At 73.5% G+C, this 57,671-nt stretch carries 43 protein-coding genes and 1 other RNA gene (1 of these 44 running past the window's edge); 24 read left to right on the forward strand and 20 right to left on the reverse strand.

What is annotated here, in order from left to right; genetic code table 11:
• Positions 1–150: 150 nt before the first annotated feature.
• Genes AB0D01_RS33885 through AB0D01_RS33905 form a run of 5 tightly spaced genes read right to left on the reverse strand, consistent with a single transcriptional unit; the run spans position 151 to position 5,578 of the window.
• Positions 151–1,461, reverse strand: a complete 1,311-nt coding sequence (locus AB0D01_RS33885) for a DUF58 domain-containing protein (protein ID WP_363062138.1) — start codon at positions 1,459–1,461, stop codon at positions 151–153.
• A complete protein-coding gene (locus AB0D01_RS33890) occupies positions 1,461–2,426 on the reverse strand; it encodes a MoxR family ATPase (RefSeq protein WP_363062140.1) in 966 nt (321 codons plus the stop codon). Before AB0D01_RS33890 ends, AB0D01_RS33885 begins: the two co-directional genes overlap by 1 nt.
• Complete coding sequence (locus AB0D01_RS33895; RefSeq protein WP_363062142.1) at positions 2,423–3,664, reverse strand: DUF4350 domain-containing protein; 1,242 nt, start codon at positions 3,662–3,664, stop codon at positions 2,423–2,425. The genes AB0D01_RS33890 and AB0D01_RS33895 overlap by 4 nt, the downstream gene beginning before the upstream one ends.
• Positions 3,661–4,341, reverse strand: a complete 681-nt coding sequence (locus tag AB0D01_RS33900; protein ID WP_363062144.1) for a DUF4129 domain-containing protein — start codon at positions 4,339–4,341, stop codon at positions 3,661–3,663. The genes AB0D01_RS33895 and AB0D01_RS33900 overlap by 4 nt, the downstream gene beginning before the upstream one ends.
• A gap of 7 nt (positions 4,342–4,348) precedes the next feature.
• Positions 4,349–5,578, reverse strand: coding sequence for a hypothetical protein (locus AB0D01_RS33905; protein WP_363062146.1), 1,230 nt, complete (start codon positions 5,576–5,578; stop codon positions 4,349–4,351).
• Positions 5,579–5,813: 235 nt separating this feature from the next.
• Between AB0D01_RS33905 and mtrA the strand changes: the two genes are divergently transcribed.
• The 6 genes from mtrA (at position 5,814) to AB0D01_RS33935 (ending at position 13,400) form a co-directional block, all read left to right on the forward strand.
• A complete protein-coding gene (gene mtrA / locus AB0D01_RS33910) occupies positions 5,814–6,503 on the forward strand; it encodes a two-component system response regulator MtrA (protein WP_189747360.1) in 690 nt (229 codons plus the stop codon).
• 73 nt (positions 6,504–6,576) lie between these two features.
• Positions 6,577–8,496 (forward strand): MtrAB system histidine kinase MtrB, encoded by a 1,920-nt coding sequence (gene mtrB / locus AB0D01_RS33915; protein WP_363062148.1) that lies wholly within the window; start codon positions 6,577–6,579, stop codon positions 8,494–8,496.
• Positions 8,483–10,405 (forward strand): LpqB family beta-propeller domain-containing protein, encoded by a 1,923-nt coding sequence (locus tag AB0D01_RS33920; protein WP_363062150.1) that lies wholly within the window; start codon positions 8,483–8,485, stop codon positions 10,403–10,405. Before mtrB ends, AB0D01_RS33920 begins: the two co-directional genes overlap by 14 nt.
• A gap of 96 nt (positions 10,406–10,501) precedes the next feature.
• Entirely contained in the window at positions 10,502–11,365 is an 864-nt protein-coding gene (locus AB0D01_RS33925) for a phosphoribosyltransferase family protein (protein WP_363062228.1), read from the forward strand.
• 352 nt (positions 11,366–11,717) lie between these two features.
• Positions 11,718–12,413 (forward strand): ribosome-associated translation inhibitor RaiA, encoded by a 696-nt coding sequence (gene raiA / locus AB0D01_RS33930; protein WP_363062152.1) that lies wholly within the window; start codon positions 11,718–11,720, stop codon positions 12,411–12,413.
• Positions 12,414–12,641: 228 nt separating this feature from the next.
• The gene (locus AB0D01_RS33935; protein ID WP_363062154.1) at positions 12,642–13,400 is read left to right on the forward strand and encodes a response regulator transcription factor; all 759 of its coding nucleotides are present in this window, start codon (positions 12,642–12,644) and stop codon (positions 13,398–13,400) included.
• Positions 13,401–13,493: 93 nt separating this feature from the next.
• Here the strand turns inward: AB0D01_RS33935 and AB0D01_RS33940 are convergent, their stop codons facing one another.
• Both AB0D01_RS33940 and AB0D01_RS33945 read right to left on the reverse strand, forming a co-directional pair.
• Positions 13,494–14,684 carry a crosslink repair DNA glycosylase YcaQ family protein gene (locus tag AB0D01_RS33940; protein WP_363062156.1) on the reverse strand — a complete coding sequence of 397 codons (1,191 nt, stop codon included), beginning with the start codon at positions 14,682–14,684 and terminating at the stop codon, positions 13,494–13,496.
• A 9-nt stretch (positions 14,685–14,693) separates the two neighbouring features.
• Entirely contained in the window at positions 14,694–15,302 is a 609-nt protein-coding gene (locus tag AB0D01_RS33945; RefSeq protein ID WP_363062158.1) for a GNAT family N-acetyltransferase, read from the reverse strand.
• Between the two features lie 241 nt (positions 15,303–15,543).
• Here AB0D01_RS33945 and secA point away from each other — a divergent pair, with 241 nt between their 5' ends.
• Positions 15,544–18,333 (forward strand): preprotein translocase subunit SecA, encoded by a 2,790-nt coding sequence (gene secA / locus AB0D01_RS33950; RefSeq protein WP_363062160.1) that lies wholly within the window; start codon positions 15,544–15,546, stop codon positions 18,331–18,333.
• A 125-nt stretch (positions 18,334–18,458) separates the two neighbouring features.
• Here secA and AB0D01_RS33955 read toward each other — a convergent pair whose 3' ends face one another.
• On the reverse strand, positions 18,459–18,878 hold the full coding sequence (locus AB0D01_RS33955) for an Rv3235 family protein (RefSeq protein WP_363062162.1): 420 nt from the start codon (positions 18,876–18,878) through the stop codon (positions 18,459–18,461).
• A 698-nt stretch (positions 18,879–19,576) separates the two neighbouring features.
• On the opposite strand from AB0D01_RS33955, the gene AB0D01_RS33960 reads away from it, so the two are divergent.
• The 3 genes from AB0D01_RS33960 to AB0D01_RS33970 all read left to right on the forward strand — a co-directional run bounded on the left by AB0D01_RS33960 (position 19,577) and on the right by AB0D01_RS33970 (position 26,076).
• On the forward strand, positions 19,577–20,077 hold the full coding sequence (locus AB0D01_RS33960; protein WP_363062164.1) for a hypothetical protein: 501 nt from the start codon (positions 19,577–19,579) through the stop codon (positions 20,075–20,077).
• A complete protein-coding gene (locus AB0D01_RS33965; protein WP_363062166.1) occupies positions 20,074–20,739 on the forward strand; it encodes an HAD family hydrolase in 666 nt (221 codons plus the stop codon). Before AB0D01_RS33960 ends, AB0D01_RS33965 begins: the two co-directional genes overlap by 4 nt.
• A gap of 366 nt (positions 20,740–21,105) precedes the next feature.
• Positions 21,106–26,076: an NAD-glutamate dehydrogenase gene (locus AB0D01_RS33970; protein WP_363062168.1), complete on the forward strand. Its 4,971-nt coding sequence runs from the start codon at positions 21,106–21,108 to the stop codon at positions 26,074–26,076.
• 111 nt (positions 26,077–26,187) lie between these two features.
• Here AB0D01_RS33970 and AB0D01_RS33975 read toward each other — a convergent pair whose 3' ends face one another.
• Both AB0D01_RS33975 and AB0D01_RS33980 read right to left on the reverse strand, forming a co-directional pair.
• Positions 26,188–26,994 carry an ABC transporter ATP-binding protein gene (locus AB0D01_RS33975; RefSeq protein ID WP_363062170.1) on the reverse strand — a complete coding sequence of 269 codons (807 nt, stop codon included), beginning with the start codon at positions 26,992–26,994 and terminating at the stop codon, positions 26,188–26,190.
• Positions 26,987–27,895 (reverse strand): ABC transporter permease, encoded by a 909-nt coding sequence (locus AB0D01_RS33980; protein WP_363062172.1) that lies wholly within the window; start codon positions 27,893–27,895, stop codon positions 26,987–26,989. The genes AB0D01_RS33975 and AB0D01_RS33980 overlap by 8 nt, the downstream gene beginning before the upstream one ends.
• A 146-nt stretch (positions 27,896–28,041) precedes the next feature.
• Between AB0D01_RS33980 and AB0D01_RS33985 the strand changes: the two genes are divergently transcribed.
• Positions 28,042–28,683 carry a TetR/AcrR family transcriptional regulator gene (locus AB0D01_RS33985; RefSeq protein ID WP_363062174.1) on the forward strand — a complete coding sequence of 214 codons (642 nt, stop codon included), beginning with the start codon at positions 28,042–28,044 and terminating at the stop codon, positions 28,681–28,683.
• A 21-nt stretch (positions 28,684–28,704) separates the two neighbouring features.
• Here AB0D01_RS33985 and AB0D01_RS33990 read toward each other — a convergent pair whose 3' ends face one another.
• The 5 genes from AB0D01_RS33990 to AB0D01_RS34010 all read right to left on the reverse strand — a co-directional run bounded on the left by AB0D01_RS33990 (position 28,705) and on the right by AB0D01_RS34010 (position 37,943).
• Positions 28,705–30,975: a bifunctional glycosyltransferase family 2 protein/CDP-glycerol:glycerophosphate glycerophosphotransferase gene (locus AB0D01_RS33990; protein WP_363062176.1), complete on the reverse strand. Its 2,271-nt coding sequence runs from the start codon at positions 30,973–30,975 to the stop codon at positions 28,705–28,707.
• 194 nt (positions 30,976–31,169) lie between these two features.
• The gene (locus tag AB0D01_RS33995; protein ID WP_363062178.1) at positions 31,170–32,054 is read right to left on the reverse strand and encodes a carbohydrate ABC transporter permease; all 885 of its coding nucleotides are present in this window, start codon (positions 32,052–32,054) and stop codon (positions 31,170–31,172) included.
• The gene (locus AB0D01_RS34000; protein ID WP_363062230.1) at positions 32,051–33,316 is read right to left on the reverse strand and encodes a sugar ABC transporter permease; all 1,266 of its coding nucleotides are present in this window, start codon (positions 33,314–33,316) and stop codon (positions 32,051–32,053) included. The genes AB0D01_RS33995 and AB0D01_RS34000 overlap by 4 nt, the downstream gene beginning before the upstream one ends.
• Positions 33,317–33,470: 154 nt before the next feature.
• Positions 33,471–34,844: an ABC transporter substrate-binding protein gene (locus AB0D01_RS34005; protein WP_363062180.1), complete on the reverse strand. Its 1,374-nt coding sequence runs from the start codon at positions 34,842–34,844 to the stop codon at positions 33,471–33,473.
• A 108-nt stretch (positions 34,845–34,952) separates the two neighbouring features.
• A complete protein-coding gene (locus AB0D01_RS34010; protein WP_363062182.1) occupies positions 34,953–37,943 on the reverse strand; it encodes an FtsK/SpoIIIE domain-containing protein in 2,991 nt (996 codons plus the stop codon).
• Between the two features lie 475 nt (positions 37,944–38,418).
• Here AB0D01_RS34010 and AB0D01_RS34015 point away from each other — a divergent pair, with 475 nt between their 5' ends.
• Complete coding sequence (locus AB0D01_RS34015; protein ID WP_363062184.1) at positions 38,419–40,209, forward strand: serine/threonine-protein kinase; 1,791 nt, start codon at positions 38,419–38,421, stop codon at positions 40,207–40,209.
• A gap of 184 nt (positions 40,210–40,393) precedes the next feature.
• Positions 40,394–41,665, forward strand: a complete 1,272-nt coding sequence (locus tag AB0D01_RS34020) for a serine/threonine-protein kinase (RefSeq protein WP_363062186.1) — start codon at positions 40,394–40,396, stop codon at positions 41,663–41,665.
• A 168-nt stretch (positions 41,666–41,833) separates the two neighbouring features.
• Here AB0D01_RS34020 and AB0D01_RS34025 read toward each other — a convergent pair whose 3' ends face one another.
• Positions 41,834–42,889, reverse strand: a complete 1,056-nt coding sequence (locus AB0D01_RS34025; protein WP_363062188.1) for a 2-oxoglutarate and iron-dependent oxygenase domain-containing protein — start codon at positions 42,887–42,889, stop codon at positions 41,834–41,836.
• A gap of 317 nt (positions 42,890–43,206) precedes the next feature.
• On the opposite strand from AB0D01_RS34025, the gene prfB reads away from it, so the two are divergent.
• Entirely contained in the window at positions 43,207–44,316 is a 1,110-nt protein-coding gene (gene prfB / locus AB0D01_RS34030) for a peptide chain release factor 2 (protein ID WP_363062190.1), read from the forward strand.
• A gap of 108 nt (positions 44,317–44,424) precedes the next feature.
• Here prfB and AB0D01_RS34035 read toward each other — a convergent pair whose 3' ends face one another.
• Positions 44,425–44,613 carry a hypothetical protein gene (locus tag AB0D01_RS34035; RefSeq protein ID WP_363062192.1) on the reverse strand — a complete coding sequence of 63 codons (189 nt, stop codon included), beginning with the start codon at positions 44,611–44,613 and terminating at the stop codon, positions 44,425–44,427.
• Positions 44,614–44,883: 270 nt separating this feature from the next.
• Between AB0D01_RS34035 and ftsE the strand changes: the two genes are divergently transcribed.
• From ftsE to ssrA, 5 genes are all read left to right on the forward strand, one after another.
• Positions 44,884–45,573, forward strand: a complete 690-nt coding sequence (ftsE, locus tag AB0D01_RS34040; RefSeq protein ID WP_363062194.1) for a cell division ATP-binding protein FtsE — start codon at positions 44,884–44,886, stop codon at positions 45,571–45,573.
• Positions 45,574–45,590: 17 nt separating this feature from the next.
• Entirely contained in the window at positions 45,591–46,565 is a 975-nt protein-coding gene (ftsX, locus tag AB0D01_RS34045) for a permease-like cell division protein FtsX (protein ID WP_363062196.1), read from the forward strand.
• A 67-nt stretch (positions 46,566–46,632) separates the two neighbouring features.
• Complete coding sequence (locus tag AB0D01_RS34050; RefSeq protein WP_363062198.1) at positions 46,633–47,835, forward strand: S41 family peptidase; 1,203 nt, start codon at positions 46,633–46,635, stop codon at positions 47,833–47,835.
• Between the two features lie 18 nt (positions 47,836–47,853).
• The gene (gene smpB, locus AB0D01_RS34055; protein ID WP_363062200.1) at positions 47,854–48,339 is read left to right on the forward strand and encodes an SsrA-binding protein SmpB; all 486 of its coding nucleotides are present in this window, start codon (positions 47,854–47,856) and stop codon (positions 48,337–48,339) included.
• 117 nt (positions 48,340–48,456) lie between these two features.
• Positions 48,457–48,845: a transfer-messenger RNA gene (ssrA, locus tag AB0D01_RS34060) on the forward strand.
• A gap of 96 nt (positions 48,846–48,941) precedes the next feature.
• Here the strand turns inward: ssrA and AB0D01_RS34065 are convergent.
• Both AB0D01_RS34065 and AB0D01_RS34070 read right to left on the reverse strand, forming a co-directional pair.
• Complete coding sequence (locus AB0D01_RS34065; RefSeq protein WP_363062202.1) at positions 48,942–50,333, reverse strand: SH3 domain-containing protein; 1,392 nt, start codon at positions 50,331–50,333, stop codon at positions 48,942–48,944.
• 91 nt (positions 50,334–50,424) lie between these two features.
• On the reverse strand, positions 50,425–51,741 hold the full coding sequence (locus tag AB0D01_RS34070; protein ID WP_363062204.1) for an MFS transporter: 1,317 nt from the start codon (positions 51,739–51,741) through the stop codon (positions 50,425–50,427).
• Positions 51,742–51,843: 102 nt separating this feature from the next.
• Between AB0D01_RS34070 and AB0D01_RS34075 the strand changes: the two genes are divergently transcribed.
• The 5 genes from AB0D01_RS34075 to AB0D01_RS34095 all read left to right on the forward strand — a co-directional run bounded on the left by AB0D01_RS34075 (position 51,844) and on the right by AB0D01_RS34095 (position 57,196).
• Positions 51,844–52,812 carry a LysR family transcriptional regulator gene (locus tag AB0D01_RS34075; protein ID WP_363062206.1) on the forward strand — a complete coding sequence of 323 codons (969 nt, stop codon included), beginning with the start codon at positions 51,844–51,846 and terminating at the stop codon, positions 52,810–52,812.
• Between the two features lie 96 nt (positions 52,813–52,908).
• Positions 52,909–54,279: a nitrate/nitrite transporter gene (locus AB0D01_RS34080; RefSeq protein ID WP_363062208.1), complete on the forward strand. Its 1,371-nt coding sequence runs from the start codon at positions 52,909–52,911 to the stop codon at positions 54,277–54,279.
• Positions 54,280–54,459: 180 nt separating this feature from the next.
• Positions 54,460–55,704 carry a uroporphyrinogen-III synthase gene (locus AB0D01_RS34085; RefSeq protein ID WP_363062210.1) on the forward strand — a complete coding sequence of 415 codons (1,245 nt, stop codon included), beginning with the start codon at positions 54,460–54,462 and terminating at the stop codon, positions 55,702–55,704.
• 256 nt (positions 55,705–55,960) lie between these two features.
• Positions 55,961–56,512 carry a GNAT family protein gene (locus AB0D01_RS34090; RefSeq protein WP_363062212.1) on the forward strand — a complete coding sequence of 184 codons (552 nt, stop codon included), beginning with the start codon at positions 55,961–55,963 and terminating at the stop codon, positions 56,510–56,512.
• An 84-nt stretch (positions 56,513–56,596) separates the two neighbouring features.
• Positions 56,597–57,196, forward strand: coding sequence for a CGNR zinc finger domain-containing protein (locus AB0D01_RS34095; protein WP_363062214.1), 600 nt, complete (start codon positions 56,597–56,599; stop codon positions 57,194–57,196).
• A gap of 472 nt (positions 57,197–57,668) precedes the next feature.
• On the opposite strand, the gene AB0D01_RS34100 is transcribed toward AB0D01_RS34095, so the two are convergent.
• A protein-coding gene (locus tag AB0D01_RS34100) for a hypothetical protein (RefSeq protein WP_363062216.1) crosses the window boundary here: on the reverse strand, positions 57,669–57,671 show its end. 252 nt of this gene lie beyond the right edge of the window; the window shows 3 of its 255 coding nt (coding positions 253–255); the start codon falls outside the window, past its right edge — the gene reads right to left on this strand; the stop codon is at positions 57,669–57,671.

Raw genomic sequence — 57,671 nt, forward strand, 5'->3', positions numbered from 1 at the left:
GGACCCTGTGGGAGAGTAGGACGCCGCCGAACAATCATTGTGGGAAAGCCCCGCACCTTATGGTGCGGGGCTTTTCTGCGTTTACGGCCAGGTAGCGGAGAAGGGTACGAGCATCGGGGCAGCCCGTATCGGCTGCCCCGATCGGGACGGTCAGAGACGGCCGGCGGCCTTGAGGGCCAGGTAGGCGTCCGCCAGGGCCGGGGGGAGGGCGTCCGGGGTGGCGTCGACGACGTGGACGCCGTGACGGGTGAGTTGTTCGGCGGTGCGGCGGCGCTGGGACCGGTCCTGGGTGGCGGCCGCGGCCTCGTAGACGGCGTCCACGGAACCCCGGTTGCCGGCCATGTCCGCGATGTGGGGGTCGGCCACGGAGGCCAGGACGACCGTGTGGCGCTGGGTCAGGCGCGGCAGGAGCGGGAGGAGGCCCTCCTCGATCGCGGCCGCGTCCAGGCTCGTCAGGAGGACCACCAGGGAGCGGCGCGGTGCGGTGCGCAGGATGGTGGAGACGAGGGTGCGGGCGTCGGTCTCGACGAGTTCCGGTTCGAGGCCGGCCATGGCGTTGACGAACGCCGGCAGGGTGTCGGCCGTGGAGCGGGCCTGGACCTGGGCGCGGGGCCGGCGGTCGTGGGCCAGGAGGTCCACGCGGTCGCCGGCGCGCAGGGCCAGGGCGGTGAGGAGCAGGGCGGCGTCCATCGCGGAGTCCAGGCGGGGGGCGTCACCGACGCGGCCCGCCGAGGTGCGGCCGGTGTCGAGGCAGATCAGGATGTGCCGGTCGCGTTCGGGTCGCCAGGTGCGGACGGCGACCTCCTGGCGGCGGGCGGTGGCCCGCCAGTCGATGGAGCGGGTGTCGTCGCCCGGGACGTAGTCGCGCAGGCTGTCGAACTCGGTGCCCTCACCGCGCGTCAGGACGCTGGTGCGGCCGTCGAGTTCGCGCAGGCGGGCCAGGCGCGAGGGGAGGTGCTTGCGGCTGGTGAACGGGGGCAGGACGCGCACGGTCCACGGGACGCGGTGGGACCCCTGGCGGGCCAGGAGGCCGAGGGGACCGTACGAGCGGATCGTGACGCGGTCCGCGGTCCGGTCGCCGCGGCGGGTGGGGCGCAGGCGGGTGGTGAGGCGGCGGCGTTCGCCGGCGGGGACGCGCAGCGTGTGCCGGGAGGCGGACGGCTCCGTGTCGGGTTGCCAGGCGCTGGGGGGCCAGGCGTCGCGGAGGGCGGCGCGCAGGGGGCGCGTACCGGGGTTGGTGACGGTGAGGTGGACGTCCGCGGCTTCGCCGAGGCGGACCGAGGTGTCGCCCGTGCGGGTCAGGCGCAGGGTGCTGACGGGCGCCGCGAGGGCGTAGTCGAGCGCGCAGGCCAGGGCCAGGGGGGTGTTGACGGCGAGGAGGCCCGTCAGGCTCGGTTCGAGGATGCCGACGGGCAGGCTGCCGAGGGCCGCCAGGAGGGCGGCGCGTCCGGTGAGGGCCATCAGCGCGGGACGGGGACGTGGGCGAGGATCGCGGTGATCACCGCGTCGGGGGTGACGCCTTCCATCTCCGCCTCGGGGCGCAGCTGCACGCGGTGGCGCAGGGTGGGCAGGGCGAGGGCCTTCACGTCGTCGGGGGTGACGTAGTCGCGGCCCGTGAGCCAGGCCCAGGCGCGGGCGGTGGCCAGCAGGGCGGTCGCGCCGCGCGGGGAGACGCCGAGGGTGAGGGAGGGGGACTCGCGGGTGGCGCGGCAGATGTCGACGACGTAGGCGGTGATCTCGGCCGAGACGGTGGTCTCGGCGACGGCCTTGCGGGCGGCTTCGAGCTGCTCGGGGCCGGCGACGGGGCGCAGTCCGGCGGCGTGCAGGTCGCGCGGGTCGAAGCCGGCGGCGTGGCGGGTCAGGACCCCGATCTCGTCCTCGCGGGAGGGCAGCGGGACCGTCAGCTTGAGCAGGAAGCGGTCCAGTTGGGCCTCGGGCAGGGGGTAGGTGCCCTCGTACTCGACCGGGTTCATGGTGGCGGCGACGAGGAAGGGTTCGGGCAGGCGTCGGGCGGTGCCGTCGACGGTGACCTGGCGTTCCTCCATCGCTTCGAGGAGGGAGGACTGGGTCTTGGGGGGCGTGCGGTTGATCTCGTCTGCGAGGAGGAGGTTGGTGAAGACCGGGCCGTCCTGGAAGGAGAACTCGGCGGTGCGGGCGTCGTAGACGAGGGAGCCGGTGACGTCGCTCGGCATCAGGTCCGGGGTGAACTGGACGCGCTTGGTGTCGAGGGACAGCGAGGCGGCCAGGGCGCGGACGAGGAGGGTCTTGGCGACGCCGGGGACGCCTTCGAGCAGGACGTGGCCGCGGCACAGGAGTGCGACGACGAGACCGGTGACGGCGGAGTCCTGGCCGACCACGGCCTTGGCGATCTCGGTGCGGAGCGCCTCCAGGGAGGAACGGGCGCTGCTGTCCGTGGTGGCCGTCATGAGGTGCGGACCTCTCTTTCGAGGGCGTCGAGGTGGTCGGCGAGCGCGACGAGTGCCGCGTCGTCGGCGGGGGTGGTGCCGAAGAGGAGGGTGGCCGGGTCGGGGCCGTCGGCCGGGACGGGGCCGGTGCGGCGTGCGGTGACGGCCGGGATCAGGGAGGCGGGTTCGTGGGCCTGGGGGGCCGGTACGCCGACCAGTTGGGCGAGGCGTTCGCGGGTGGCGGCGCGCAGCACGGTCGCGGCGCGGTCGCGGGCCGCGGCCTTGCGGTAGAGGCGGGCGCGGCCTTCGGTGGCCTCGGAGGCGCGGATCGCGACGGGCAGGTTCTCGGTGACGAGGGGGCCGAGGCGGCGGGCGCGCCACAGGGCGGCGAGGGCGGCGGCGACGAAGAGTTGGAGCAGGGCCCAGGTCCAGCCGGAGGGGACGAGGGCGAGCAGGCTCTTGGGTTCGGCGTCGGGCTCGCCGGACATGTCGGCGAGGGTGGGCAGGTACCAGACGATCTCGGGGCGGGAGCCGAGGAGTTGCAGGGCGAGGGAGGCGTTGCCCTGTTCGGCGAGGGTCTCGTTGAGGAGGATCGTCGGGGAGCCGAGGAGGACGGTGTCGCCGCCCTTGGTGGTGCCGGGCAGGACGAGGAGGGTGGGGTGGCCGCGGTCGGGGTAGCAGGCGGTGGCCCCGGTCAGGTCGGTGGAGTAGCGGTGGCCGTCGCCGGTGCCGGCGCGGCCCGCGGCGCGCGCGGCGGGCAGGGCGCAGTCGGGGTCGAGGTCGCCGCTGTGGGCGGAGGGGAGGGTGCGGGCGGCGGGGGCCAGGTCGGCGAGGGCGGAGGGGCCCGGGGCGATGAGGACGGTGCGGCCGCCGGAGAGGTCGATGGCGGAGCGGACGGCCCGTCGTTGGCGTTCGCCGAGCAGTTCGGGGTCGGTGACCAGGAGGGTCCGGCCGGGGCCCGCGGCGGCGACGGCCTCGTCGGCGTTGGTGACCACGCGGGTGGTGACGCCGCGTTCCTCCAGCAGTCGGGCGACGGCCCGGCTGCCGGTCGGGTCGGCGGAGCGGGGGTCGAGGCGGCCGTGGTGGTCGCCCGCCTGGAGGCCGGCGAGGAGGACGGCGGCGGCGATCAGGATGCCGAGGGCGATCAGGAAGCCGCGGACGCGGGCCCAGCGCCGGCCGGGGGTGAGCGCGGTGGAGGTGGGGGCGGGGCCCTTGGCGGCGGCCGGGAGCGGGTGCCCGTCGGTGTGGGGGGCGGTCATGCCGTGGGTCCCGTCAGGAGCGGCTTGGCGCGCTCCAGGGTGAGGTCCAGGGTGCGCAGGCGGGCGTAGGTGTCCGGGTCGGCGGTGCGGCCGCCGTAGGTGACGTCGTCGAAGGCGCGGGCGGCGGCGCGCAGCTCGACGGCGTGGTCGGGCAGGGAGGCGGAGGCCTCCGCGGCGGCCTCGTCGGCGGTGCGGCCGGGGCGCGGGTCAAGGAGGGTGCGTTCCTCCAGGGAGCGGACGAGGGCCCGCATGCGTTCGCGGACGGCTTCGTTCCACTGACCGGCCGCGGCGTGGGCATCGGCGGCGGCGCGGTGGTCGGCGGCGCTGCGCGAGCGGTCGTCGAAGGGGGCGGCGGCGGTGGCGGGGAGGCGGCCGGGGGTGCCCAGGCGCCACCACAGGGCGGCCACGACCAGGGCGACGCACACGGCGATGGCGAGCAGCCCGAGGGCGCCGCCGGGCGTGGCGCCGGCGGCGCTGTCGAGGAACGAGCCGACCCACTCCCAGAAGCGGTCCATGGCCTTCTCCAGGAGGCCGGGCTCGTTCTGGTGGTAGGCGGGCTTGGACAGCTCGCGTTCGGCGGCCTCGCGGGCCGCCTCGCGCGGTGTCGTCAGTGGTGGTGCCCCGTCGCCCGACGGCAGTGCCGCGGCGGCGGTGACGATGAGTCCCCCCGTGCTCATCAGCGTGTCAGCCCCCGGTGACGGTCCCGTCGGGGCCGCTGCGGTCGGCGGCGCGGGCGAGTTCCAGGTCGAGGGCCTCGCGGCGGATGCGCTGGTCGACGTAGAGGAGGGTGGTGACGCCGGTCTGCATCGGCATGGTGACGGTGGCGCCGACGATGCCGCCGATGGCGGTGATGATCAGGAAGGTCCAGTCGCGGGCGGCGGAGCCGTCGAGGATCGAGCCGAAGCCGCCGGGGGAGACGAGGGCGGCGACGGCGGCGAAGGGCAGGACGATGACGGCGGCGGTGATGCCGCGGATCAGCCAGGTCAGGAGACTGATGCCGAAGACGCGCCACCAGGCGCCCTTGACCAGCTTCGCCGAGCGCTTCATGGCGGCGACGGCCGAGCCGCGTTCGAGCACCAGGGCGGGCGGGGCCAGCGCGAAGGTCACGTAGAACCAGGCCAGCAGGACCAGGCCGACGGGCGGGCCCAGCACCGTCAGGGCGATGTTGCCGGTCAGGATGCCGGGCAGGACGGGCAGCAGGCCGGCGGCGAGGGCGCCCAGGAACAGCAGGGCGGTCAGGGCGAGCACGCGCGGGGCCAGGGGGCGGACGGTGGCCAGGGTGGCCGAGAGGGTGGAGCGGCGGCCCAGGATCGCGTTGCTGACGACGGGCGCCAGCAGGGCGGTGACCAGGAGCATCCCGAGGAGCTCCGTGTAGTACTGGAAGCCGTACAGGACGAGGCTGTCGCCCATGCTCTCGGCGAGCTGCTCCGGGGTCGCGTTCTGGGGGTCGTCGAGGATGACGGTGTCCAGGGTGAGGCGCTGGACGAGGAGGATGGCGAGCTGGGCGAGGGCCGCGACGACCAGAGTGATCGACAGGACGGTGCGCCAGTGGCCGCGCAGGGTGGCGACGGCGCCGTCCAGGATCTCGCCGAGGCCCAGGGGGCGCAGCGGGATGACGCCCGGCTTGGCGGCGGGCGGCGGGCCGCCCCAGCCGCCGGGGTGGCCGTAGGGGCCGCCGTACGGGGTCTGGGGCTGCTGTCCGGGCCCGTACGGGCCCCAGCCGACGGGCTGCTGCCCCGCGGGCGGGGTGGGGCCGGGAGCGGGGCCCGGGGTGGGGCTCGACCACTGGCCGGGCGGCGGCTGGGTCGCCGACCACTTGTCGTCCCCGGCGGGCTGCGCGGGGGGCCGGCCGCTGTCGGAGCCCTGGCCGTCGGACGGGGATCCGGGCGTGGCCCAGCCCGGCGAGTCGTTCATCGTCGCTCCTTCACGTGCGCCCGCCGTGGCGGGCGCGCTGGTCGGCTGCCATCGTGCCACGGGGTGCCGGAGAACGGACCGGCGCTCCCCTGGATCTTCGAGCCGTCCGTCCCTTCAATTGTCGCGCGGATCCGGGGCAGACTGGTCGCCCTGATCACCACGCAGGTCCGAAGGGCGATTTCCAGCCTTTTTGGCTGTGGGACAGCTCACCGCCGGGTAACGATTAGCTAATGGGATGATGTCAACCATGAAGGGACGAGTCCTTGTCGTCGACGACGACACCGCGCTGGCCGAGATGCTCGGCATTGTGCTGCGTGGAGAAGGTTTTGAGCCGTCGTTCGTAGCGGACGGCGACAAGGCACTGGCTGCCTTCCGGGAGGCCAAGCCGGACCTGGTGCTGCTGGACCTCATGCTGCCCGGACGGGACGGCATAGAGGTGTGCAGGCTGATCCGCGCCGAGTCCGGGGTGCCGATCGTCATGCTGACGGCGAAGAGCGACACGGTGGACGTGGTGGTGGGCCTGGAGTCCGGGGCCGACGACTACATCGTCAAGCCGTTCAAGCCGAAGGAGCTGGTGGCCCGCATCCGGGCGCGCCTGCGGCGCTCCGAGGAGCCCGCGCCCGAGCAGCTGGCCATCGGTGACCTGGTCATCGACGTGGCCGGGCACTCGGTCAAGCGCGACGGCGCCTCCATCGCCCTGACCCCGCTGGAGTTCGACCTGCTGGTCGCGCTCGCCCGCAAGCCCTGGCAGGTGTTCACCCGCGAGGTGCTGCTGGAGCAGGTCTGGGGCTACCGGCACGCGGCGGACACCCGCCTGGTCAACGTGCATGTGCAGCGGCTGCGCTCCAAGGTCGAGAAGGACCCGGAGCGCCCCGAGATCGTCGTGACGGTGCGCGGTGTCGGCTACAAGGCCGGACCCAGCTGACGTGCAGCCCGGCGGTTCCCGGGACGGCTCCCGTCGGGGGGCCCCGCGGGGTTCCCGGTCGCCCCGCGCGGGGATGACCGGCAACCCCGTGCTGCGGCTGTTCGTGCGCCTCGTGCGCCGGCCGCTGCTTCCGGCTGTCCGGTTGTGGCGGCGCAACATCCAGCTCCGGGTGGTCGCGGCGACGCTGTTGATGTCGCTCGCCGTGGTCCTCGCGCTGGGCTGGGTCGTCGTCGCGCAGGTCAGCAAGGGCCTCCTCGACGCCAAGGAGGAGGCCGCGCAGAGCCAGGCCGCGGGAGGGTTCGCGGTCGCACAGGAGAAGGCGAACACCCCGTCGGCCGTGGACGGGCCCGACGCCACCGACAACAAGGTCGGCCGGGACGCCAGCACCTGGATGAACTCGCTGGTCAAGCAGCTCGCCAGTGGTGGTCAGACGGCCTTCGAGGTCGTCGCGCTCGGCGCCGGCACCGGCGAGGAGGGCCCGGGCGGGCCGGGACCGGCCGCCCAGGGCGTCAAGGGAGCCCGCGCCTCCGGCAACGTCGATCCGACCGCGAGCGTGCCCGTCGGGCTGCGCCGGGCCGTCAACCACGCCACCGGCACCTTCAAGACGTTCTCCGAGATCCGCTACACGGCCGGGGCCGGGGAGAAGGCCCCCGAGCCCGCGCTGGTCGTGGGCAAGCGGCTCACGGACATCAACGGGGACCCGTACGACCTGTACTACCTCTTCCCGCTCACCCAGGAGGAGGAGTCCCTCAACCTGGTCAAGAGCACCCTGGCGACCGCCGGGCTGTTCGTGGTGGTGTTGCTCAGCGCCATCGCCTGGCTCGTCGTGCGCGTGGTGGTGACCCCCGTGCGGATGGCCGCCGGGATCGCGGAGCGGCTGTCCGCGGGGCGGCTCCAGGAACGGATGAAGGTCACCGGCGAGGACGACATCGCCCGCCTCGGCGAGGCCTTCAACAAGATGGCCCAGAACCTCCAGAACAAGATCCAGCAGCTGGAGGAGCTGTCGCGGATGCAGCGCCGCTTCGTCTCCGACGTCTCCCACGAGCTGCGCACCCCGCTGACGACGGTGCGGATGGCCGCCGACGTCATCCACGACGCCCGGGTCGACTTCGATCCGATCACCGCCCGTTCGGCGGAACTGCTCGCCGGGCAGCTCGACCGCTTCGAGTCGCTGCTCGCCGACCTGCTGGAGATCAGCCGCTTCGACGCGGGCGCGGCCGCCCTGGAGGCGGAGCCGATCGACCTGCGGGACGTGGTGCGCCGGGTCATCGACGGCGCCGAACCGCTCGCCGAGCACAAGGGCACCCGCATCCGGGTCCTGGGCGACACCCAGCCCGTCATCGCCGAGGCCGACTCGCGGCGCGTCGAGCGCGTGCTGCGCAACCTCGTCGTCAACGCGGTGGAGCACGGCGAGGGCCGTGACGTGGTGGTCCGGCTGGCCTCGGCGGGCGGGGCCGTCGCCGTGGCCGTACGGGACTACGGGGTCGGGCTCAAGCCCGGCGAGGCCACCCGCGTCTTCAACCGGTTCTGGCGGGCCGACCCCGCACGGGCCCGGACGACCGGCGGAACGGGCCTGGGCCTGTCCATCGCCGTCGAGGACGCGCGGCTGCACGGCGGCTGGCTCCAGGCCTGGGGCGAGCCCGGCGGCGGCTCCCAGTTCCGCCTGACCCTGCCGCGCACCGCCGACGAGCCGTTGCGCGGATCGCCGATCCCGCTGGAGCCGGAGGACTCGCGCGGCAACCGGGCGCGGGCCGCCGCGGAGGCCGCCGCCGAGGCCGCAGCCGAGCGGGGCGGCGCCGACGGGGCGGGCGGTGCGGCCGCGGGGCGGGGCGAGCGCGTCGACCGTTCGCCGATACCGCCGAGGCCCGCGGTCACCACCGCCGTGCCGGTGCCCGCCGATCCGACGGCGCTGCCGGGCAACGGCGCGCGGGTCGTGGCCCGGCCCACCGATCAGGGAACAGCACAGGAGGACGGATCCGGTGGAGGACGCTGAGCGCGCGCGGCGCGGCGTACGGGAGGGGCTCGGCGTACGGGAGGGGCTCGGCCGGTCGGGCGGGCGCGGCGGCCCGGCGGGTCGCGGCGTACGGCTCGCGCCGCCGACGGGGCCGGCGGCGGCGCTGCCGGTGCTCGCGGTGGCCGGCCTGCTGCTGTCCGGCTGCGCCTCCATGCCCGACCGCGGGGAGATCCGTCGGGTGGAGGCCTCGCAGGGCGTGGACTCCCAGGTGCGGGTCTTCGGGGTGCCGCCCGCCGACAAGGCCAGCCCGGCCGACATCGTCGACGGCTTCCTGGAGGCCATGACCAGCGACGACCCGCAGCTCGCGACGGCCCGCAAGTACCTCACCGAGGACGCCGCGAAGAACTGGAAGCCCGGCACGGCCGTCACCGTTCTGTCCGCCGGCCTCGACCGGGTGCCCGTCCAGGGGGAGAAGGACCCCGACGGGCCGCGCTGGAAGGTGTACGGCAAGAAGCTCGCGACGGTCGACGAACGCAGCGCCTACCAGCCGGAGACCGGCGGCGGGCGCTACGAGGAGTTCCTCCAGCTGGTCCAGGTCAACAAGCAGTGGCGGATCGCCACCCCGCCCAGCAGCCTGGTCCTGAGCGAGTCCGACTTCCAGCGGATCTACAAGCCGGTCAACAAGTACTACTTCGCGGGCTCCACGCTCGTAGCCGACCCGGTGTACGTGCGCCAGCGCAGCGACCCCGACTCCCGCATGGACCCCACCACGCAGACCGTGCAGTCGCTGCTCGCCGGTCCCTCCAAGTGGCTCGGCCCGGTCGTCACCACCGCCTTCCCGACCGGCACCGAACTGCGCGAGGGCACCAAGTCCCTGTCCTACGACGGCCAGAACACGCTGCGCGTCCCGCTCAACGACAAGGGCGGCAACGTCGGGCAGCCGCAGTGCCAGAAGATGGCCACCCAACTCCTCTACACCGTGCGGGACCTGACGGCCTCCCGGCTGGACCGGGTCGAACTGCTGCGCCCCGACGGGAAGTCCTCGCTGTGCTGGGTGACCGGTTCGGCCGCCGCGGTCATCGCCGGCCGGCCGCCGTCCCCGGACCACCAGTACTACGTGGACAAGGACGCCCGGCTGGTGCGGATGGTGCTGAACGTGGGCGCCGACGACCAGCAGCAGGACAAGCCGGAGCCGGCGCCCGGCCCGCTGGCCACGGCCGCGGCCTTCAAGGTGGGTTCGGCCGCGATCACGTACGACGAGAAGCGGGCGGCGGTGGTCTCCGAGGACGGCCACGGGCTGTACGTGGTGACGCTGACGACCGCCGGTCCGATGCCGCAGCCGCTGCTGAACAGCAAGTCGGGCAAGCTGACCGCACCCACCTGGGACGCCCGCGGCGACCTGTGGATCGCGGACGGCGACCCGCAGACCCAGGGCCTGTGGCGGGTCCCGGGAGGCACCGGGACCCCGCAGAAGGTGGAGGTCTCCGGGCTGAACGGGGCGCGGATCACCGGGCTGAAGGCCTCGCCCGACGGGGTGCGCGTCGCGCTGCTCGTGGAGCGGGAGGGCGCCCGCAAGAACCTCTTCCTGGGGCGCGTCGAGCGGACCGAGGGCGCCGGGGACTCCGCGCCGGTGTCGGTGCGCGAGCTGCGGCCCGCGGCCCCGCAGATGGCGGAGGTCACGGCGATGAGCTGGGCGCCGCGCGGGCGGCTGCTGGTGGTGGGCCGCGAGAGCGGCGGCGTCGACCAGGCCCGCTACATGCTGGCGGACGGGTCGATGGTCGCGGCGAGCCTGCCCGGGGCGACCGGGATGAGCGCGATCGCCGCCTCCGAGGACGAGGCCAAGCCGGTGGTGGCCCTCTCCGGCGAGGACGGCATCGTGTGGCTGCCGCCGGGCGCGCAGTGGCGCACGGTGGCGGCGGGCGGCAAGGCGCCGGTCTACCCGGGCTGAGCCGCCGCCCGGCCCGGCCGGGTTTCCACGGCCGGGTTTTCCACAGGGGTGGCGGGCGCGGTGCGCGCCCGGCACGGTGGACGCATGCGGGAGTGCGTGCGGGGCTGGTGGCGCGAGGTGAGCGGGCTGGTGCTGGCCGGCGGCTGCGAGGGCTGCGGCGCGGCCGGAGCCGGGCCGCGGTTGTGCGCGCGCTGCCGTGCCGCCCTGGGCGGGGCCCGGGCGGGGCGGGTGCGGCCGGCCGTGCGGCGGGCGGGGCCGGTGGGGCTGCCGGCGGTGTACGCGGGGGCGCCGTACGAAGGGGTCGTACGGACCGTCCTGCTGGCCCACAAGGAGCGCGGGGCGCTGCCCCTGGCGGGCCCGCTGGGCCGGGCCCTCGCGGCGGCCGTGCTGTGCGCCGGCGGCGCGGCCGACCGGGCGGGCGGTGACCGGGCCGGGGACGACCGGGCCGGGGACGACCGGGCCGGAGGCGACCGGGTGGCCGGTGGCGGTGTCCGCCGGGACGCGGGGCGGGAGCTGGTGCTGGTGCCCGTGCCCTCCGCGCGGCGGACCGTACGGGCGCGCGGGCACGATCCGGCGCGCAGGATCGCCCTGGCCGCCTCGGCGCGGCTGCGCGCGGCCGGGGTGCCCGCGCGGGTGGTGCCCCTGCTGGAACCGTGCCGGCCGGTCGAGGACCAGGCGGGGTTGGGGGCGGCACGGCGGTTCGAGAACCTCGCCGGGGCCCTTCGGGTGCGCCCGGGAGGGCTGCGCGCGGCGGCCGGGGCACGGATCCTGCTGGTGGACGACCTGATCACGACCGGGGCCACGCTCGCGGAGGCGGCGCGGGCCCTGCGCGCGGCCGGAGCGGCGCCGGAGGCGGCCGCCGTGGTGGCGGCGCCCGGCGGGTCGTTCGAGCGGATCCGGCCGTATCCGGGCGGCGGTCGCCGGCCGGATACCCGGACAGAGCAAAAATCTTGTGAATAGATTTGGAACTGCCGGGGAATGCGCATCGTTGCAGGTAGTAAGAGGGAACAGCCACCTGATCGGAGGTATGTTCCGGTAGCGGGTGCCGACAACCGGCTTTGAGAGATATGTTCGGTTGTGAGGAACTGGCGATCCTTGGGCCCCGGGTATCGGAGCACCGATCCGCCCGTTATTGGAATCTTCGTGTCAGAGGGTGTCTCTCTACTCCGAAGTCGGTGGGATGTAGATCTTGCCGATGGGGGAGGAGGAGGTGAAAGTCGCCAAGTCCGAGGCTCCGGTGTTCACCGGAGCCTGGTGCGAAAGGGAGACGCTTCGCCGCTGGAGGCGGGGCTCTCCGGGAACGGAGTTCTGCGTGGACATCGTCGTCAAGGGCCGCAAGACCGAGGTGCCCGAGCGGTTCCGCAAGCACGTGGCCGAGAAGCTGAATCCGGAGCGGATCCAGAAGCTCGACGCCAAGGTGATCAGCTTGGACGTCGAGGTGTCCAAGGAGCACAACCCGCGCCAGGCCGACCGTTCCGACCGCGTGGAGATCACCCTGCGTTCGCGGGGCCCGGTGATCCGTGCCGAGGCCGCCGCCGCAGACCCGTACGCGGCGCTCGACCTGGCTCAGGACAAGCTGGAGGCCCGGCTGCGCAAGCAGCACGACAAGCGTTTCACCCGCCGCGGCAACGGCCGGCTGTCGGCGGCCGAGGTCGCCGACGTGGTGCCCGGCGTCGCCCAGCTGAACGCGAACGGCGAGCCGGTCGGCGAGGAGAAGGCGGAGGGGGTCCCGACCACACGCATCGGATCCCTGGAAGTCCAGGGCGAGGGCCCGCTCATCGTCCGCGAGAAGACCCACACGGCCGGGCCCATGTCGCTCGACCAGGCGCTCTACGAAATGGAACTGGTCGGCCACGACTTCTATCTGTTCGTGGACTCCGAAACCAAGATGCCCAGCGTCGTCTACCGCCGTCACGCCTATGACTACGGCGTCGTCCACCTGAACTCCGACGGAGCCTCCAGCTCGGACGAGTCCGCGGCCGGCGCGGGCGGCGCGCTCGGCGGCTGATCATTCGACCGTCGCCCCTGTGGAACGCCCCCGGGCGTTCCACAGGGGCACTTGTCCGAGAAGAATGGCCGGTTGTCACCCCTACCGGCGCGTACTGGCCCGTATGAGCCAGGCCGGTTCCGCGGGACCCCCGTGCGATGGTGCGGGCATGGAATCATGGCGGGCAGTCAATCGGCGGGGCAATCCGCCGGGTTGGCCGGCAGCTCGGTACATGCAGGGGGAGGAATGATGGCGGACGGCTTCGGGCCGGTGCGCGGTGACGACGGCGCGGGCTGTCGTGTGGTGGACTCGGCCGGGGCCGGCGAGAGCGCGGGCGATCCGGCGGGGGAACCCATCCGGGTGCTCGTCGTCGACGACCACGCCCTGTTCCGGCGCGGGCTGGAGATCGTCCTCGCGCAGGAGGAGGACATCCAGGTCGTCGGTGAGGCGGGGGACGGGGCGGAGGCGGTCGACAAGGCCGCGGACCTGCTGCCGGACATCGTCCTCATGGACGTGCGGATGCCCCGGCGCGGCGGCATCGAGGCCTGCACCTCGATCAAGGAGGTGGCCCCCTCCGCGAAGATCATCATGTTGACGATCAGCGACGAGGAGGCCGACCTCTACGACGCGATCAAGGCGGGCGCGACGGGCTACCTGCTGAAGGAGATCTCCACGGACGAGGTCGCCACCGCGATCCGGGCCGTGGCCGACGGACAGTCCCAGATCAGCCCGTCCATGGCCTCCAAGCTGCTGACCGAGTTCAAGTCGATGATCCAACGCACCGACGAGCGGCGCCTGGTGCCCGCGCCGCGGCTGACGGACCGCGAGCTGGAGGTCCTCAAGCTCGTGGCGACCGGCATGAACAACCGGGACATCGCCAAGCAGTTGTTCATCTCCGAGAACACCGTCAAGAACCACGTGCGCAACATCCTGGAGAAGCTCCAGCTCCACTCCCGGATGGAAGCGGTCGTCTACGCGATGCGGGAGAAGATCCTGGAGATCCGCTGACGGTGTCCGCGAGGGTGTTCGCGGCGGGGTCCTTCGCCGGGTCCGCGGCGCCGGCGCCCGGGGAGGGGCGCGGGCCGGGACCCGGTCAACCGGTCACCGGAGCGCGGCCAGCTCGGCCGTGACGGCGTCCGCCTCGGCCGGGGTGGAGGCCCGCTCGACGCGCACGTCGTCGCAGCCGACCCACCCCGCCGCCTCCCACAGGGCCTCCGCCATGGCCCCGGCCGCCTTCGGGGTGGTCAGGGACAGCTGCCGGGCCACCAGCGTGCTGCCCTCCCGGGCCGGGTCGACGCGCCCCCGCAGCCGGCCGTCGGCCAGCAGCGGCATCGCGAAGTAGCCGTGGATCCGCTTCGCCTTGGGGACGTAGGCCTCCAGGCGGTGAGTGAAGCCGAAGATCCGCTCGGTGCGGGGCCGGTCCCACACGAGGGAGTCGAACGGGGACAGCAGGGTGGTGCGGTGGCGCCCGCGCGGCGGCGCGGCCAGCGCCTCCGGGTGGGCCCAGGCGGGCTTGCCCCAGCCCTCCACCGCCACCGGGACCAGGCCGGCGTCCTCGACGACCGCGTCGAACTGCTCGCCCTTGAGGCGGTGGTAGTCGGCGATGTCGGCGCGGGTGCCCACCCCGAGCGAGCGCCCCGCCAGCGCCACCAGTCGGCGCAGGCACTCGCGGTCGTCGACGTCGTCGTGGAGCAGGGTGTCGGGGACGACCCGCTCGGGGAGGTCGTAGACGCGCTTCCAGCCGCGCCGCCGCGAACAGATCACCTCACCGGTGTCGAGGAGCCACTCCACCGCGATCTTGCTCTCGGACCACTCGAACCACTCGCCGCCGTTCTTCGCGCCGCCGAGCTCGGTGGAGGTCAGCGGGCCGTCCGCGCGCAGCCGGTCCAGGACCGCCCTCGTCGAACGCTCCTTGTCCGCCAGGACGTGCCAGCGGTGGCCGCGCGCCAGCCGCGAGCGGCGGCGGAAGGCGAAGTGCGGCCACTCCTCGATCGGCAGGACGCAGGCCGCGTGCGACCAGTACTCGAAGGCGTGGCCGTCGCTCCAGTACGCCTCCTCCACCGCCTCCCGGCCGACCGCGCCCAGGCGCGCGTACGGGATCAGCTCGTGCGAGCGGGCCAGTACGGAGATGGTGTCCAGCTGGACCGCGCCCAGGTGGCGCAGCACCCCTCGGACCCCGCCCCGGCGGTCGGGGGCGCCGAGCAGGCCCTGCGCGCGCAGGGCGATCCGGCGGGCCTCGTCGGCGGACAGGGAGACGGTCGGGCGGGGCGCGCCCGCGGGGCTGCTGGTCATGGGCGCAGCCTAGGCCGGGGCACTGACAGGGGAGGGGACGCCGTCGGCGCGGACATGGGGGAGGGCGGGGGTCAGGCCGAGGTCGGAGGGGAGCAGCGCGCCCACCCAGCAGTCGCGGGTGGTGCCCCGGTGGCGCATGCCGGCCCGCAGGAGGCCCTCGACACGGAATCCGGCCTTCTCGGCGACGGCGCGGGAGGCCCCGTTGCCGGCCTCGGCGCGCCATTCGAGGCGTACGGAGCCCAGCTCGGTGAAGGCCCAGCGGGCGACGCCCAGGACGGCTTCGGTCATGTAGCCGTGGCCGCGGTGCTCCTTGGTGGCCCAGTAGCCGATCTCGTGGGCGCGCTCGCCGAAGGCGAGGTGGACGTGGACCCCGATCGCGGCGACGAGGGGGCCGCCCGCGCCGAGGCGCACGGCGAAGGAGTAGGCGGTGTCCTCGCGCCAACCGGTGGGGACGATCTCGTTGACGAAGGCGCGGGCGTGGACGCGTTCGTAGGGGCTGGGGACCAGGGTCCAGCGCTGGATGTCCGGGTCTTGGGCGGCGGCGTACACCTCGTCCTCGTCGGCGGGGCCGAAGGGCCGCAGGTCGAGGCGGGGCGTGGTGAGGACGGTGGGCTCCATGGGCGGATTCTCGCGGCGCGCGCAGGGGGAGGCGAACACTTTTTTCCAAAAGCCGTCCGACGGGGGCGGCACCTATGCCGTCCCCCATACGTTCTCATTCAGGGCACCCGTGCCCTACGGATACGGCGGACCTCCCGGCGTGACCACGTCCTCGCTTACGATGGCCGTTGCGGTGGGGCCCACCTGCCGTGCCCGGTTACGAAACAGTGCCCAGGCCCGACCGGCAAGGAGACAAACCTCGGTGTCCGTCTTCAACAAGCTCATGCGTGCAGGCGAAGGCAAGATCCTGCGCAAACTGCACCGCATCGCGGACCAGGTCAACTCCATCGAAGAGGACTTCGTCAACCTCTCCGACGCCGAGTTGCGCGCGCTGACCGACGAGTACAAGCAGCGTTTCCAGGACGGGGAGAGCCTGGACGACCTGATGCCCGAGGCCTTCGCCACCGTGCGCGAGGCCGCCAAGCGCGTCCTGGGTCAGCGGCACTACGACGTCCAGATGATGGGTGGCGCGGCCCTGCACCTCGGCTACGTCGCCGAGATGAAGACCGGTGAGGGCAAGACCCTCGTCGGCACCCTGCCCGCGTACCTGAACGCGCTGTCCGGCAAGGGCGTCCACCTGATCACGGTGAACGACTACCTGGCCGAGCGCGACTCCGAGATGATGGGCCGCGTCCACAAGTTCCTGGGCCTGTCCATCGGCTGCATCCTGGCGAACATGTCGCCGGCGCAGCGTCGCGAACAGTACAACTGCGACATCACGTACGGAACGAACAACGAGTTCGGCTTCGACTACCTGCGCGACAACATGGCGTGGTCGCAGGAGGAGCTGGTCCAGCGCGGCCACAACTTCGCCGTGGTCGACGAGGTCGACTCGATCCTCGTCGACGAGGCCCGTACCCCGCTGATCATCTCCGGCCCGGCCGACCAGGCCACGAAGTGGTACGCCGACTTCGCGAAGCTGGTGACCCGCCTGACGAAGGGCGAGGCCGGCCAGCCGCTGAAGGGCATCGAGGAGACCGGCGACTACGAGGTCGACGAGAAGAAGCGCACCGTCGGCATCCACGAGGCCGGTGTCGCCAAGGTCGAGGACTGGCTCGGCATCGACAACCTCTACGAGTCGGTGAACACCCCGCTCGTCGGTTACCTGAACAACGCGATCAAGGCCAAGGAGCTGTTCAAGGCCGACAAGGACTACGTCGTCATCGACGGCGAGGTCATGATCGTCGACGAGCACACCGGTCGTATCCTCGCCGGCCGCCGCTACAACGAGGGCATGCACCAGGCGATCGAGGCGAAGGAAGGGGTGGACATCAAGGACGAGAACCAGACCCTCGCCACGATCACCCTCCAGAACTTCTTCCGCCTGTACTCGAAGCTGTCCGGCATGACCGGTACGGCCATGACCGAGGCCGCCGAGTTCCACCAGATCTACAAGCTCGGCGTCGTCCCGATCCCGACGAACCGTTCGATGCAGCGCAAGGACCAGCCCGACCTCATCTACCGCACCGAGGTCGCCAAGTTCGCCGCCGTCGTCGACGACATCGCGGAGAAGCACGAGAAGGGTCAGCCGATCCTCGTCGGCACGACCTCGGTCGAGAAGTCCGAGTACCTCTCGCAGCAGCTCTCCAAGCGGGGCATCCCGCACGAGGTCCTCAACGCCAAGCAGCACGAGCGCGAGGCCACGATCGTCGCCCAGGCCGGTCGCCGCGGCGCGGTCACCGTCGCCACGAACATGGCCGGTCGCGGTACGGACATCAAGCTCGGCGGCAACCCGGACGACCTCGCCGAGGCGGAGCTGCGTCAGCGCGGCCTCGACCCGGAGGAGCACATCGAGGAGTGGGCGCACGCCCTGCCCGAGGCCCTGCACCGCGCGGAGGCGGCCGTGAAGGCCGAGTTCGAGGAGGTCAAGGACCTCGGCGGGCTGTACGTGCTGGGCACCGAGCGGCACGAGTCGCGTCGTATCGACAACCAGCTGCGCGGTCGCAGCGGCCGTCAGGGCGACCCGGGCGAGTCCCGTTTCTACCTGTCGCTGGGCGACGACCTGATGCGTCTGTTCAAGGCGCAGATGGTCGAGCGGGTCATGGCGATGGCGAACGTGCCCGACGACGTCCCGATCGAGAACAAGATGGTGACGCGGGCGATCGCGTCGGCCCAGTCGCAGGTCGAGACCCAGAACTTCGAGACCCGCAAGAACGTCCTGAAGTACGACGAGGTCCTCAACAGCCAGCGCGAGGTCATCTACGGCGAGCGCCGCCGCGTCCTGGAGGGCGAGGACCTGCACGAGCAGGTGCGCTTCTTCATGGACGACACGATCGACGCGTACATCGCGGCCGAGACGGTCGAGGGCTTCGCGGAGGAGTGGGACCTGGAGCGGCTGTGGAGCGCCTTCCGGCAGCTCTACCCGATCAAGGTCACGGTCGAGGAGCTGGAGGAGGCCGCCGGCGACCGCGCGGGCATCACCGCCGAGTTCATCGCGGAGTCCGTCAAGGACGACATCCACGAGCAGTACGAGGCGCGCGAGACGGCGCTCGGCTCCGAGGTCATGCGCGAGCTGGAGCGGCGCGTGGTCCTGTCGGTGCTCGACCGCAAGTGGCGTGAGCACCTCTACGAGATGGACTACCTCCAGGAGGGCATCGGCCTGCGCGCGATGGCCCAGAAGGACCCGCTGGTCGAGTACCAGCGCGAGGGCTTCGACATGTTCAACGCCATGATGGAGGGCATCAAGGAGGAGTCCGTCGGCTACCTGTTCAACCTGGAGGTCCAGGTCGAGCAGCAGGTCGAGGAGCTTCCGGTGCAGGACGCGGCGCCTTCGCTGAACAAGGAGCCGGCCGCCGTGCGTCCGGAGATCCGGGCCAAGGGCCTGGAGGCCCCGCAGCGTCGGGACCGGCTGCACTTCTCCGCCCCGTCGGTGGACGGCGAAGGCGGTGTCGTCGAGGGCGACTTCGAGTCCGAGGGCGGCGGTGACGGCCTGACGCGCGCCGAGCGGCGCAAGGCGCAGAAGGCCTCGGGCGGACGTCGCCGCAAGAAGTGACCTCGACCCGATCGGGGTGAGCACGTCGGCCGGGGCCGGACACCGAGGGTGTCCGGCCCCGGCCGCGTCGTGTCCGGGGCCCGGGGTCCGGGCCCCGCGTGCCGCGTGCAGCGCGCCCGGCGGGATCAGGCCCGGGAGGCCGGGCGCGGGGGCCGGATCTCCACGGCCGCGCAGCGCCAGCGCAGGTCGGGACCCTGTTCGAGGCGGAAGGCCATCGCCTGGACGCGGTCGCCCGCCGCGATGCGGGCGAAGGCCTCGATGACCCCGGGCCCGGGGTGGAAGCGGCCGCAGTGGCGCAGTACGGGGCGCGGGCGGTCGCGCGACGGCGTGGAGGGGGCCAGCCCGGCCAGTTGCTCGTACGCCTCTCCCACGGTGTGGCCGAGGAGCGAGTGGACCGGCCGTTGGCCGCTGAGCACGGCCAGCAGGCGCCGGGCGAACCAGTCGTGCGGGGCGGGCGGGCGCCGCGCCGGCGTCGGGGTGACGGGGCGGGTGGCCGTGGCCGACCCCGTGGGCGTGGGCGTACGTGTGCCGGTGGCTGCGGCCATGCCCGTACGCGCGCCGGTGGCTGTGGCCGTGCCTGTACGTGCGCCGGTGGCTGTGCCCCTGCCCATGGCCGGGGCCGTACGTGTGCCGGTGGCCGCGCCCGGGCCCGCGCCCGGGCCCGTCGCCGTGACGGGGGTCGTGGCCGGGGTCGGGCGAGGGGCCGTAGGAGGCCGGGCCGTTCCCGTGGCCGTGTCGGTGCCCGGCGCCGTGCCCGGGGTCGGGCGGGGGGCGGTGGGGGGTCGGCGTTGGTCGCGGCGTCCGGCGGGGCGGGTGCGGCCGGGGCCGCCGGGCCCGGCGCGTCGGCCCTCGCCGCCGACCGAGGCGCGGGTGGTGGTGCTGGTGTCCATGGCGGATCCCCCGAACGGACCGGGCCCGGCAGCGATGGTACCGGGCGGTAACTTGATGGGGGGTTTCTACGACCGCCGAACACGCTCCGCAACCGCCCGGCCGGCGGGCTCCGGCGCCCGCCCCCGTTCACCTATCCGGATGGCCCCGGCCCGGCCCCGGGGCGCCGTCCGCCGGGCGCGGGGAGCGGGGTGGACGGCCCCCGAGGGGCTCCCGTGGGCCCGAAGGGGTACCGGCCCGTCACCCTGACGGCCGCGTCCGGGCGCGCGGTGCGGCGCACGGCGGGCGGGGCACGGGGACGCGGGGGCGCGGTCGTATCCTGAGGGCGTTCTCCGACTACCGAAAGCAGCCGGCCATGCGCGTGTACGTCCCCCTGACACTCCCCGGGCTCGCCGAGGCGCACAAGGCGGGCGAGCTGGGCCCCGCCCCGCTCCGCGCGTACGCGGTCACGCCCGCGCTGCGCGAGTGGTACGTCTCCGACGACATCGAGGAGCTGGAGTACGCGGCCCTGGGCCGCGCCGCCACCGCCTCCCTGCGCCTGCTCGCCGAGGACGCGGCCGCGCCCCGCAAGCGGGTCGTCGTCGCCCTGGACGTGGCCGACAAGGCCGTCACCGCCGACGAGGGGTCCGACGAGGCCGCCCTCGGCCGGGTCGCCCTCGCCGCGCCCGCACGCCTCACCGTGGCCGCCTCCGTGCACGTGGACGCCGACGACGCCCGCGCGGACGTCGCGGCCGCCGCCGGAGCCGTCACCGCCTCCGACGCCGGGGACGACGACGCCCGCTCCACCGTCGACGACGCCGACGAGCACGAGCTGCTCTGGTTCGGCGTCCAGGAGATCCCGGGGCTGCTGGCATGAGCGCGACGAACCATCTGGTCTGGGACTGGAACGGCACCCTGCTCCACGACATCGACGCGGTGATCACCGCGACGAACGCGAGCTTCGCCGAGCTCGGCTTCCCGCCGATCACCCTGGAGACGTACCGCGACCTGTACGTCGTACCGGTCCCGAAGTTCTACGAGCGCCTCATGGGCCGGCTGCCCACCGAGGCCGAGTGGCTGGTCATGGACGAGGCCTTCCACCGCCACTACTGGGTCGCCGCCGACGGCGCCGGGCTCACCGAGGGGGCCCGGGAGCTGCTGCGCGACTGGCAGGGCGACGGGCTCACGCAGTCCCTGCTGTCCCTGGCGCCCCACGAACGGCTCATACCGCTCGTGACCGCGCACGGGATCGACACGCACTTCCTGCGCGTCGACGGACGCGTCGGGCCCTCGCACACCACGAAGGCGGGGCACCTCGTACGCCATTTGGCCGCCATCGAACCCTTCGGTGTGACCGCCGCCCGTACGGTCCTCATCGGAGACGCCGTGGACGACGCCCTCGCCGCCGCCCACGTGGGCGCGCGGGCCGTCCTGTACACCGGCGGTTCGCACAGCCGCGCAAGTCTGGAATCGGCCGGAGTTCCCGTCGTCGACACCCTGGCGGAAGCGGTCGCCACAGCTAGAGGCCTGGCCGAATAGCACTCGACGCGGGCGGCCTTGGCACGCCGGGCCACCTGCGTCGCTGTCCAGAACGTCAAAGTTCCGGCTCCGGATTTGTACACACACAGATCAGGACTGGGGCTAGCCTGGTACCCGTGATCAGCGCGATAGTCACCGGGGACACTGACGCCCCCGACCCGCGCCCGGCGCACGACCGTGCCCGGGCCTTCGCTGATCCCTGCCGCCGGGACCTCCTGCCTCACATGGCCGAAACCCTCCCGGTCGGCTCTCACGACGGCATAGCGTCGATCCCGAATCCGGACGGACATCCCGCCTCATCGCGGCGCCGTGTCATTCCTTCCTTCACCTACGTCACGCAATGGCGCGCGACAGGAGCCAGAGGACATGCAGACCAAGCTGGACGAAGCAAAGGCCGAGCTGCTCGCGCGGGCGGCACGGGTAGCTGAGAACAGCCCGGCCGGGGGGCTACTTCCGACTGGGTCCGAGCAAGGGGAGCGCCCCGACCGGGCCACGACCCTCTCCTACCTCCAGCGCTACTACCTGCACACCGCGCCGGAAGACCTCCTCGACCGGGACCCGGTCGACGTCTTCGGTGCGGCGCTCTCCCACTACCGGCTCGCCGAGACCCGGCCGCAGGGCACCGCGAACGTCCGGGTGCACACCCCCACGGTCGAGGAGAACGGCTGGACCTCCAGCCACTCGGTCGTCGAGGTCGTCACCGACGACATGCCCTTCCTCGTCGACTCCGTCACCAACGAGCTCTCCCGCCAGGGACGCGGCATCCACGTCGTGATCCACCCGCAGGTCGTCGTGCGCCGCGACGTCACCGGTCGGCTCATCGAGATCCTCGGCCCCGACTGCGACGCCCACGGCCCCAAGACCGCGCGCCCCCACGACTCCCTCGTCGAGTCCTGGATCCACGTCGAGATCGACCGCGAGACCGACAAGGCCGACCTCAAGCAGATCACCGGCGACCTGCTGCGCGTCCTGTCCGACGTCCGCGAGTCCGTCGAGGACTGGGAGAAGATGCGCGACGCCGCGCTGCGCATCGCCGACGAGCTGCCGAACGAGCCCACCGCGCCCGACCTGCGCGAGTACGAGCTCGAAGAGGCCCGCGAACTGCTGCGCTGGCTGGCCGACGACCACTTCACCTTCATCGGCTACCGCGAGTACAACCTCGTCGACGACGACGCCCTCGCCGCCGTGCCCGGCACCGGCCTCGGCATCCTGCGCTCCGACCCGCTGCACACCGGCCAGGAGGACGCGCACCCCGTCTCGCCGTCCTTCAACCGGCTCCCGGCCGACGCCCGCGCCAAGGCCCGCGAGCACCGCCTCCTGGTGCTGACCAAGGCCAACAGCCGCGCCACCGTGCACCGCCCCTCGTACCTCGACTACGTCGGCGTCAAGAAGTTCGACGCCGACGGCAACGTCGTCGGCGAGCGCCGCTTCCTCGGCCTGTTCTCCTCCGCCGCGTACACCGAGTCCGTGCGCCGCGTCCCGGTGATCCGCCGCAAGGTCGCCGAGGTGCTGGAGCAGGCGGGCTTCGCCCCCTCCAGCCACGACGGCCGCGACCTCCTCCAGATCCTGGAGACCTACCCGCGCGACGAGCTGTTCCAGACCCCGGTCGACAAGCTCCGCGAGATCGTCACCTCCGTCCTGTACCTCCAGGAACGCCGCCGGCTGCGGCTGTACCTGCGCCAGGACGAGTACGGCCGCTACTACTCCGCGCTGGTCTACCTGCCCCGCGACCGGTTCACCACCGGCGTCCGGCTGCGCCTGATGGACATCCTCAAGGAGGAGCTCGACGGCATCAGCGTCGACTTCACCGCCTGGAACACCGAGTCGGTCCTCTCCCGCATCCACTTCGTCGTCCGCGTCCCGCAGGGCACCCAGCTGCCCGCGCTGACCGACGCCGACGTCGAGCGCGTCGAGTCCCGCCTGGTCGAGGCCGCCCGCTCCTGGGCCGACGGCTTCCAGGAGGCCCTCATCGCCGAACTCGGCGAGGAGCGCGCCGCCGAACTGCTGCGCAAGTACGGCACGTCCTTCCCCGAGGGCTACAAGGCCGATCACTCGCCGCGCTCGGCCGTCGCCGACCTGTGCCACCTGGAGCGGCTCTCCGCCAGCGACAGCGAGTTCGCGCTGTCCCTGTACGAGCCGGTCGGCGCGGGCCCCGGCGAGCGCCGCTTCAAGATCTACCGCACCGGCGAGCAGGTCTCCCTCTCCGCCGTCCTGCCGGTCCTCCAGCGCCTGGGCGTCGAGGTCACCGACGAGCGGCCGTACGAGCTGCGCCGCACCGACCGGGTCAGCGCCTGGATCTACGACTTCGGCCTGCGGATGCCCGCCGGCGCCGGCAACGGGGACGCCTACCTCGGCGACGACGCCCGCGAGCGGTTCCAGGAGGCCTTCGCGGCCGTGTGGACCGGCGCGGCCGAGAACGACAACTTCAACACCCTGGTGCTGGGCGCCGGGCTCACCTGGCGGCAGGCCGTCGTCCTGCGCGCGTACGCCAAGTACATGCGCCAGGCCGGCTCCACCTTCAGCCAGGACTACATGGAGGACACCCTCCGCAACAACGTCCACACCACCCGGCTGCTGGTCTCCCTCTTCGAGGCCCGGATGTCGCCGGTCCGCCAGACCGCCGGCACCGAGCTGGTCGACGCCATGCTGGAGGAGCTGGACGGGGCCCTGGACCAGGTCGCCTCGCTCGACGAGGACCGCATCCTGCGCTCGTTCCTGACCCTCATCAAGGCCACCCTGCGCACCAACTTCTTCCAGCCGGACAGCGCGGGCGAGCAGCACTCCTACGTGTCGATGAAGTTCGACCCGCAGGCCATCCCGGACCTGCCGGCCCCGCGCCCCGCGTTCGAGATCTGGGTGTACTCCCCGCGCGTCGAGGGCGTCCACCTGCGCTTCGGCAAGGTCGCCCGCGGCGGCCTGCGCTGGTCCGACCGCCGCGAGGACTTCCGCACGGAGATCCTCGGCCTGGTCAAGGCGCAGATGGTCAAGAACACCGTCATCGTGCCCGTCGGCGCCAAGGGCGGCTTCGTCGCCAAGAACCTGCCGGACCCGTCGGTGGACCGCGACGCGTGGCTCGCCGAGGGCATCGCCTCGTACAAGATCTTCATCTCGGCGCTGCTCGACATCACCGACAACATGGTCGCCGGCGAGGTCGTGCCGCCGCAGGGCGTCGTCCGACACGACGAGGACGACACCTACCTCGTCGTCGCCGCCGACAAGGGCACCGCCACCTTCTCCGACATCGCCAACGGCGTCGCGGAGTCCTACGGCTTCTGGCTGGGCGACGCCTTCGCCTCCGGCGGCTCCGCCGGCTACGACCACAAGGGCATGGGCATCACCGCCCGCGGCGCCTGGGAGTCGGTCAAGCGGCACTTCCGCGAGCTGGGCCACGACACCCAGACCGAGGACTTCACGGTCGTCGGCGTCGGCGACATGTCCGGCGACGTCTTCGGCAACGGCATGCTGCTCTCCGAGCACATCCGCCTGGTCGCGGCCTTCGACCACCGGCACATCTTCATCGACCCGAACCCGGACTCGGCCGTCTCCTACGCCGAGCGCCGCCGCCTCTTCGACCTGCCGCGCTCCTCCTGGGCCGACTACGACACCGCCCTGCTGTCGGCGGGCGGCGGAGTGCACCCGCGCAGCGCCAAGGCCATCCCGGTCAACGCCCAGATGCGCGAGGCCCTCGGCATCGAGGCGGGCGTCACCAAGATGACCCCGGCCGAGCTGATGCAGGCCGTCCTCCAGGCCCCCGTGGACCTGCTGTGGAACGGCGGCATCGGCACGTACGTCAAGGCGAGCACCGAGACGCACACCGACGTCGGCGACAAGGCCAACGACGCCATCCGCGTCAACGGCTCGGACGTCCGCGCCCGGGTCATCGGCGAGGGCGGCAACCTCGGTCTGACCCAGCTCGGCCGCATCGAGTTCGCCCGCTCCGGCGCCGGCGGCGAGGGCGGCAGGATCAACACCGACGCCATCGACAACAGCGCGGGCGTCGACACCTCCGACCACGAGGTGAACATCAAGATCCTGCTCAACGCGGTCGTCGCCGACGGCGACATGACCGTCAAGCAGCGCAACAAGCTGCTCGCCGAGATGACCGACGAGGTCGGCACCCTCGTGCTGCGCAACAACTACGCGCAGAACGTCGCCCTGGCCAACGGCTCCTCCCAGGCCCCCAGCCTGCTCCACGCCCAGCAGCGCTTCATGCGCCGCCTGGGCCGCGACGGACTGCTGGACCGCCAGCTGGAGTTCCTGCCCAACGACCGGCAGATCCGCGAGCTGCTCAACAACGGCAAGGGCCTGACCCAGCCGGAGCTGGCCGTCCTGTTCGCCTACACCAAGATCACGGTGGCGGACGAGCTGATCGCGACCGAGCTGCCGGACGACCCGTACCTGCGCCGTCTGCTGCACGCCTACTTCCCGGGCGCGCTGCGCGAGCGGTTCCCCGAGCAGGTCGACGGGCACGCGCTGCGCCGCGAGATCGTCACCACCCTGCTGGTCAACGACACCGTCAACACCGGTGGTTCGACCTTCCTGCACCGCCTGCGCGAGGAGACCGGGGCCTCCCTGGAGGAGATCGTCCGGGCGCAGCTCTCGGCCCGCGAGATCTTCGGCCTGGCCGAGGTGTGGGACGCCGTCGAGGCCCTCGACAACAAGGTCGCCGCCGACGTCCTGACCCGGGTGCGGCTGCACTCGCGCCGACTGGTCGAGCGCGGCACGCGCTGGCTGCTCAACAACCGGCCGCAGCCGCTCCAGATCACCGAGACCGTCGAGCTGTTCGGCGAGCGCGTGGCGCACGTCTGGTCCGAGCTGCCGAAGCTGGTGCGCGGCGCCGACCTGGACTGGTACCGGTCGGTGATGGACGAGCTGATCGGCGAGGGCGTGCCGGAGGAGCTCGCGGCGAAGGTGGCCGGGTTCTCCTCGGCCTTCCCGACGCTGGACATCGTCGCGATCGCGGACCGTACGGGTGTCGACCCGCTGGCCGTCGCCGAGGTGTACTACGACCTCGCCGACCGGCTGGAGATCACGCAGCTGATGGACCGCATCATCGAGCTGCCGCGGTCGGACCGTTGGCAGTCGATGGCCCGCGCGTCCATCCGCGAGGACCTCTTCGCGGCGCACGCCGCGCTGACGGCCGACGTGCTGTCGGTGGGCGACGGCGAGTCGACCCCCGAGGAGCGCTTCAAGGTCTGGGAGGACAAGAACGCCGCGATCATCGGCCGCGCCCGGACGACCCTGGACGAGATCCGGGGCTCGGACGACTTCGACCTGGCGAACCTGTCGGTGGCGATGCGGACGATGCGCAGCCTGCTGCGCGTGCACGGCGCCTGACGACGGCGCACGGGTGAAGGCCCCGGCTGTCGGAACGATTCGTTCCGGCAGCCGGGGCCTTCCGGCGTCCGGGGGCGCCCGGGCGGGTGCGTACGGTGCCGCGTCCGCGGGTCAGCCGCGGGTGTGGGCCTCGTAGGCGTCGCAGACCTCGGCCGAGGGGCCGTCCATGCGCAGGACCCCGGACTCCAGCCAGATGGCCCGGTCGCAGGTCTCGCGTACGGTGCCGATGCCGTGGCTGACCAGGAAGACGGTGCCGGCCTTGGCGCGCAGCTCCTCGATGCGGGCCTGGCTGCGGCGCTGGAAGGCGGCGTCGCCGGTGGCCAGGGCCTCGTCGATCATCAGGACGTCGTGGTCCTTGGCGGCGGCGATGGAGAACCGCAGCCGGGCGCCCATGCCGGAGGAGTAGGTGCGCATCGGCAGGGAGATGAAGTCGCCCTTCTCGTTGATGCCGGAGAAGTCGACGATGTCCTGGTAGCGCTCGCGGATCTGCGTGCGGGTCATGCCCATCGCGAGCCCGCCGAGGACGACGTTGCGCTCGCCGGTGAGGTCGTTCATCAGGGCGGCGTTGACGCCCAGCAGGGAGGGCTGGCCGTGTGAGTAGACGGCGCCGCGGGCGACGGGCTGGAGGCCGGCGATGGCCTTCAGGAGGGTGGACTTGCCCGAGCCGTTGGAGCCGATGAGGCCGATGGCCTCACCCTTGTACGCGGTGAAGCTGACGCCCTTGACGGCGTGCACCTCGCGCACGCCCGGGGCGGGCCGGCGGGAGAAGATCCGGCTGAGGGCGGCGGTGGCGCCGCCGCGCGCGCCCTGGCCGTGCACCTTGTAGATCACGTGGACCTCGTCGGCGATGACGGTCGGGACGCGGGTGTCGGCGGCCGCCCCGTGGCGGGGCGCGCTGCGGGTGATGGTGTCAGCCACGGCCGTACTCCTCCTCCGCCTTCCAGAAGAAGACGAATCCGCCGACGCCGGCGAGCAGGGCCCACCCGATCGCGATCGGCCACACGTGATGGGGCAGGGCGCTCGCCTTGAAGCTGTCGATCAGGGCGAAGCGCATCAGGTCGATGTAGACGGCGGCCGGGTTGGCCTTCAGCAGGAGCGTCACCCAGTGCGGCAGGTGGTCCGTCCTGAGCATGGAGTCGATGGACCACATGACGCCCGAGGAGTACATCCAGGTCCGCAGGACGAAGGGCATCAGCTGGCTGACGTCGGGGTTCTTGCTGCCGATGCGGGCCATGACCAGGGCGCAGCCCGCGCAGAAGACGGCCGTCAGGAACAGGGCCGGCAGGGCGATCAGCCAGGAGGCGGACGGGGTCTGGCCGAAGGCCAGCAGCAGCACCACCAGGGCGGCCATGGTGACGAGGAGCTGCTGGAAGAGCTGCACCACGGAGGAGAGCGGCAGGCTCGCGCGCGGGAAGTGCAGGGCGCGGACCAGGCCGAGGTTGCCGTGGACGGCGCGGGTGCCGGCGTTGACGGAGCTGCCGATGAAGTCCCAGACGAAGACGCCGGTGATCAGGAAGGGCACGTAGTCGGGCACGCCGTGGCTGGCCTTCATGACGATGCCGAAGATGAAGTAGTAGACGGCCGCGTTGAGCAGCGGGGTCATCAGGTGCCAGACCTGGCCGAGCTTGGCCGTGCTGTACGTGGAGTGCATCCGGGCGGTGGCGTACGCCGTCACGAAGTGGCGTCGGCCCCAGAGCTGCGCCACGTAGCGGGGCAGGGAGGGCCGGGCGCCGCTGACGGTCAGGCCGTGGGCCGCCGCGAGCTCCGCCGCGCGGGCGGCGGTCGGGGCGGCGGCGGGGGCCGTGGTGGTAACGGTCACGGGGGTCGCTTTCGACGGGGTCGGGGCGCCATCGACGACGGGACGGGTCCGTATCGTCGTTACGTGGAGCGTAGGCCGGGGCACGTCGGAACGCAACCGTATCGTCGTGACGTGGGGGTGCCGTCCCGCGCGGCTATGCTCTGTCCATGACCAACGAGCCCGCCCCCGCCCCCGCCCGCCGCGCCCCCGCCGGGGCGGCCGTCCTGCGCGAGGACGTGACCGAGGCGATCCGCGCGGCGGTCGTGGACGAGCTCGCGGCCGTGGGCTTCGCCCGGATGTCCATCGAGGGCATCGCCCGGCGGGCCGGCGTCGGCAAGACGGCCGTGTACCGGCGCTGGAAGTCCAAGCTCCACCTGGTGCTCGACCTGGTCGGCGCCTTCGCCGCCGACGGCCTGCCCGTGCCCGCAACCGGCTCCCTCTACGGGGACGTACGCGCCCTGCTGGAGGTCATGTCACACGTGCTGCGCCACCCGGTGGCCTCGGCGGTGATCCCGGACCTGCTGGTGGAGGCCGCCCGCAACCCCGAGATCGCCGACGCGGTCCGGGGCGCCCTGCTCGACGGCCAGAGGCGGCTGGCCGAGGGGATCGTCGCCGAGGCCGTCGCACGCGGCGAGCTGCCCGCCTCGGCCTGCCCGGAGCGGGCCCTGGACCTCGCGATCGGCCCGCTCTACTGGCGGCAGGTGGTGGTGCGCGACGCCGTGCCGGCGGCCTACCTCGACGACCTCGCCCGCTCGGTGGTGGCGGGCATGGCGGCGACCGGCCCCGGCCCCGGCCCCGACGCCGCCTGAGCCGTCACGGCCGCAGGAGCCTCACGGCCACAGGCCCGCCGTGAGCGGGGCCAGGGTCGGCTCCGGGGCGGTCCCGGGGGCCGCGGGCGCCGGGCGGCGCTCCTCCGGCGGGACGATCGCCGGAACCGGCGCGGACTGGCCCAGGAAGATCCGCCGCACGACGCGCTCGGCCGCGTGGCCGTCGTCGCAGGAACAGAACCGCGAGCGGAACGCCGCCCGCAGCTGGGCCGAGCGGGAGCCCTGCCAGTGGCCCGTCGCGAAGATGTCGACGAGCTCGTCCTCGGTGCGGGCGATCGCCCCGGGCGGGCAGGTCCGCAGGTCGAAGTAGGTCCCGCGGGCCGCCTCGTACGCCTCCCAGTCGTCGGCGTGGATCACGATCGGCCGGTCCAGCGCGGCGTAGTCGAACATCAGGGACGAGTAGTCGGTGACGAGCGCGTCCGAGGCGAGGCACAGCTCCTCCACCGACGGGTGCGCGGAGACGTCGATCAGACGCGGGTGCGGGTCCGGTGCGGCCGGCTCGCCCGCGTACGTCAGGTGGGTGCGGGCCAGGAGCACGAAGCGGGGGCCGAGGTCGCGCAGGACCCGCTCGAAGTCCAGGTGCCGGGGCATGCTGCGCCGGTAGTCGCGGTGCGTCGGGGCGTAGAGGATCGCGGTGGTGCCCGGCGCGATCCCCAGGCGCTCGCGCAGCGCGAGGACGTCGGCGCGGGTGGCCCGGTGGAAGGGGTCGTTGCGCGGGTAGCCGTACTCCAGCGTGGTGTACGAGGCGGGGAGGGCCTTCTCCCAGACGAGGGTGGAGTGCCGGTTCGCGGAGAGCAGGTAGTCCCACTGGTCGGCGCCGCGCAGCAGCCCCGCGAAGTCGGTGGTCGGGGTGGCCGCCGGCCGGTCCTGGAGGTCGAGGCCGACCCGCTTGAGCGGGGTGCCGTGCTGGGTCTGCACCAGGATCTGCCCCGGACGCTTGACGAGGCCCCGGTCGAAGTTGACGTTCGTGGTCAGGTACGTGGCCCGGGCCAGGGCCGTCCAGTAGGCGGCCGTCCCCGGGCTCAGCGCCGCGGTCCCCGCCGGCAGGCCGGCCGCGTGGCGGGGGTCGCAGATCCAGGCGGTGCGCATGTGCGGGGCGAGCTCGCGCAACTTCGCCTCGATCGCGGCCGGGTTGCAGGCGTAGCCGCCGTTCCAGTACGCGGAGAACACCGCGAGGTCGGGGCGCAGCGGCAGCAGCCGCTGGATCCGGTAGTGCAGGCGCAGGGCGCACTCGCGCAGGCCCCGCCCCAGGACGCCGGCCCCGGCCGCGCCGGCGAGGCCCGCCGCGCGCAGCGCGGACAGCACCCCGTACGTGCGCCGCAGCCCCGCCCGCATCAGGGTCTGGCGCAGCCGGTCGGTGCGGGTCAGGGACAGCGGCAGGGCGTCGGCGCCCGCGCCCGGGGCCCGGTGGCGGCGCAGCAGGGCCGAGGCCCGGGCGAAGAACTCGGCGCGGGCGGCGCGCGGCAGGCGGCGCGGGTCGGCGTACACGGCGCAGAAGTGCTCGGCCATCCGACGGTGCACGGCGGGGCGCCAGCGCTCCAGTTCGGGGCGGGCGGCGAGGAGGCCGAAGACGCGCTCGTACTGGTCGAAGACGTCCAGGTGGCGCCGGCTGGTGGTGGTCAGGATCGAGCCCGTGCGGCGCTGGCGGTAGTGGACGCAGACCCGGTCGAGGACGGCCACGGACTCGGCGGCGAGCAGCGCCGGATAGGTCCAGGGGGTGTCCTCGTAGAAGCCGGGCGGGAATTCGAGGCCCTCGCGCTCGACGTACTCGCGGCGGTACGCCTTGTTCCACACCACCATCAACATGCCGAGCAGGGCCGGGCGGTCGGCGAGGCGGAAGCTCGCCGGGCCGTCCTCGTGGAGGCGGTGGGAGAGCCGGTTGCGGACCACCTCGCCGGTCCAGAAGACGCGCGCGTAGTCGTAGACCAGGACGTCGGGGGAGCCGGTGGCCTTCAGCCGGTCGGTGACGGCCTGGAGGGCGCCGGGGGCCAGGACGTCGTCGCCGTCCAGGAAGATCAGGTAGTCGCCGGTCGCCCGGGCCAGACCCGCGTTGCGGGCCGGGCCCAGACCGAGGTTGTGCGCCAGGTGCACGGCCGTGACCCGGGGGTCGCGGGCCGCGTACTCGTCGATGATCGCACCGCACGCGTCGGGGGAGGCGTCGTCGACCGCGATCAGTTCCAGGTCCGGGTACGACTGGGAGAGGACGGAATCCAGACTCTCCTGGAGGTACGCCTGAACCTTGTACGCGGGCACGATGACGCTGAACCGGGGCACGGCACATCCAGGGGTCGGCGCGGGCATATTGCCCAGGAACCGCGCGCGCGGCGATCGGGTTACGCACCGTGTGGCATTCGGGTTACACAGCGTCAACACGGCACGTCAATGCCGTGATCATCGGGGTGTGGGGCTACGTGACCGGATACGCGACCGGCCGCCCGGCCGGTGGTGCGGCCGGGCAGGGCGACCCGTTACTTGACCGCGCCGGCCATCACCCCCGTGACGAACTGCCGCTGGAAGGCGAAGAAGACGACCAGGGGCACGACCATCGACAGGAACGCGCCCGGCGCCAGGACGTCGATGTTGTTCCCGAACTGCCGCACCTGCTGCTGGAGGGCGACCGTGACGGGCGGGTGCGCCGAGTCCGCGAAGACCAGCGCCACCAGCATGTCGTTCCACACCCACAGGAACTGGAAGATGCCGAGCGAGGCGATCGCCGGACCGCCCAGCGGCAGCACCACCCTGGCGAACAGCCGCAGTTCGCCCGCCCCGTCCAGCCGCGCCGCCTCCAGCAGCTCGCGCGGGATCTCCGCGAAGAAGTTCCGCAACAGGAAGACGGCGAAGGGCAGGCCGAAGGCCGTGTGGAAGAGCACCACGCCGGCCGTGGTCTCGAACAGGCCGAGCGTGCCGAAGAGTTCCGACACCGGGATCAGCGCCACCTGTACGGGGACCACCAGCAGCCCGACCACCACCAGGAACAGCCAGTCCCGTCCGGGGAACTCCAGCCAGGCGAAGGCGTATCCGGCGAACGAGCCCAGGGTGATCACCAGCAGCGTCGCCGGGACGGCGATCGCCACCGTGCTCAGCAGCGACCCCGTGATGGTGTCGTTCGCCAGCAGCCGCGCGTAGTTGGAGGTGGTCAGGCGGGCCGGCTCGGCGAGCACCCGCCACCAGCCGTCCTCGGCGAGATCGGTGGGGGACAGGAAGGAGGAGACCAGCAGCCCCAGGGTGGGCAGCAGCCAGAACAGGGCGGCCACCACCAGGAAGACGCGCAGGGCCCCGCCGGCCACCAGCGCGGCGAGCCGGCCCGGGCGGGAGGGGCCGCCGCCCTTCGCGACGTCGTGTGCCGGGCTCATCGGGAGGCCTCCTTGCGCATCCTGCGGATGTTCACGAGCATCACCGGCACCACCAACACCAGGAGCAGCACGGCGATGGCGCTGCCGAGCCCCGGATCGGCGTCCGTCCCGAACGAGGTCCGGTACAGCTGGAGCGCGAGCACGTTCGCGTCGTCCTGCACCGCGCCCGGGGCGATCACGAAGACCAGGTCGAAGATCTTCATCACGTTGATCACCAGGGTGACCAGCACCACCACCAGCACCGGAGCCAGCAGCGGCACGGTGATCCGCCGGAACACCTGCCACTCGTTCGCCCCGTCGACCCGGGCCGCCTCCAACAGCTCGCGCGGTACCGCGGCCAGCCCCGCCCCGATCAGCACCATCGCGAAACCGGCCCACATCCACACGTACGCCCCGATCACCGCGGGCGTCACCAACGCCGGACCCAGCCAGTCCACCCCCGCGTACGCCTCCCGGAAGTTCGCCGCCGGCAGCCGCAGCAGCGCGCCGTCGGCCGCCGCCGGGAGGGTGAAGGTGCCGTCCGCCCCGGCCGTCGTCGACGCCACCACCCGACCGTCCCGGACCGCCTCGATCCGCATCCCCGACAGCCCCGACTCGGTGGGGTCGACCGCGTTCGTCGCGCCGCCCCCGCCCCGGGTGAAGTCCTGCCAGACGGTGCCCGTCACCTTCCCGGGCAGCGGCTCGGGCCGGCCCGCCGTACGCGTCCCCGCGGGCAGCGCCTCCGGCGCCACCCCCACCAGCGGGAGCAGCGCGGGCACGCCCACCCGGACCGGGTCCCGGGTGACGAACGCGCCGCCCTCGGCGTCCCGGAGCGGGGAGTCGCGGCCGGGCCGGGCCTTGGGGAAGGCCGAGGCGGACGCGAACGTGTCGTGGACCCCGACCCAGACGGCGTTGGCCACGCCCCGGTCGGGGTCGTGGTCGTAGACGAGCCGGAAGATGATGCCCGCCGCCAGCATCGAGATCGCCATCGGCATGAACACCAGCAGCTTGAACGCCGTCCCCCAGCGCACCCGTTCGGTGAGCACCGCGAAGATCAGACCGAGGGCGGTGGCCGTGACCGGCGCGAGGACCACCCACAGCGCCGTGTTCCCGATCGCGGTCCGGATCGTCGGGTCGCCCAACATCTCGCGGTAGTTGGCCGCCCCCACGAAGGTGTCGCCGGAGCGGTCGAAGAGGCTGCGGTACAGCGAGTAGCCGATGGGATGGACGACGAGCGCCCCCAGCAGCACCAGCGACGGCAGCAGGAAGGCCGCCGCGACCAGCCGCCGGCGGCGGCCGGCCGAGGAGCGGGGGCCGGCCGGGGGGCGGCGGCCGGCCGGGGCGGGCCGCTCGCTCCGGTGGCTCCGTTCGTTCAGTTCGTTCCGGTCGGGCCGGGTGTTCCGGTCGGGCCGGTCGTTCCGGTCGCCCGCCACCGGCTCAGTTCCCGTAGGCCTTGGACGCTTCCGCCTCCAGCCTCGCCTGGATCCCCGCCACGTCCGACGGGTTCGCCAGGAAGTCCTGGAGCGCCTTCCACTCGCCCGCGCCCGGGGTCCCGCCGAACGCCGCCGGGGCCTGGTCCGACATGTCGAAGCGGAAGTCGTCGCCCGCCGCGATCAGCGCCTTCGCGATGCCCCGCTGGATGTCGTTCGGGTACACCGCCACGTCCACGGCCTTGTTCGGGGAGATGAAACCGCCCTCACGGGCCTGGATCTCCGCCGCGTCCGGCGACGCCAGGAACGTCAACAGCGCCTGCGCGCCCTTCGAGGGCTTCAGCGCCACCGCCACGTCACCGCCCGAGACCACCGGCGCCTTCGCGCCGACCGCCGGGAAGGGGAACACCAGCGCGTCCTTGCCCACCGTCGCCTCGGTCTGCCCGATGTTCACCGCCACGAAGTCGCCCTCGAAGACCATCGCCGCCGCCGGCCGGTCCCCGCCGGTGAAGGTCTGCGTCACCGACTTCGGGAACTCCGTCGCCAGCGCCCCGCTCTGGCCTCCCGCCAGGAAGTCCTTGCGGCCGAACAGCTCGCCGAGGGTCGTCAGCGCCTGCCGGACGCTCTCGTCCGTCCACTTGATCTCGTGCTTCGCCAACCGGTCGTAGTTCTGCGGGCCGGCCTGCGAGAGGTAGACGTTCTCGAACCAGTCGGTCAGCGTCCAGCCGTCCGCGCCCGCCACGGACACGGCGGGCGTCCCCGACGCCGAGAGGGTGTCCGCCGCCGTGATCAGCTCCTTCCAGGTCGTCGGGGGCTTGACGCCCGCCGCCTCGAAGGCCTTCGCGTTGTACCAGACCAGCGACTTGTTGGCCGCCTTGTAGTAGACGCCGTACGGGGTGCCGTCCACCGAGCCCAGCGCCCGCCAGCCCGGCGAGTAGTTCGCCTCCGACTGGGCCTTGGCCTCCGGACCCAGCGGCTGCGCCCACTTGTTCTTCACCGCCGCGGCCAGCGCCCCCACCTGCGGGAGGAGCGCGACGTCCGGCGGCTGCCCCCCGGCGATCTTGGTGCCGAGGAAGTTGACGATGGGGTCCTGCGCCGGCACGAACGTGACGGTCGCGCCCGTGCGCTTCTCGAACTCCTTCAGCACCTTCGCGAAGTTCGCCTGCTCGGGACCCGTCCAGACCGCGGCGACCTCCAGCTTCTCGCCGGGCAGCTTCGGTAACGTCACCCGGGGCGCCGACGCCCCGCCCGTCGTGGCACCCGCCTCCGGGGGCCCGCCGCTGCCGCCGCCGTCACCGCCGCACGCGGAGAGGGCGAGCGCGCCCGCGACCGCCAGGGCCGCCCACCCGATGTTCGTCCGGCTCGTTCCGTGCTCGCGCATGGCTGTGCCCCCGATGCCCGTGGTGTGTCCCGGACCACAAGGTCTACGCCGACCCGCGCACCCCCGCAATACCGCCTCGCGGGGTCGCGCGCCGGCGCCCGCGGCCCGTCAGGGGGCGGGCGGGAACAGCACCGGGACGGCCGACACCAGGTGCGAGGCCCGGTCGAGGGCACTGGCCAGCAGCGCCAGGTCGGTCGGCCCGTTGCCCAGCTCGCGCACCGGGCGGCGGGCCGGCGGGTCGCCCATGCGGTCCCACTCCACCGGGACCACGGTCGGCCTCAAGGTCGCCGTCCGGGGGATCCGGCCGGTCACCCGCCCCGCCTGGAAGGGGACCTTCCGCCCGTCCGCCCAGCGCAGCACACCGCGCCCGGGACCCGGCTGGTCGGGGGCGTCCAACTCCACCCGCAGCGTCGCCAGCCGCACCGGCTCGGTCTGCGCCGTCCGTTCCGGGCGGGCGCTGGCGGTGATCAGGTGCACCCCGAGCCGGGCGCCCTCGCGGGCCACCCCCTCCAGGATCCGCACCACCGAACCGGCGGCCGGCCTGCCCGTACTGCCCAGGCCCGGGGCGACCAGCGCGTCGAAGTCGTCCACCAGCACCACCAGGCGGGGCAGCGGGCTCGGCCCGGCCGCCGGATCCGTACGCGGCGCGGCGGCCCGCAGCCGCAGCGTGCCGGTGCGCGGGGGGTCGAGGTCGCCGCGCAGCTCGCCGGGGCTCGGCGGGCGCGGGGAGACCATCCGGTCCGACACCTCCCGCCGGGCGTGCCACTGCGCGAAGGGGACCCCGTCCAGCAGCTCGTGGCGGCGCTTGAGCTCCGCTCCGAGGGCCTGGGCGAACTCCCGCATCCGCACCGGGTCCGAGGCCACGAGGTGCGCCGAGACGTGCGGGAGCTCCGTGCAGGGGGCCAGCCCCTCCCCGCGCTCGCCGCCGGCCCCGTCCAGCAGGACCAGGCCCAGGTGGTCGGGGCGGGCCGCCGCCGCCAGCGAGGCCGCCAGGGAGCGCAGCAGCTCCGTACGGCCGCTCCCGGCGGGTCCCTCCACGTGCAGGTGCGGGCCGTCCTCGACCAGCTCGGCCAGGACCGGGCCGCGCCGACCGCTGCCGAGGACCACCTCGGCGAGCCCGCCGACGCCCTGGCCCCGCTCGGTGGCGGCGGCCCAGCGGGCCATCAGGGAGGCCGGGGTCGCGCGGGCCAGCCCCAGTTCGTCCAGGAGCCGCGAGGTCGCGGGCAGGTTCGCCGCCGCCGGCCGGTAGTCGGTCGTCTCGGGGGCCGCGCCGTCGGCGCGCAGCGGGGCCAGGGCCCGCGCGAAGCGCTCCGCCCAGGCGGCGGAGACCGCGTCCGCCACGGCCGTCACCCCGGGCTGCACGGGGGTGCCGCCGCCGACCGCGAAGGTGCGTACGACGGTGGCGACGTCACCGCTCAGCAGGGCGGCCATGCCGCAGTCCCGGAAGGCGGGGGTGTTCGCGCAGGCCTCGTCGTACGTGGCGGGCACGGGGGAGGTGGCGCCGGCCGCCGGGGCCTCGGCGAGGACCAGGACGTGGACGCCGGCGGCCGCCCCGTGCGAGGCGAGCCGGCCGGTGACCTCGCGCAGGGAACCCGCGCCGGGGTCGCCGTCCACCACGAGGAGGGTGCGCGGACCCTCGTAGGCGTACGCGGCCTCGCGCAGCGCCGCCGGATCGGCGCCGGCCCAGTGCGGTCCGAGCGGGCCGTCGTCCAGGCGCCGGGTCAACTCGCCGGTGCGGGCGGCGGCCTGGTCGCGGTCGTAGGCGAGGAGCAGCCGGGTGTCCTGGCCGTGCGCGGGCCGTACGTGGGGCAGCCAGCCCAGCCAGCCCCAGTCGCGGCGGCGTTCGGGCACCGGCCGGGCGCGGTCGCAGGCCAGCAGGACGATCTCCAGCTGCCCGGGGGCGTGCAGGGCGGCCAGCTGCGCGATCACCGAACGGGCCACGCCGATCAGCCGGGGGCGCGGCCCGCAGATCCCGAGCGAGCCCGCGTCGCGCAGCGCGACCCGGTTGCCCGCGCCGAGCCCCACCTCCAGGAAGCCGCTCCGCCCGGGCCGGCGCGACCACAGCCGCTCCGTCGGCCCGAGGGCGGTCAGCAGCAGCGTGGCCGGGTCGTCGTCGGAGGGGACGGCCGCCGTCCGCGCCTCGGGCTCCGCCGGAGCCTCGGGCCCCTCCTCCTCCCCGCGCACCAGCTTGCGGGCCCACGCGCCGAGGCCCCGGCGGCGGGGGCGGCCCGCCTCGGAGTCCGCGCGCGGGGCGCGCGGGCCGCCCGTGCCGGGGGCGGGCGCGCCCGCGTACGTGCTCGTCGTCGGGCCGCCGGGGTGCGCGCCGGGGTGCGCGCCCGCGCCGGGGGCGTCAAGGTGGCGCTCGACGGCGTACGGGGCGCCGGCCGGGCCCTCGGGGGCGGCGCCGGAGCCGGGGACCGCCTCGGACCCGGGCGGCCGCGGCAGGCACAGGTGCCCCTCCAGGTCGGGGACCACCGGCAGCGCGGCCCGGGCGGGCCCGGGCGCCAGCCGCAGCGTGGACTCGCCGATCCGCAGCAGCGCCCCGGGCGCCAGCGGGACGGCGCGCACGCCGACCGGGGCGCCGTCCAGCGTCGTGCCGTTCGTGGAGCCCAGGTCGGCCACGCGGACCCGCCCGTCGGCGGACACGGTGACCGCGCAGTGCAGCCGCGAGACGTCGGGGTCGTCGAGGGGGACGTCGGCGTCGGCCGAGCGGCCGACGCGGACCGCCCCGGGGTGCAGCAGGTGCACGCCGCCCGCGTCGGGGCCGGCCACCACGTGCAGTTGGGGGGCCGCCGGCGGCTCCTCCTCCGGCGGGAACCCGGTCTCGGTCTCCGCCGTCGGGGTGTTCAGCGCGAGGACGGCCCCGTCCACGAGCGGGGGTTCGCCCAGTACGGTCCGCTGGAGGTCGAGGCGGCGCGCGCCCGAGTACAGCACCACGGTGCCGCCGGTGTCGGGACCGCCCACGGTGGCCGCGAGCCCGGAGGCCACCGCGGCCAGGGCGGTGCCGACGGGCGCGGTGACGAGTACGTCACATCGCGCCGGGGCGGTGGCGGCGTGGTGGCCGCCGCGTGGTCCAAGGACGGTCAGCCGGATCTGCATCGCCGTCAGCGGTCCCTTCTGCGCCGAGCGCAGTGCGCGGTGCGTGCGCCGGGCAGGGGGGACCGCGGGGCACGCCCGCCCGATCACCCCCCACCCGGCGCGGACGCGTCGTCCGGTCAGGTCTGCCGGAAGGCAGGGCTCCCGTCCCGGCCGTTCCGTACGGGTGCATCCTCGCACCTGTCGCCCGCAACACGCCCGACACCCACCGATAAATGATCTTGATCGTCGGTGGTGTCGCGCGCGAGCCGTTCCGTCGACCCGCGGGCGCCGGTCCGAGCTTCACAGGTGGGGGGCGACGCCGGGCGGAAACCGGCGGAAAGGGCCCCCGGCATACCCCACGAAACTCACCCTTCGTACACATGTACGGCAACCAACCTCCGCGGGCCAGCGTCTTCCCCGGGGACACCCCCTAGAGTTGGGGCCGAAACCCAACGCAGCGAAAAACCGGAAAAGACGACAGCAGGGAGCGCGAGACGTGCGGCCAGTCGGCAGCAAGTACCTGCTCGAGGAGCCGCTCGGGCGCGGCGCCACGGGCACTGTCTGGCGTGCCCGCCAGCGGGAGACCGCCGGTGCGGAGGCAGCCGTCGCCGGGCAGCCCGGCGAGACCGTGGCCATCAAGGTCCTCAAGGAGGAACTGGCCCAGGACCCGGACATCGTCATGCGCTTCCTGCGCGAGCGCTCCGTCCTGCTGCGCCTGACCCACCCCAACATCGTCCGCACCCGCGACCTCGTCGTCGAGGGCGACCTGCTGGCCCTGGTGATGGACCTGGTCGACGGCCCCGACCTGCACAAGTACATCCGGGAGAACGGCCCCTTCAGCCCCGTCGCCGCGAGCCTGCTGACCGCGCAGATCGCCGACGCGCTCGCCGCCAGCCACGCCGACGGCGTCGTCCACCGCGACCTGAAGCCCGCCAACGTGCTGCTCGACGAGAGCCACGGCCAGATGAAGCCGATGCTCACCGACTTCGGCATCGCCCGCCTGGCCGACTCCCCGGGCCTGACCCGCACGCACGAGTTCGTCGGCACCCCCGCCTACGTGGCCCCCGAGTCGGCCGAAGGACGCCCGCAGACCTCCGCCGTCGACATCTACGGCGCCGGCATCCTCCTCTACGAGCTGGTCACCGGCCGCCCGCCGTTCGCCGGGGGCACCGCCCTCGAAGTGCTCCACCGCCACCTCAGCGAGGACCCGCAGCGCCCCTCCACGGTCCCCGAACCGCTGTGGACCGTCATAGAGCGCTGCCTGCGCAAGGAGCCCGACGAGCGCCCCAGCGCCGAGAACCTGGCGCGCGGGCTGCGCGTGGTCGCCGCCGGCATCAAGGTCCACTCCTCGCCCGACGAGGTGGAGGCCGCGCTCGGCGTCGGCGCCCTGCTCGGCCCCGACCCCTCGCCGGCTCCGGTCCCGACCACCCCGGCCGGCGCCCCGCCCGCCGCGCCGCCGGACGCGTACGACCCGAACGGCATGACCAGCGTGCTCCCGCCGATCGGCGGGGCCGACGCGACCACCGTGCTGCCCGCCACCGGCGCGCCCGGGGCACCCGACCCGACCTCGGTCATGCCGCCCGTGCAGCAGCCGGACGCCCCGCACCCGTGGCAGTCGCAGATGCGGGCCGTCCGCGACCGCAACGAGCAGACGCAGATGCACTACCTCGACCCGAGCGAGGACCCGCTGCGCCGCCGTCCCCAGCGCCAGGCGCCCCCGCCGCCGCAGCACCAGCCGCGCCCGCCGCAGCAACAACACCAGCAGCCGCCGCAGCACCAGCAGCAGCGCCCGCCGCAGCAACAGCAGTACCAGCAGCAGCCCCCGCAGTACGGGTACCCGCCGCAGCAGCCGCCCCAGCAGTACGCGCCGCCGCAGCAGTACCAGCAGCAGCCCCCGCCGCAGCAGTACCAGCCGCAGCCCCCGCAGTACCGGCAGCCCCCGCAGCAGCCGGTGCAGCAGCCCCCGCAGCCCCCGCAACAGCAGCAGCCGCAGCGCCCGCCGCGGCAGCAGCAGCCCCCGCGCGAACCGCGCCCGCCGCGCGAGCCCCGCCGGCGCAGCGCCAACCCGGTCCGGATCCCGGGCCTCGGCTGCCTCAAGGGCTGCCTCGTCATGGTGCTCATGCTGTTCGTGGCGGGCTGGCTCGTCTGGGAGCTGACCCCGCTCCAGGAGTGGGTGGGCACCGGCAAGGGATGGTGGGACCAGGTCTGGAGCTGGGGCAGCGAAGCCGTCGACTTCGTCACCTCCATCGGCGAGTCCACCGGCAGCGGCGGCGGCGCCATGCCCTGATCCCGAGGCACCCGAAGTCGGCGCCGAGGGCCCCAACGGGCCCTCGTAGCGCCGACTTCGTGGATTTGTCGACATCCGGGACGTGATTTCGCCCGCAGAAGTGAAGGTCGCCGCGATCCGGAGGGCGTGTCCCCCACTCGGCCGCGTAGCTTGGGTGCGTACGCCAGCCGCTGAGGGAGCAGTCGTGGCACGGAAGATCGGCAGCCGGTACACCGCGCACCAGATCCTGGGGCGTGGCAGCGCGGGAACGGTGTGGCTGGGCGAGGGGCCGGACGGGCCCGTCGCCGTCAAACTGCTGCGCGAGGACCTCGCCTCCGACCAGGAACTGGTCGGACGGTTCGTCCAGGAGCGCAGCGCGCTGCTCGGCCTGGAGCACCCCCACGTCGTCTCCGTCCGCGACCTGGTCGTCGACGGCAACGACCTCGCCCTGGTCATGGACCTGGTCCGCGGCACGGACCTGCGCACCCGCCTGGACCGCGAACGACGGCTCGCCCCCGAGGCGGCCGTGGCCATCGTCGCGGACGTCGCCGACGCGCTGGCCGCCGCGCACGCGGCCGGCGTCGTCCACCGCGACGTCAAGCCGGAGAACGTCCTCCTCGACATGCAGGGCCCGCTGGGGCCGGGCGGCGCCCACCCGGCGCTGCTGACCGACTTCGGCGTGGCCAAGCTCATCGACTCCCCGCGCCGGGCCGCCGCCGCGCCGGGCGCCCGGGCCACCGCGCCCACCACCCGGATCATCGGGACGCCCGACTACCTGGCCCCGGAGATAGTGGAGGGCCTGCCGCCGAGGGCGGCCGTCGACATATACGCCCTCGCCACGGTGCTCTACGAGCTGCTCGCCGGGTTCACGCCCTTCGGCGGGGGCCACCCCGGCGCCGTGCTGCGCCGGCACGTCACCGAGACCGTGGTCCCGCTTCCCGGCATCCCCGACGAGCTGTGGCAGCTCATGGTGCAGTGCCTGGCCAAGGCCCCGGCCTCGCGGCTGCGCGCCTCGGAACTGTCGGCGCGGCTGCGCGACCTGCTGCCGCTGCTGGCCGGGATGCCGCCGCTGGACGTGGACGAACCCGACGACGCGGAGCCGGAGCCCGAGGTGGAACGGGAACCGGCGGCCGGCGCTACGGGCGCCCCGCCGCGTCGGCGCGGGGTGGTGCCGCTGGTGCCCGGGTCGGCGACCGACTCCAACCGGGACACCCACACCTCGATGCGGGTGCCGGGTCCGGAGGAACTGGCGGGCGGGGCCCTGGGCACGGCCCGGGTGCCGCGTCCCGCCGGAGGCCACCGGCCGGGCTCGGCCCGGCACCGGGCGGAGGCCGCGCGCAAGCGCAGGCTGGTGCTGTCCGCCTCCGCCGTGGCGCTGGCCGCCGCGGTCGGCGTCGGCAGCTGGATCGCCGCGTCGGGCGACGAGGGCGACGCCCCGCCCCGGGACAGCAAGCACTCGCGGCCCCTCACGCCCTGAGCCGCCCGGGGCGACCGGCGCCGTGGCGGGCGACCGGCGACAGGTGACCGTACGGGGTGACCGGTGACCGGCGGCCGTACGGGGTGACCGGCGACGCCCGGCCGGGCGGGGACGCGCGCCCCGCCCGCCCGGGCGGGGACGCGCGCCCCGCCCGCCCGGGCGGCCGGTTCAGGCGCCGATCAGCTCCGGGTGCCAACGGCGGGCCACCGCCGGGTGGGCGCGCACCCAGCCCTTGAGCTCGTTGCGGCCGTACTCCGCGTGCAGCGGGTTCGCGCTGTCCTGCGCGATGCCGGGCGCCGCGCTCAGGTAGGCGCCGGGGACGGTCTCCACCACGGCGTCGAGGCGCGGGTTGTAGAAGAACGGCACCGAGAACCGCTCCACGGCTCCGGGCGGGCTGACCACCCGGTGGTCGGTGGCCCGCAGGTAGCCCTCCGTCGCGATCTCCAGCAGCTCGCCCAGGTTGACCACGAAGGCCCCCGGCATCGGCGGGATGTCGACGTAGCCGCCGTCGCGCACCACCTGGAGGCCGCCCACCGAGTCCTGGAGGAGCAGGGTCAGGAAGCCGTAGTCCTTGTGCGCGCCGACACCCTGGTCCGCGCCGGAGGGGGCGGAGCCGGGGTAGCGGATCAGCTTCGTGTGCAGGTGGGGGCGGTCCGCGAAGGCCGCGTCGAAGAAGTCCGCGGGGGCGCCGATCGAGATCAGCAGTTCCCGGAGCAGCCGGTGGGCCACCCTCGCCAGGCGGGCCTGCCACTCCAGGACGACCTCGCGCAGCTCCGGCAGCGCGGCGGGCCACTGGTTCGGGCCCTCCAGCCACAGGTACGCCGGGTCCCCCGGGCCCACCTCGGGCGCCGGTCGCTCCGCGCCCACGTCGAGCTGGTCGCGCCAGTCGGAGGCGCCGCCCGTCAGCTCGTGGCCGATGCGGGTGTAGCCGCGGAAGTGCGGGGAGTTCAGATTGCTCACGGCCAGCCGGTCGGCCTCCGGGAGGGCGAAGAAAGCCCTGGTCAGCTCCAGTATCCGGGCGGTCTCGGCCTCGGTGATCCCGTGCCCCGTCAGGTACAGGAAGCCCGTGTCCCGGGCGGCGGCGTGCAGTTGGGTGAGGAAGTCGGCCCGCTCGGCGGGGTCGTCGGCCCGCGAGAGGTCGATCACGGCCAGCGACGCCGCGGCGGGGTCGGAGGCCAGGGAGGAAGAGGAAGGGGAAGCGGACGAAGGGTGCGCGGACGGCATGACGGCTCCGTTTCGGATGTCACGGGGTCCTGTGCCCGGAGGATGTGGGGGCAGGCGGATGGAGCGTGCCGCCGGCAGGGATGGCGCCGGGGCGGCGTGGCCGCGTTGCAGGACCGAAGTCGGATCGGGGTGGATCAGGCTTGTGCGGGGTCCGTCGGCAGACAGCTCGTCGTGGTGACACGCATGTGGTCCACATGGCGGCGCTTCACGAGTAGGACAGTCATATGGTGAGCGTACGCCTGTGCGGATGCCGTTCCGTACAAGGTTGACCGAGCCTGGCCGGAGAGTGCCGTCCGCGGACCGGCTACGCTGGACCCGTGGCAGTCGTCGATGTTTCCGAAGAGCTGAAGTCCCTCTCCTCGACCATGGGGTCGATCGAGGCCGTCCTGGACCTCGACAAGCTGAGGGCAGATATCGCCGTGCTCGAGGAGCAGGCCGCCGCGCCGTCCCTGTGGGACGACCCGGAAGCCGCCCAGAAGATCACGAGCAAGCTTTCGCACCTCCAGGCCGAGGTCCGCAAGACCGAGACCCTGCGGGGGCGCATCGACGACCTCGCCGTGCTGTTCGAGCTCGCCCAGGAGATGGACGACGCGGACACCCTCGCCGAGGCGGAGGCCGAGCTGACCTCCGTGCGCAAGGCGCTGGACGAGATGGAGGTCCGCACCCTGCTCTCCGGCGAGTACGCCGAGCGCGAGGCCCTCGTCAACATCCGCGCCGAGGCCGGCGGCGTGGACGCCTCCGACTTCGCCGAGCGCCTCCAGCGCATGTACCTGCGCTGGGCCGAGCGCCACGGCTACCCCACCGAGATCTACGAGACCTCGTACGCGGAAGAGGCCGGCATCAAGTCGACCACCTTCGTCGTCAAGGCCCCGTACGCCTACGGCACCCTCTCCGTCGAGCAGGGCACGCACCGCCTGGTGCGCATCTCGCCCTTCGACAACCAGGGCCGTCGCCAGACCTCCTTCGCGGGCGTCGAGGTCCTGCCCGTCGTCGAGACCAGCGACCACGTCGAGATCGACGAGTCCGAGCTGCGCGTCGACGTGTACCGCGCCTCCGGCCCCGGCGGCCAGGGCGTCAACACGACCGACTCGGCCGTGCGCATCACGCACCTCCCGACCGGCATCGTGGTCTCCTGCCAGAACGAGCGCTCGCAGATCCAGAACAAGGCCAGCGCGATGAACGTGCTCCAGGCCAAGCTGCTGGAGCGGCGCCGCCAGGAGGAGCAGGCCAGGATGGACGCCCTCAAGGACGGCGGCAGCTCCTGGGGCAACCAGATGCGCTCCTACGTCCTGCACCCGTACCAGATGGTCAAGGACCTGCGGACGGAGTTCGAGGTCGGCAACCCGCAGGCGGTCCTCGACGGCGAGATCGACGGCTTCCTGGAGGCCGGCATCCGCTGGCGCAAGCAGCAGGAGCAGACCGCGTAAGGCGGTCCCCGCGACGAAGCGGCAACGAAGAAGGACGGGCCCGGACACCCTCAGGTGTCCGGGCCCGTCCTTCTTCTGTGTGATCCGTCCGATCGGGACGCGGCGCGATCAGGCGGTCTGAGCCACCAGCGCCAGAGCCGCCACCAGCACCACCAGAAGCGCGATGAGCGTCACCGGATTCAGGCCGCCGAAGGGGCCCTCCTGCTGGAGGTGCCTCCGGTTCGCCCGGCACACGGGGCAGCGGCCCTGACTCACCGGTGCGGCACAGTTCGCGCACACGAGCCGGTCATAGGTCATGCGCTCCTCCTCTCGTCCCCTTGCGGATCGACCAACGACCGCGATCCTCGAACGACCGCGATCCTCAAACGACAACGGCGCGGGGAACGGGTGCGTTCCCCCTACCACTGTGCCGGCTCCGCGAACATTCGGCGCGGCCCCCTCGGGCACTCGCGGTCCCGCCCGAAGCCACCCGAGGATAAAACGGGCAACTGTCGAATGCCTGGTCCCCACCTCGCGCCCGGTCGCGTATGGTCACGGTCACCTACTCCCGGCGACCGTGGTGCTCCCGTGATCCGATTCGACAACGTCTCCAAGTCCTACCCGAAGCAGAACCGGCCCGCACTCAGAGATGTCTCCCTCGACATCGCCAAGGGCGAGTTCGTCTTCCTGGTCGGCTCCTCCGGCTCCGGCAAGTCCACCTTCCTGCGCCTGGTGCTGCGCGAGGAACGGGCCAGCCACGGTCAGGTGCACGTACTGGGGAAGGACCTCGCGAAGCTCTCCAACTGGAAGGTCCCGCAGATGCGGCGCCAGCTGGGGACCGTCTTCCAGGACTTCCGGCTGCTGCCGAACAAGACGGTGGCCGAGAACGTCGCCTTCGCCCAGGAGGTCATCGGCAAACCGCGCGGCGAGATCCGCAAGGCCGTCCCGCAGGTCCTGGAGCTGGTGGGGCTGGGCGGCAAGGAAGGCCGGATGCCCGGCGAGCTGTCCGGCGGTGAACAGCAGCGCGTCGCCATCGCCCGCGCCTTCGTCAACCGGCCCGCCCTGCTGATCGCCGACGAGCCGACCGGCAACCTCGACCCGCAGACCTCCGTGGGGATCATGAAGCTGCTGGACCGGATCAACCGGACCGGGACCACCGTGATCATGGCGACGCACGACCAGCAGATCGTCGACCAGATGCGCAAGCGCGTCATCGAACTCGAACAGGGCCGACTCGTGCGCGACCAGTCGCGTGGCGTCTACGGCTACCAGCACTGAAAGGTCCCTGAGACGTCATGCGCGCCCAGTTCGTCATGTCGGAGATCGGCGTCGGCCTCCGCCGCAATCTCACCATGACCTTCGCGGTCATCATCTCGGTGGCCCTCTCGCTGGCCCTCTTCGGCGGTTCCCTGCTCATGCGCGACCAGGTCAGCGCCATGAAGGGGTTCTGGTACGACAAGGTCAACGTCACCGTCTACCTCTGCACCAAGAGCGACGCCATCGACGCCGCGGCCGTCCCCGCGGGCAGCCCCGCCGATGGTTCCGCGGCGGCCTCCGGCTCGGGCCGACCGTGTTCCAAGGGGGCCGTCACCCCCGAGCAGAAGACGGGCATCGAGGCCGAGCTCAAGAAGATGCGGCTCGTCCAGACCGTCATGTACGAGTCCTCCGACGACGCCTACATGCACTACAAGGAGCGCTTCGGCCACACGGCGCTCGCCTCCGTCGTCACCCCCGACCAGATGCCCGACTCCTTCCGGGTCAAGCTGACCGACCCGGAGAAGTACGAGGTGATCACCTCCGCCTTCACCGGCCGCGACGGCGTCCAGTCCGTAGCCGACCAGAGCCAGGAGCTCGACAACCTCTTCGCCCTCCTGTCCACCCTCAACTGGGCCGCTCTCGGCATCATGCTCGTCATGCTGATCGTGGCGTTGCTGCTGATCGTCAACACGGTGCGCGTCTCGGCGTTCAGCCGTCGGCGGGAGACCGGGATCATGCGGCTGGTGGGCGCCTCCGGCTTCTACATCCAGGTGCCGTTCATCATGGAGGCCGCCGTCGCGGGCCTCATCGGCGCCGGACTGGCCTGCGGCATGCTGGGCGCCGGCCAGTACTTCGTGATCGACCACGGCATCGGGCTCCGCGAGAAGCTCGAACTGATCAACTTCATCGGCTGGGACGCCGTCCTCGCCAAGCTGCCGCTGGTCCTCGTCATCGGCCTTCTGATGCCCTCCCTCGCCGCCTTCGTCGCGTTGCGCAAGTACCTGAAGGTGTGACGAGCGCCCTGCGGGCGGTCCGGTCAACCCGGCCTGCCGCGGCGGGGCTTGTCCTAGACTCGGCCGCATGCCGGGTCTGCCCGATCTCTGTCTTCGGCCCCGCGACCTGCGTCGCGGGGCCGTCCTGACGATGGTCTTCCTCGTCTGCGTCGCCACCGCGGCCGGCACGGGATGCTGGCACACCGCCGAAGCCGGCGACGAGGCGCCCGCCGGCGCCGTCGCCGCCGCCCGGGCCGACGACCCACCGCACCGCGACCCGCCCGGCGCCGCCGCCACCGCCGACCGGGAGGCCGTCGCCCGCGCCGCCGCCGACGCCGTCGCCGAGGGGAAGTCCGGCAAGAAGGCCGCCCAGGAGGTGGTCAGCCGCAGCGGCGACCGCTGGGGCACCGTCTACGACCAGGGCGAGTACGCCTCCTTCGCCGAGGACCTCGACGGCCACTGGACCGGCGTCGGCCTCTGGGCGAACCGGCTGCGCGACGGCCGCATCGAGGTCGACAGGGTCCAACCCGACAGCCCCGCCGCCCGCGCCGGACTGCGCGCCGGGGACCGGCTGCTCAGCGTCGACGGCCAGGCCGTCACCGGCCTCGCCGTCGCCGACGTCGTCGCCCTGCTGCGCGGCAGGGCCGGCACCCGCGTGGTGCTCGGCATCGGCCGCGGCGGCGTGGACCTCACCGAGACCGTCCACCGGGAGCAGATGCGCAGCGAACCGGTGACCGTACGCCGACTCCCGGACGGCATCACCGTCATCAAGGTCACCTCCTTCACCCGGGGTTCGGGCGAACGGGTGCGCGACGCCGTGCGCGGGGCCCCGCCCGGGGGCGGGGTGCTGCTCGACCTGCGCGGCAACCGGGGCGGCCTGGTCACCGAGGCCGTCACCGCGGCCTCCGCGTTCCTCGACGGCGGGCTCGTGGCGACGTACGACGTACGGGGTTCGGAGCGGGCCCTGTACGCGGGCCCCGGCGGGGACACCACGCGGCCCCTGGTGGCCCTCGTCGACGGGGGCACGATGAGCGCGGCCGAACTGGTCGCCGGCGCCCTCCAGGACCGGGGCCGGGCCGTCGCGGTCGGCACCCGCACCTTCGGCAAGGGCACGGTGCAGATGCCGACCGAACTCCCGGACGGCTCGGTGGCGGAGCTGACCGTCGGCACGTACCGCACCCCGGCCGGCCGCAGCCTCGACGGCGGCGGCATCACCCCGGACCTGGCGGCCGGGGACGGGGCCGAGGAACGGGCGCGTGCGGTATTGGGTGGCCTCGGGGTGGGTCCGTAGTGCGAAAATGACCGCACTATGGCTAAGGAAAAAGGGCGCAAGCTGATCGCCCAGAACAAGAAGGCGCGGCACGACTACGCGATCATCGACACCTACGAGTGCGGGATCGTGCTCACGGGCACCGAGGTCAAGTCCCTGCGCCAGGGCCGTGCCTCGCTCGTGGACGGCTTCGTGTCGGTCGAGGGCCGCGAGGTCTGGATGTACAACGTGCACGTGCCGGAGTACAGCCAGGGCACCTGGACCAACCACAGCGCCCGCCGCAAGCGCAAGCTGCTGCTGCACCGGGAGGAGATCGACAAGCTGGAGCGGAAGGCGGACGAGTCCGGCCACACGGTCGTGCCGCTGTCCCTCTACTTCAAGGACGGCCGCGCGAAGGTCGAGATCGCGCTGGCGAAGGGCAAGAAGGAGTACGACAAGCGGCAGACCCTGCGCGAGAAGCAGGACACCCGCGAGACGAACCGCGCCATCTCGGCGATCCGCCGCAAGCAGCGGGGCACGGTTTAATCTCCTGGCACGCGGCGCCGTCCTTCGCGTACCATGGCGTCAGCACCTTCCGCTCGCGGGAGGGGCGACGTGCGGGTGACGAACCCGTGCGGAAGACAATTCAATAGTGTGAAACATGGGGATGATCGGTTTCGACAGCGGCTGTCGATGTAGGGGAAGCGAGCCGAGGAAGCGGCAATGATCTCGCTAACCACATGTCGCAAAAAATAATCGCCAACTCCAAGAGCGATAACTCCCGCTTCACCCTCGCTGCCTAATAACAGTGAGCTGAAGCCTCTGTGAGGAGCGTCAGCCCGGAAGTGGTCCCGGTCCGGATCCTGGCGTCAACCAGGGATCTAAACCTCTAGCCCCGGTCACGGGGGTTGGAGGGAAATCAAACAGTGACTGAGCCCGTCGGAGACTTGTCCGCGTGATCTCCGGGGCCGAGAAAAGCGCAGCGGAATGCGCTCGGAGAAGCCCTGCTTCTGCACCGTTGGACGCGGGTTCGATTCCCGCCATCTCCACTCATCCCATGTTGGGCGAAGCCCCCGCGACCTGTCGGTCGCGGGGGCTTCGTCATGTCCGGGTTCGGGTCCGGGTTCGGGTCCGGACCCGGGGGCGGATCAGCAGAACGGGACCTTGTTGAGGTTCCGGGCGTAGCGGGCGGCGATCCAGCCGGAGCCGTCGGCGAGCTTGTACCAGATCGAATTGCCGTCGACCTTCTGGCCGTTGACCTTGCACTGGAGGGCGACGGTCTGGCCCTTCAGGACCTTGCCGTGCTTGGCGTAGTGCGTGCCGGGGCCGGAGCGGACGTCGAGGCTCTTGCCGGTGGTGACGACGCGGGCCTTCGGGCCGTCGTGGTGGCCGGGCTTTCCGGGCTTGCTCGGCTTGCTCGGCTTTCCGGGCTTGCCGGGCTTGTCGTGGTGCTGGCCGCACTTCTTGCAGGTGCCGGGCTTGCCGGTGTCACCCTTGTCGCCCTTGGGGCCCTGCGGGCCGGCGGGGCCGCGGTCGCCCTTCGGGCCCTTGGCGCCCGGGGTGCCCTTGGGGCCCTGGGGGCCGACCGGACCGCGGTCGCCCTTGTCGCCCTTGTCGCCCTTCGGACCCGCGCCCGTGCCGGTGTCGCCCTTGGGTCCCTGCTCCCCCTTGGGGCCCTGCGGGCCGCGGGGTCCGGCGGGGCCGCGGTCGCCCTTGCGGCCGGTGTCGCCCTTGGGGCCCTGCGGCCCGGTGTCGCCCTTGTCGCCCTTCGGGCCGCCGGACGGACCCGTGTCGCCCTTGGGTCCCTGGTCGCCCTTGGGGCCCTGCGGGCCGCGGGGCCCGGCGGGTCCGCGGTCGCCCTTCGGTCCGCGCTCTCCCTTGTCGCCGCGGTCCCCGCGGTCCCCGCGCTCGCCCCGTTCGCCCCGCTCTCCCCGGTCCCCGGTGTCGCCCTTGTCGCCCTTCGGGCCGGGGCGGCCCGGCTTGCCGTGGTGGCCGGGCTTCCCGTCGTGGCCCGGACGGCCGTCGTGACCCGGCTTTCCGTCGTCGCCCTTCGGGCCGGTGACCGGCGTGGACACCGCGAACAGGGCGGCGTCCGCGGTGCCGGTGGCCCACTCGCCGCCGTCCAGGGTCGTGCCTTCGGGGGCGCCGGCGTCCACCTTCACGGACACCGCCAGACGCGTCTGCTCGTGGGCGGGGAAGGCGAACCCGGCCCGGGTGCCGGCCTCGCAGGTCAGCAGCCGGGCGTCGGAGGAACGGCTGCACGAGCCGCCGGACCGCTGCCCGTTCCAGTAGAACCGGGCCTCGGGGAACGTCGTCCGCTCGGGGGCGGTGATCCGGAAGGTTCCGCTGTGGGCCGCCTCCTCGCCGTTCGTCGCCGTGATGACCACGCGGCCCGTGTTGCCGGGGGCGATCGAGGGGACGTACGGCTGGGAGAAGCGGATGTGCGAGGAGTCGGCCAGGGCCGGCACGGCCGGCACGAGGCAACTCGCGGTGACGGCCGCGACGATCAGGGCCGAGGACACGGAACGGGAAGCAGACAAGGGGAGTTCCTCCGCGAAGGGAAGGGCGCTGGGAAGACCCCCCAGTTATGTCCGATCATGTGCGCCGGGGGTGCGTACCACGCGGGCGCCTTCACTCGCCCGCCGGAGCGATCGCCCCGACAGGGTGCACGGGCCGCCACACCGCGCACACAGACAGGGCGAGGAGCGCGGCGGCCGCCGGCAGGGCGTACGCGGTCGTCGTGCCGAGGTGGTCGACGGCCTGACCGGCCGTCGCGGAACCGGCCGCGATCCCGGCGAGGATGGCGGTGACGGCCACCGTCAGCCCCTCGTTGAGCCGGCCCTCCGGCGTGACCCGCTGGACCAGCGCCATCGCCGTGACCATCACCGGGGCCGTCGCGACGCCCGCCACGAGCAGGGCGAGCGCGAGCAGTGCGAGGGATCCCGAACCGGCCGCCGCCCAGGGCAGGGCCATCGCGACCGCCAGGGCGAGCAGGCAGACGGGCAGGGGGCGGGGGCGCAGGGCGCCGTAGAGCAGTCCGGCGGCGCAGGAGCCCGCCGCCTGGAGCGCCAGCACGGGGCCCGAGGCCGCGCCGAGCCCCTGCGCGGCGAGGTGCGCGACCGAGGTCACCTCCATCGAGCCGAACACGATCCCGGTGGCGAGGAGCACCCCGAGCAGGGGCAGCAGCACCCGCACCGGCGAGGGGCCGCGGGTGGTCGGCGTACCGCCGGCCGGGGGCTCCGTCGCCCGGTGCGCGGTGAAGACCAGCATGCCGGTCAGCAGGAGCACCGCGCCGATCAGGGTGCCGGCCTCGGGGAACCAGACGGAGCAGAGCAGGGCCGCGAGGACGGGGCCGAGCATGAAGCACAGTTCGTCGGCGGCCTGTTCGAAGGCCAGGGCGGTGTGCCGGGCCTCCGGGGGCAGGAGGTGGTTCCAGCGGGCCCGGGCCATGCCGCCGATGTTCGGGGTGGTCGCGGTGGCCGCGTACGAGGCGAAGAGGGTCCAGGCGGGGGCCTGCGTACGGACGCACAGGACCAGGGACAGCGAGCCGAGGACGGCGATCACCGTGGCCGGTACGGCGACCCGTGCCTGACCGTGGCGGTCGACGAGCCGGGCCGTCCACGGCCCGACGACGGCGGTGGCGGCCATGCCGGTCGCGGTGACCGCTCCGGCGAGGGCGTACGAACCCCGCTGCCCGGCGATCATCATCACCGCGCTGATCCCGAACATGCCCATGGGCAGGCGGGCGATGAGGTTCCCGGTGGTGAAGCCGCGCGCGCCGGGGAGGTCGAAGAGGAGGGCGTACGGGGTCCACACGCGGGCGGGCCGGACGGGGCGGGGGCGTTCGTCCCGGACGCGGCGGGAGGGCGGGGGAGGGGCGATCCGGGGCGGGGCGGCCAGGACGAGGGTGGAGCCGGTCACGGCCAGGAGCGGGGGGTTCTGCGGCATGCCCCGAGCCTGCGGCCCGCGCCCCCGCCCGGTCCAACACCTGTTCAGGGCCGATTCACCGCTCCCCGTTGTCAATCCGGGCGGCTCCGTTAGTCTCCGGGGGTGAATTCCCGCCACGTCGACCCCCGACTGCTGCGCGGCTTCGTCGCGGTGGCGGAGGAGCTGCACTTCTCCCGCGCCGCCGCCCGCCTCTACGTCGCCCAGCAGGCCCTCAGCCGGGACGTACGCCGCCTCGAACAGGCCCTCGACGCCACGCTGTTCCTGCGCACCACCCGCGCCGTCGAGCTCACCCCCGAAGGCGAACGCCTGCTCCCGCACGCCCGCGAGGTGCTGCGCGCCCACGAGGAACTCGCCGCCGCCTTCGCCGGCCCGCCCCGCCCCCTCCTCGTCGACGTCAACACCGACGGCCCCGGCACCGGCCGCAGGGTCCTCGAACGCGCCCGCGAACTCGCCCCCGGCCTGGAACTGATGGCCCGCTTCGAAAGCGGCCTCACCCACGCCGCCGCCGAGATCGCCGCCGGCCGCCTCGACGTCTCCTTCGGCTACCTCCACGGCCTCGACGCGACCCTGCGCGCCCGCCTCGACCACCTCCCCGTCCGCCACGAACCGCTCGCCGTGCTGCTCCCCGAAGGCCACCCGCTGGCGGCGTACGACGAGGTCCCGCTGGACGCCCTCGCCGGGGAGACCGTCTACGCGGGCGCCGGCAACCCGCGCACCCTGGAGTGGACCGGGCTGGCCCGCGAACTGTTCGCCGGACGCGGCATCGCACTCGCCCCGCCCGCGCCCGTCGCCGTCGGCAAGGAGGAGTTCCGCCGGGTCATGGCCAAGACCCGCAACCCCGTCCTCGCCACCGTCGGCTTCCTCGACATGCCCGGCACCGTCAAACGACCCCTGACCGACCCCGTACCGCTGTCCCCGCTGTCGATGGTGTGGCGGCGCGGCCTGACCCACCCCGGCCTCGACGCCCTCGTCCGCGCCGCCCGCGAACTCCAGGGCGCCCACCACTGGCTGGAGGTCCCCCCGGGCGGCCTCCTGCCCGCCGCGCTCACATCCGGCCCCGGGGGCGGGTGAGAGCACGGTTTCCCGCCGGTCATCGGGCGGGGACCGGGGCCGAAACGCGCCCTTCCTACGGTCTGACCACGGACGCGAGAGCTGTGGAGGCGTGTGATGACCGGTACGACCGCACCGCGCAGGTCAGGACGCTGGATCGAGCGGTGGGACCCCGAGGACGAGACCTTCTGGAAGGAGACCGGCGAGAAGACCGCCCGCCGCAACCTCCTCTACTCCGTGTTCAGCGAACACATCGGCTTCTCCATCTGGTCCCTGTGGTCGGTCATGGTGCTCTTCATGGGCCCCGCCTACGGCATCGACCCCGCCGGGAAGTTCTTCCTCATCGCCACCGCCACCTGCGTCGGCGCCCTGGTCCGCGTGCCCTACACCTTCGCCGTCGCCCGCTACGGGGGCCGCAACTGGACCGTCGTCAGCGCGCTGCTGCTCCTCGCGCCGACCCTCGCCGCCCTCCTCGTCATGGAGCCCGGCACCTCCTACGGCACCTTCCTGGCCGTGGCCGCCCTCACCGGGGTCGGCGGCGGCAACTTCGCCTCCTCCATGACGAACATCAACGCCTTCTTCCCCCTGCGCAAGAAGGGCTGGGCCCTCGGCCTCAACGCCGGCGGCGGCAACATCGGCGTCCCCGTCGTCCAGCTCGCCGCGCTGCTGGTCATCGCCACCGCCGGCGCCGGACACCCGCGCCTGCTGCTCGCCGCCTACCTGCCGCTGATCCTGCTGGCCGCCGGCCTGGCCCTGTGGCGCATGGACAACCTGGCGCCCGTACGCAACGACGCCGGGGCCGTCCGCGACGCGGCGCGCGAGCGCCACACCTGGATCATGGCCTTCCTCTACGTCGGCACCTTCGGCTCCTTCATCGGCTACAGCTTCGCCTTCGGCCTGGTCCTCCAGACCCAGTTCGGCCGCACCCCCCTCCAGGCGGCCTCCCTCACCTTCATCGGACCGCTGCTCGGCTCCCTCGTACGGCCCGTCGGCGGAGCCCTCGCCGACCGCTTCGGCGGCGCCCGCATCACCCTGGCCGGCTTCGTGGCGATGGCCGCGGCCACCGGCGTGGTCGTCCTGGCCTCCGTACGGGAATCCCTGCCGGTGTTCCTCGCCGGATTCGTCGCCCTGTTCGTGCTCAGCGGCGCCGGCAACGGCTCCACGTACAAGATGATCCCCGGCATCTTCCAGGCCAAGGCCCTCGCCCGGGGACTCGACCCCGAAGCCGCCGCCGCCGAGGGCCGCCGGCTCTCCGGCGCCTCCATGGGCCTCATCGGAGCCGTCGGCGCCCTCGGGGGCCTCGCCATCAACCTCGTCTTCCGCGCGGCCTTCCTCGGCTCCGGCTCCGGCACCACCGCCTTCGTCACCTTCCTCGGCTTCTACGCGGCGTGCTGCGCCGTCACCTGGGCGGTATACCTTCGCCGGCCCGTCGCGCCCCTGCCGTCGACCACCGCGACACCGGCGAACCCGCAGCTCACGTCCGTGTGACGGCGCCGGGGACGGGCGGGGCGAGTGCCCTGCTTTACGGCCCCGAAATACGGTGGAACCGAGCCTGACACGACGCGTTGGCAGGCTCGGGACGTACGAAGTCGACATCGGGCGAGGGCACGAGGCCGCCCGACGCCGCGAGACCATCCACGGGCACGGCAGCCGAGGCAGGACACCACCATGGACGACGCGACGCACACGGGCCCCGCCACCGCACCGTCGGCCGGACCCGCGACGCACACCGGCCCGGCCGCCGGCCCGGCGACCGGCCCCGCGACCGGCCCCGCGACCGGCCCCGCCGTAGGATCGCCGGCCGGTCCGTTGGCCGGGTTCACGGTCGGCGTCACCGCCGCCCGGCGGGCCGACGAACTGATCGCCCTGCTCCGCCGCCGCGGCGCGTCCACGGTGCACGCGCCGGCCCTGCGCATCGTGCCCCTCGCCGACGACGGCGAGCTGATGGCCGCCACCAAGAACCTCGTCGACTGCCCGCCCGACGCGGTCGTCGCCACCACCGCCATCGGCTTCCGCGGCTGGATCGAGGCCGCCGACGGCTGGGGCGTCGGCGAGGAACTCCTCGCCCGGCTCCGGGCCACCGAACTCCTCGCCCGCGGCCCCAAGGTCAAGGGCGCCGTCCGGGCCGCCGGACTCGTCGAGGCCTGGTCCCCGGCGTCCGAATCCCTCGCCGAGGTACTGGAACGCCTCCTGGCCGCCGGCGTGGCCGGCCGGCGCATCGCGCTCCAGCTCCACGGCGAACCCCTGCCCGGCTTCATCGAGGCCCTGCGCGCCGGCGGGGCCGAGGTCGTGCCCGTCCCCGTCTACCGCTGGATGCCGCCCGAGGACCTCGCCCCCCTCGACCGGCTCCTCGACGCGGTGGCCGTCGGGGCCGTCGACGCCGTCGCCTTCACCTCCGCCCCCGCCGCCGCCTCCCTGCTCTCCCGGGCCGCCGAACGCGGACTGCGCGAAGCCGTGCTGGAGGCGTTGCGCGGGCCCGTGCTCGCCGCCTGCGTCGGACCGGTGACCGCGCTCCCGCTCCAGGCCGAGGACGTGCCCACCGTCCAGCCCGAACGCTTCCGGCTCGGCCCCCTCGTCCAGCTCCTGTGCCAGGAACTGCCCGGTCGCGCCCGGGTGTTGCCCGTCGCCGGACACCGCCTGGAGATCCGCGGCCAGGCGGTCCTCGTCGACGCCGAACTGCGCCCCGTACCGCCGGCCGGGATGGCCCTGCTGGAATCCCTCGCACGCCGCCCGGGGTGGGTGGTGTCGCGGGCCGACCTGCTGCGGGCCCTGCCGGGCGCGGGTCGCGACGAGCACGCCGTGGAGACGGCGATGGCCCGACTGCGGGCGGCGCTGGGGGTGCCGACGCTGATCCAGACGGTGGTCAAGCGCGGCTACCGGCTGTCCCTGGACGCGGGGGAGTGCGCGCCCTAGGGCCTGTCGTCAAACTCCCGTCTGCCCCGCAACGCCCGGCACGCGCTCTCGCCGCACCGGGCGGAAGACCGAGTACGTCCAGTACACGGGCTTCCGCCCGGCACGCCGAGAGCACGCACCGGACGCCGCGGGGCCGCCCTCCGGGCGACGACGGGAGTTTGACGACAGGCCCTAGCGGGGGCAGGAGCGGGGCCGTAGCGGGGCCCGAGCCGGCCACGGGGTTCCGGGGGGCCGGGGCGTCGGCTAGCGTGCCCGGATGATCATCGACGGGGTGGAGATGCGCGGCGTCACGCTCGACGACGCCGCCGGACTGGCCGACGTACTGACCCGCAACCGCGCCCACCTGGCGCCCTACGAACCCCACCGGCCCGACGCGTTCTACACCGAGGACGGCCAACGCGCCCGCGTCCGGGGCCTGCTCGACGAACGCGACGCCGGACGCCTGGTCCCGTACGTACTGATCGAGGCGGCCACCGGCACCCCCGTCGGGGCGATCAACCTGGGCGACATCATCCGCGGACCGCTGTGCAGCGGCGGCGTCGGCTACTGGGTCGACCGGGCCTGGCACGGCCGCGGCCTCGCCACCGCCGCCGTCGAGGAGGTGTGCCGCGCCGCCCGCGACGAGCTCGGCCTGCACCGCGTCCACGCCGGCACCCTCGTCGACAACACGGCCTCCCAACGCGTGCTGACCAAAGCCGGATTCACCCCGTACGGCCTCGCCCCCCGCTACCTCCACGTCAACGGCGCCTGGCGCGACCACCGCCTCTACCAACGCCTCCTGCACGACGACCCGCCGCCCGCCCCGTAGCCCCTCGCACGGGGGCTTCCGCAACGACCGCCCCGGCGGCACTCTGGGGGGAGGCGCACCACGGCGACCGAGGCGGTGACGGGCATGTGGTTCGACTCCGGACGGGTCTGTCTCGACCTGCTGGCCACCCACCCACCCCGGGGCGGCCCCGAACAGATCCGCGACGGTGACGAACTGCGGCTGTGGCTCGTCGGCGCGGGCCTCGTCCCCGACCGGACCCCGCTCGGGCTCCTCGGCCCCGACTGGGTGGCGGCCTTCCGCGCCCTGCGCGGCGACGTCGACCACCTGGTGCGGGCCGAGCTGGCGGGCGCCGGCGGCGGTCCCGGTCCCGGCCCCGTGGCCGACGCCCGGGACGCCCTCGCCCGACTCAACGAGGCGGCGGCCGGAGCGCCCCCGGGCCTGTGCGCCGTACGCGACCAGGAGGGGCACCTCGTCCGGGAGCTGTGCGGCCGGGTGGAATGCGCGGGCCTGCTGTCGTCGGTGGCCCGGGACGCGGTGGAACTCCTCACCGACCCCGGCGACCTGGCGCTGCTGCGCACCTGCGCCGGCGAGGGCTGCGCCCGCGTCTACCTCGACACCTCCCGGGGCCACCGCCGCCGCTGGTGCTCCAGCGAACGGTGCGGCAACCGCGAACGCGTGGCCCGCCACCGCAGAAGGACCCGCCGGGGGGTGGGGGCGGGGTAGGGGGTAGGTGCGTCGTACGCCGCCCCGTGCGGGCCCGCTATCGCCCCCTCGACCCGGTGGGCTCGGCCGGTGGCTGCCCACCCGCCCCCTCGTCTGCGGGTGGGGGGTGGGTGCTACCCCGGTCGGGCGGGGTCGGGGAGGTGCCGGGGGTTTCCCGTCAGTCTCATCGTCTCTCCGGTGCGGGCCGGGCCCTCAAGGGCGCTCACTTCGTTCGCGTCACTGCGTGATGGCCTTCGGCCACCCTTGACCGCCCGTCCCGCCCCGGACATACGAAGACTGTCTGGAAACCCCCGAAAGAACGGTCACGGGGCAGGAGCAACAAAGACCCCCGCATCAGCGACCAGCGAGGACCCACCCCACGGGCCCACCGGGCATCCGGGCCCTCACAGCCCCTTTCGGCACCAAGCCTGCGGCCTACCCGCACGAAAAGTCGACGAGACCGTCCTGCGGAGCAACCGAGCGCGCCAGATCGCTA

This window comes from Streptomyces sp. NPDC048606, assembly GCF_040650855.1.
Classification (GTDB): domain Bacteria; phylum Actinomycetota; class Actinomycetes; order Streptomycetales; family Streptomycetaceae; genus Streptomyces.

Bases quoted from the DNA above. Each gene is read 5' to 3' on its own strand.
- AB0D01_RS33935 (WP_363062154.1), top strand. From the start codon at position 12,642: ATGGCGGACGGCTTCGGGCCGGTGCGCGGTGACGACGGCGCGGGCTGT.
- AB0D01_RS34070 (WP_363062204.1), bottom strand. From the start codon at position 51,741: ATGCCGCAGAACCCCCCGCTCCTGGCCGTGACCGGCTCCACCCTCGTC.
- AB0D01_RS33940 (WP_363062156.1), bottom strand. From the start codon at position 14,684: ATGACCAGCAGCCCCGCGGGCGCGCCCCGCCCGACCGTCTCCCTGTCC.
- AB0D01_RS34035 (WP_363062192.1), bottom strand. From the start codon at position 44,613: ATGACCTATGACCGGCTCGTGTGCGCGAACTGTGCCGCACCGGTGAGT.
- AB0D01_RS34090 (WP_363062212.1), top strand. From the start codon at position 55,961: ATGATCATCGACGGGGTGGAGATGCGCGGCGTCACGCTCGACGACGCC.
- AB0D01_RS33985 (WP_363062174.1), top strand. From the start codon at position 28,042: ATGACCAACGAGCCCGCCCCCGCCCCCGCCCGCCGCGCCCCCGCCGGG.
- AB0D01_RS33965 (WP_363062166.1), top strand. From the start codon at position 20,074: ATGAGCGCGACGAACCATCTGGTCTGGGACTGGAACGGCACCCTGCTC.
- AB0D01_RS33905 (WP_363062146.1), bottom strand. From the start codon at position 5,578: ATGAACGACTCGCCGGGCTGGGCCACGCCCGGATCCCCGTCCGACGGC.
- AB0D01_RS34085 (WP_363062210.1), top strand. From the start codon at position 54,460: ATGGACGACGCGACGCACACGGGCCCCGCCACCGCACCGTCGGCCGGA.
- AB0D01_RS33890 (WP_363062140.1), bottom strand. From the start codon at position 2,426: ATGACGGCCACCACGGACAGCAGCGCCCGTTCCTCCCTGGAGGCGCTC.
- AB0D01_RS34050 (WP_363062198.1), top strand. From the start codon at position 46,633: ATGCCGGGTCTGCCCGATCTCTGTCTTCGGCCCCGCGACCTGCGTCGC.
- AB0D01_RS33955 (WP_363062162.1), bottom strand. From the start codon at position 18,878: ATGGCCGCAGCCACCGGCACACGTACGCCCACGCCCACGGGGTCGGCC.
- ftsX (WP_363062196.1), top strand. From the start codon at position 45,591: ATGCGCGCCCAGTTCGTCATGTCGGAGATCGGCGTCGGCCTCCGCCGC.
- AB0D01_RS34010 (WP_363062182.1), bottom strand. From the start codon at position 37,943: ATGCAGATCCGGCTGACCGTCCTTGGACCACGCGGCGGCCACCACGCC.
- AB0D01_RS33945 (WP_363062158.1), bottom strand. From the start codon at position 15,302: ATGGAGCCCACCGTCCTCACCACGCCCCGCCTCGACCTGCGGCCCTTC.
- AB0D01_RS33995 (WP_363062178.1), bottom strand. From the start codon at position 32,054: ATGAGCCCGGCACACGACGTCGCGAAGGGCGGCGGCCCCTCCCGCCCG.
- AB0D01_RS34095 (WP_363062214.1), top strand. From the start codon at position 56,597: ATGTGGTTCGACTCCGGACGGGTCTGTCTCGACCTGCTGGCCACCCAC.
- AB0D01_RS33885 (WP_363062138.1), bottom strand. From the start codon at position 1,461: ATGGCCCTCACCGGACGCGCCGCCCTCCTGGCGGCCCTCGGCAGCCTG.
- mtrB (WP_363062148.1), top strand. From the start codon at position 6,577: ATGACCGGCAACCCCGTGCTGCGGCTGTTCGTGCGCCTCGTGCGCCGG.
- AB0D01_RS33900 (WP_363062144.1), bottom strand. From the start codon at position 4,341: ATGAGCACGGGGGGACTCATCGTCACCGCCGCCGCGGCACTGCCGTCG.
- AB0D01_RS34005 (WP_363062180.1), bottom strand. From the start codon at position 34,844: ATGCGCGAGCACGGAACGAGCCGGACGAACATCGGGTGGGCGGCCCTG.
- AB0D01_RS34025 (WP_363062188.1), bottom strand. From the start codon at position 42,889: ATGCCGTCCGCGCACCCTTCGTCCGCTTCCCCTTCCTCTTCCTCCCTG.
- smpB (WP_363062200.1), top strand. From the start codon at position 47,854: ATGGCTAAGGAAAAAGGGCGCAAGCTGATCGCCCAGAACAAGAAGGCG.
- AB0D01_RS33960 (WP_363062164.1), top strand. From the start codon at position 19,577: ATGCGCGTGTACGTCCCCCTGACACTCCCCGGGCTCGCCGAGGCGCAC.
- mtrA (WP_189747360.1), top strand. From the start codon at position 5,814: ATGATGTCAACCATGAAGGGACGAGTCCTTGTCGTCGACGACGACACC.
- AB0D01_RS33895 (WP_363062142.1), bottom strand. From the start codon at position 3,664: ATGACCGCCCCCCACACCGACGGGCACCCGCTCCCGGCCGCCGCCAAG.
- AB0D01_RS33970 (WP_363062168.1), top strand. From the start codon at position 21,106: ATGCAGACCAAGCTGGACGAAGCAAAGGCCGAGCTGCTCGCGCGGGCG.
- AB0D01_RS34080 (WP_363062208.1), top strand. From the start codon at position 52,909: ATGACCGGTACGACCGCACCGCGCAGGTCAGGACGCTGGATCGAGCGG.